Annotated in this window: 44 protein-coding genes, 3 tRNA genes and 1 pseudogene (1 of these 48 running past the window's edge); 22 read left to right on the top strand and 26 right to left on the bottom strand. The window is 64.8% G+C overall.

The features are described 5' to 3' along the window. From ACFVTE_RS17340 to trxA, 3 genes are all read left to right on the top strand, one after another. Nucleotides 1-354: the end of an ABC transporter substrate-binding protein gene (locus tag ACFVTE_RS17340; protein WP_387102455.1), read on the top strand. 1,377 nt of this gene lie to the left of the window's left edge; only the last 354 of its 1,731 coding nucleotides appear in the window; its start codon lies beyond the left edge, outside the window; its stop codon occupies nucleotides 352-354. A gap of 227 nt (nucleotides 355-581) precedes the next feature. After that, complete coding sequence (gene trxB / locus ACFVTE_RS17335) at nucleotides 582-1,538, top strand: thioredoxin-disulfide reductase (protein WP_387102452.1); 957 nt, start codon at nucleotides 582-584, stop codon at nucleotides 1,536-1,538. A 38-nt stretch (nucleotides 1,539-1,576) separates the two neighbouring features. Then, nucleotides 1,577-1,903: a thioredoxin gene (gene trxA / locus ACFVTE_RS17330; protein WP_387102449.1), complete on the top strand. Its 327-nt coding sequence runs from the start codon at nucleotides 1,577-1,579 to the stop codon at nucleotides 1,901-1,903. A gap of 6,275 nt (nucleotides 1,904-8,178) precedes the next feature. Here trxA and ACFVTE_RS17325 read toward each other — a convergent pair. From ACFVTE_RS17325 to rpmH, 8 genes are all read right to left on the bottom strand, one after another. Then, nucleotides 8,179-9,492: a ParB/RepB/Spo0J family partition protein gene (locus tag ACFVTE_RS17325; protein ID WP_387102446.1), complete on the bottom strand. Its 1,314-nt coding sequence runs from the start codon at nucleotides 9,490-9,492 to the stop codon at nucleotides 8,179-8,181. Nucleotides 9,493-9,559: 67 nt separating this feature from the next. Beyond that, nucleotides 9,560-10,612 (bottom strand): ParA family protein, encoded by a 1,053-nt coding sequence (locus ACFVTE_RS17320; RefSeq protein ID WP_387102443.1) that lies wholly within the window; start codon nucleotides 10,610-10,612, stop codon nucleotides 9,560-9,562. Between the two features lie 85 nt (nucleotides 10,613-10,697). Next, nucleotides 10,698-11,348 (bottom strand): 16S rRNA (guanine(527)-N(7))-methyltransferase RsmG, encoded by a 651-nt coding sequence (gene rsmG, locus ACFVTE_RS17315; protein ID WP_387102441.1) that lies wholly within the window; start codon nucleotides 11,346-11,348, stop codon nucleotides 10,698-10,700. A gap of 19 nt (nucleotides 11,349-11,367) precedes the next feature. After that, nucleotides 11,368-11,931, bottom strand: a complete 564-nt coding sequence (locus ACFVTE_RS17310; protein WP_354263033.1) for a R3H domain-containing nucleic acid-binding protein — start codon at nucleotides 11,929-11,931, stop codon at nucleotides 11,368-11,370. Then, on the bottom strand, nucleotides 11,931-12,911 hold the full coding sequence (yidC, locus tag ACFVTE_RS17305) for a membrane protein insertase YidC (protein WP_387102438.1): 981 nt from the start codon (nucleotides 12,909-12,911) through the stop codon (nucleotides 11,931-11,933). The genes ACFVTE_RS17310 and yidC overlap by 1 nt, the downstream gene beginning before the upstream one ends. A gap of 16 nt (nucleotides 12,912-12,927) precedes the next feature. Beyond that, nucleotides 12,928-13,335: a membrane protein insertion efficiency factor YidD gene (gene yidD / locus ACFVTE_RS17300; protein WP_387102436.1), complete on the bottom strand. Its 408-nt coding sequence runs from the start codon at nucleotides 13,333-13,335 to the stop codon at nucleotides 12,928-12,930. After that, nucleotides 13,328-13,753, bottom strand: coding sequence for a ribonuclease P protein component (rnpA, locus tag ACFVTE_RS17295; RefSeq protein ID WP_387102433.1), 426 nt, complete (start codon nucleotides 13,751-13,753; stop codon nucleotides 13,328-13,330). The genes yidD and rnpA overlap by 8 nt, the downstream gene beginning before the upstream one ends. Nucleotides 13,754-13,793: 40 nt before the next feature. Continuing rightward, nucleotides 13,794-13,931, bottom strand: a complete 138-nt coding sequence (gene rpmH / locus ACFVTE_RS17290; RefSeq protein ID WP_003800212.1) for a 50S ribosomal protein L34 — start codon at nucleotides 13,929-13,931, stop codon at nucleotides 13,794-13,796. A gap of 471 nt (nucleotides 13,932-14,402) precedes the next feature. Between rpmH and dnaA the strand changes: the two genes are divergently transcribed. The 12 genes and pseudogenes from dnaA (at nucleotide 14,403) to ACFVTE_RS17230 (ending at nucleotide 27,699) form a co-directional block, all read left to right on the top strand. Then, complete coding sequence (gene dnaA, locus ACFVTE_RS17285) at nucleotides 14,403-15,824, top strand: chromosomal replication initiator protein DnaA (protein ID WP_076799436.1); 1,422 nt, start codon at nucleotides 14,403-14,405, stop codon at nucleotides 15,822-15,824. Nucleotides 15,825-16,361: 537 nt separating this feature from the next. Next, nucleotides 16,362-17,486, top strand: a complete 1,125-nt coding sequence (gene dnaN, locus ACFVTE_RS17280) for a DNA polymerase III subunit beta (RefSeq protein WP_331575237.1) — start codon at nucleotides 16,362-16,364, stop codon at nucleotides 17,484-17,486. 88 nt (nucleotides 17,487-17,574) lie between these two features. Next, a pseudogene (gene gnd, locus ACFVTE_RS17275) lies at nucleotides 17,575-18,486 on the top strand (phosphogluconate dehydrogenase (NAD(+)-dependent, decarboxylating)); the annotation flags it as partial. Beyond that, nucleotides 18,486-19,688 carry a DNA replication/repair protein RecF gene (gene recF / locus ACFVTE_RS17270; protein WP_387102428.1) on the top strand — a complete coding sequence of 401 codons (1,203 nt, stop codon included), beginning with the start codon at nucleotides 18,486-18,488 and terminating at the stop codon, nucleotides 19,686-19,688. The pseudogene gnd and the gene recF, both read left to right, overlap by 1 nt. After that, nucleotides 19,675-20,232 carry a DUF721 domain-containing protein gene (locus ACFVTE_RS17265; protein WP_387102425.1) on the top strand — a complete coding sequence of 186 codons (558 nt, stop codon included), beginning with the start codon at nucleotides 19,675-19,677 and terminating at the stop codon, nucleotides 20,230-20,232. Before recF ends, ACFVTE_RS17265 begins: the two co-directional genes overlap by 14 nt. A 393-nt stretch (nucleotides 20,233-20,625) precedes the next feature. Beyond that, nucleotides 20,626-22,716, top strand: a complete 2,091-nt coding sequence (gene gyrB / locus ACFVTE_RS17260; RefSeq protein WP_387102423.1) for a DNA topoisomerase (ATP-hydrolyzing) subunit B — start codon at nucleotides 20,626-20,628, stop codon at nucleotides 22,714-22,716. A 57-nt stretch (nucleotides 22,717-22,773) separates the two neighbouring features. Then, nucleotides 22,774-25,509 (top strand): DNA gyrase subunit A, encoded by a 2,736-nt coding sequence (gene gyrA, locus ACFVTE_RS17255; protein ID WP_387102420.1) that lies wholly within the window; start codon nucleotides 22,774-22,776, stop codon nucleotides 25,507-25,509. Further along, nucleotides 25,506-26,168, top strand: coding sequence for a DUF3566 domain-containing protein (locus tag ACFVTE_RS17250; protein ID WP_387102418.1), 663 nt, complete (start codon nucleotides 25,506-25,508; stop codon nucleotides 26,166-26,168). Before gyrA ends, ACFVTE_RS17250 begins: the two co-directional genes overlap by 4 nt. A 99-nt stretch (nucleotides 26,169-26,267) precedes the next feature. Then, a tRNA-Ile gene (locus tag ACFVTE_RS17245) sits at nucleotides 26,268-26,341 on the top strand. A gap of 63 nt (nucleotides 26,342-26,404) precedes the next feature. Continuing rightward, complete coding sequence (locus tag ACFVTE_RS17240; RefSeq protein ID WP_387102415.1) at nucleotides 26,405-26,530, top strand: DLW-39 family protein; 126 nt, start codon at nucleotides 26,405-26,407, stop codon at nucleotides 26,528-26,530. Between the two features lie 71 nt (nucleotides 26,531-26,601). Beyond that, nucleotides 26,602-26,677: transfer RNA gene (locus ACFVTE_RS17235), tRNA-Ala, on the top strand. 98 nt (nucleotides 26,678-26,775) lie between these two features. Further along, nucleotides 26,776-27,699 (top strand): DMT family transporter, encoded by a 924-nt coding sequence (locus tag ACFVTE_RS17230; protein ID WP_387102412.1) that lies wholly within the window; start codon nucleotides 26,776-26,778, stop codon nucleotides 27,697-27,699. A 23-nt stretch (nucleotides 27,700-27,722) separates the two neighbouring features. Here the strand turns inward: ACFVTE_RS17230 and ACFVTE_RS17225 are convergent, their stop codons facing one another. After that, a complete protein-coding gene (locus ACFVTE_RS17225) occupies nucleotides 27,723-28,592 on the bottom strand; it encodes a glycosyltransferase (RefSeq protein WP_387102410.1) in 870 nt (289 codons plus the stop codon). Nucleotides 28,593-28,677: 85 nt separating this feature from the next. After that, nucleotides 28,678-29,682: a hypothetical protein gene (locus ACFVTE_RS17220; protein ID WP_387102408.1), complete on the bottom strand. Its 1,005-nt coding sequence runs from the start codon at nucleotides 29,680-29,682 to the stop codon at nucleotides 28,678-28,680. A 155-nt stretch (nucleotides 29,683-29,837) separates the two neighbouring features. Here ACFVTE_RS17220 and ACFVTE_RS17215 point away from each other — a divergent pair, with 155 nt between their 5' ends. The 3 genes from ACFVTE_RS17215 (at nucleotide 29,838) to ACFVTE_RS17205 (ending at nucleotide 32,332) form a co-directional block, all read left to right on the top strand. Further along, nucleotides 29,838-30,383, top strand: a complete 546-nt coding sequence (locus tag ACFVTE_RS17215) for a peptidylprolyl isomerase (protein ID WP_003800238.1) — start codon at nucleotides 29,838-29,840, stop codon at nucleotides 30,381-30,383. A gap of 4 nt (nucleotides 30,384-30,387) precedes the next feature. Beyond that, complete coding sequence (locus tag ACFVTE_RS17210) at nucleotides 30,388-31,269, top strand: rhomboid family intramembrane serine protease (protein ID WP_387102405.1); 882 nt, start codon at nucleotides 30,388-30,390, stop codon at nucleotides 31,267-31,269. Nucleotides 31,270-31,864: 595 nt separating this feature from the next. Beyond that, nucleotides 31,865-32,332 carry a carboxymuconolactone decarboxylase family protein gene (locus ACFVTE_RS17205; protein WP_387102403.1) on the top strand — a complete coding sequence of 156 codons (468 nt, stop codon included), beginning with the start codon at nucleotides 31,865-31,867 and terminating at the stop codon, nucleotides 32,330-32,332. A gap of 196 nt (nucleotides 32,333-32,528) precedes the next feature. Here ACFVTE_RS17205 and ACFVTE_RS17200 read toward each other — a convergent pair whose 3' ends face one another. Both ACFVTE_RS17200 and ACFVTE_RS17195 read right to left on the bottom strand, forming a co-directional pair. Continuing rightward, complete coding sequence (locus tag ACFVTE_RS17200; protein WP_387102401.1) at nucleotides 32,529-33,125, bottom strand: DNA-3-methyladenine glycosylase I; 597 nt, start codon at nucleotides 33,123-33,125, stop codon at nucleotides 32,529-32,531. A 10-nt stretch (nucleotides 33,126-33,135) separates the two neighbouring features. Further along, nucleotides 33,136-33,390 (bottom strand): cell division protein CrgA, encoded by a 255-nt coding sequence (locus ACFVTE_RS17195; RefSeq protein ID WP_387102398.1) that lies wholly within the window; start codon nucleotides 33,388-33,390, stop codon nucleotides 33,136-33,138. A 173-nt stretch (nucleotides 33,391-33,563) separates the two neighbouring features. On the opposite strand from ACFVTE_RS17195, the gene ACFVTE_RS17190 reads away from it, so the two are divergent. Both ACFVTE_RS17190 and ACFVTE_RS17185 read left to right on the top strand, forming a co-directional pair. Further along, nucleotides 33,564-34,364: a class E sortase gene (locus tag ACFVTE_RS17190; RefSeq protein ID WP_387102395.1), complete on the top strand. Its 801-nt coding sequence runs from the start codon at nucleotides 33,564-33,566 to the stop codon at nucleotides 34,362-34,364. Nucleotides 34,365-34,533: 169 nt separating this feature from the next. Then, nucleotides 34,534-35,175, top strand: a complete 642-nt coding sequence (locus ACFVTE_RS17185) for an aminodeoxychorismate/anthranilate synthase component II (RefSeq protein WP_387102393.1) — start codon at nucleotides 34,534-34,536, stop codon at nucleotides 35,173-35,175. Nucleotides 35,176-35,245: 70 nt separating this feature from the next. On the opposite strand, the gene pknB is transcribed toward ACFVTE_RS17185, so the two are convergent. From pknB to ACFVTE_RS17150, 7 genes are read right to left on the bottom strand one after another with little or no spacing between them, the layout of a single operon-like run. Beyond that, complete coding sequence (pknB, locus tag ACFVTE_RS17180; RefSeq protein ID WP_387102391.1) at nucleotides 35,246-37,189, bottom strand: Stk1 family PASTA domain-containing Ser/Thr kinase; 1,944 nt, start codon at nucleotides 37,187-37,189, stop codon at nucleotides 35,246-35,248. 3 nt (nucleotides 37,190-37,192) lie between these two features. After that, entirely contained in the window at nucleotides 37,193-39,040 is a 1,848-nt protein-coding gene (locus tag ACFVTE_RS17175; RefSeq protein ID WP_387102388.1) for a protein kinase, read from the bottom strand. Next, the gene (locus ACFVTE_RS17170; RefSeq protein ID WP_387102385.1) at nucleotides 39,037-40,491 is read right to left on the bottom strand and encodes a peptidoglycan D,D-transpeptidase FtsI family protein; all 1,455 of its coding nucleotides are present in this window, start codon (nucleotides 40,489-40,491) and stop codon (nucleotides 39,037-39,039) included. Before ACFVTE_RS17170 ends, ACFVTE_RS17175 begins: the two co-directional genes overlap by 4 nt. Continuing rightward, on the bottom strand, nucleotides 40,488-41,936 hold the full coding sequence (locus ACFVTE_RS17165; protein ID WP_387102383.1) for an FtsW/RodA/SpoVE family cell cycle protein: 1,449 nt from the start codon (nucleotides 41,934-41,936) through the stop codon (nucleotides 40,488-40,490). The genes ACFVTE_RS17170 and ACFVTE_RS17165 overlap by 4 nt, the downstream gene beginning before the upstream one ends. Continuing rightward, nucleotides 41,933-43,774: a protein phosphatase 2C domain-containing protein gene (locus ACFVTE_RS17160; protein ID WP_387102380.1), complete on the bottom strand. Its 1,842-nt coding sequence runs from the start codon at nucleotides 43,772-43,774 to the stop codon at nucleotides 41,933-41,935. The genes ACFVTE_RS17165 and ACFVTE_RS17160 overlap by 4 nt, the downstream gene beginning before the upstream one ends. A 2-nt stretch (nucleotides 43,775-43,776) precedes the next feature. After that, a complete protein-coding gene (locus ACFVTE_RS17155; protein ID WP_387102377.1) occupies nucleotides 43,777-44,259 on the bottom strand; it encodes an FHA domain-containing protein in 483 nt (160 codons plus the stop codon). Next, nucleotides 44,256-44,996, bottom strand: a complete 741-nt coding sequence (locus tag ACFVTE_RS17150; RefSeq protein ID WP_387102375.1) for an FhaA domain-containing protein — start codon at nucleotides 44,994-44,996, stop codon at nucleotides 44,256-44,258. The genes ACFVTE_RS17155 and ACFVTE_RS17150 overlap by 4 nt, the downstream gene beginning before the upstream one ends. A 390-nt stretch (nucleotides 44,997-45,386) precedes the next feature. Between ACFVTE_RS17150 and ACFVTE_RS17145 the strand changes: the two genes are divergently transcribed. Then, nucleotides 45,387-45,469: transfer RNA gene (locus ACFVTE_RS17145), tRNA-Leu, on the top strand. 107 nt (nucleotides 45,470-45,576) lie between these two features. Here the strand turns inward: ACFVTE_RS17145 and ACFVTE_RS17140 are convergent. From ACFVTE_RS17140 to ACFVTE_RS17125, 4 genes are all read right to left on the bottom strand, one after another. After that, the gene (locus tag ACFVTE_RS17140) at nucleotides 45,577-45,810 is read right to left on the bottom strand and encodes a hypothetical protein (protein ID WP_387102372.1); all 234 of its coding nucleotides are present in this window, start codon (nucleotides 45,808-45,810) and stop codon (nucleotides 45,577-45,579) included. Between the two features lie 387 nt (nucleotides 45,811-46,197). After that, the gene (locus ACFVTE_RS17135) at nucleotides 46,198-47,553 is read right to left on the bottom strand and encodes an MFS transporter (RefSeq protein ID WP_387102371.1); all 1,356 of its coding nucleotides are present in this window, start codon (nucleotides 47,551-47,553) and stop codon (nucleotides 46,198-46,200) included. A gap of 163 nt (nucleotides 47,554-47,716) precedes the next feature. Continuing rightward, nucleotides 47,717-48,409, bottom strand: coding sequence for a FadR/GntR family transcriptional regulator (locus tag ACFVTE_RS17130; protein ID WP_387102369.1), 693 nt, complete (start codon nucleotides 48,407-48,409; stop codon nucleotides 47,717-47,719). Nucleotides 48,410-48,419: 10 nt separating this feature from the next. Continuing rightward, on the bottom strand, nucleotides 48,420-49,547 hold the full coding sequence (locus ACFVTE_RS17125) for a mandelate racemase/muconate lactonizing enzyme family protein (protein WP_387102366.1): 1,128 nt from the start codon (nucleotides 49,545-49,547) through the stop codon (nucleotides 48,420-48,422). Nucleotides 49,548-49,702: 155 nt separating this feature from the next. Between ACFVTE_RS17125 and metH the strand changes: the two genes are divergently transcribed. Next, nucleotides 49,703-53,353, top strand: coding sequence for a methionine synthase (gene metH / locus ACFVTE_RS17120; protein WP_387102365.1), 3,651 nt, complete (start codon nucleotides 49,703-49,705; stop codon nucleotides 53,351-53,353). On the opposite strand, the gene ACFVTE_RS17115 is transcribed toward metH, so the two are convergent. The 3 genes from ACFVTE_RS17115 to ACFVTE_RS17105 form a co-directional block, all read right to left on the bottom strand. Then, the gene (locus ACFVTE_RS17115; protein ID WP_387102363.1) at nucleotides 53,343-56,270 is read right to left on the bottom strand and encodes an ATP-binding cassette domain-containing protein; all 2,928 of its coding nucleotides are present in this window, start codon (nucleotides 56,268-56,270) and stop codon (nucleotides 53,343-53,345) included. The two genes, metH and ACFVTE_RS17115, sit on opposite strands and share 11 nt — an antisense overlap. Next, nucleotides 56,267-56,836, bottom strand: a complete 570-nt coding sequence (locus ACFVTE_RS17110) for a hypothetical protein (RefSeq protein WP_387102360.1) — start codon at nucleotides 56,834-56,836, stop codon at nucleotides 56,267-56,269. Before ACFVTE_RS17110 ends, ACFVTE_RS17115 begins: the two co-directional genes overlap by 4 nt. Nucleotides 56,837-57,031: 195 nt before the next feature. Further along, nucleotides 57,032-57,616, bottom strand: a complete 585-nt coding sequence (locus ACFVTE_RS17105; protein WP_387102357.1) for a hypothetical protein — start codon at nucleotides 57,614-57,616, stop codon at nucleotides 57,032-57,034. Nucleotides 57,617-57,671 lie beyond the last annotated feature (55 nt).

The raw sequence follows: 57,671 nt of genomic DNA, 5'->3' as shown, positions 1-57,671 counted from the left end.
GCCAGCTACTGGTCAGACATGGAGTTTGCCACGGAGGACTGGGGAGGCCTTGCTCCGGAAGGCGTCCCGCTGGTGGTCAAGCTCAAGAGCCCTTCCCAGGTCTCCTCGATCACCCTGAACCAGTTGGGTGCCTCGGGCGGAAGCATCACGGTGTACACCAATGACCGCCCGTCGCTGGACGGTGCAAAGCAGGTGGGAACCAACAGCTTCACCTCGCCGGACCTCACCATGCCGCTGGCCGAACCGGTGACCGCCCAGTACGTGATCATCTCGATCAAGAACCTTCCCAAGCTCGCCGCCCCGAAGACCCGCTTTGGCTACGGCCTGCGGCTCGCGGAGATCAAGGTCCAGTAGGCGCTACTGCCGGTCAGCCGCCACGTACCACACGGGCGTAACCGGCATGCCCTGAGGTTGCCGGAGGCGGTACCCTTGTGGAAAGTCCCGTGGCGGTGTTTCCACGCAGGCACGGGTGTTCTCGCCTGCCTCCAAACACGTTCGGAATATTCCACACTGCCAATCAGTTGTGCCCTGTGGCTGGCCGGAAGGCTGGCGCATCGACAAAGGAAGAGGTTCACCGTTCAGTGAGCACCGCAGAAAACAGCACGTCAGAAGTACGTGATGTCATCATCGTCGGCTCCGGCCCCGCAGGCTACACAGCCGCCGTCTACACGGCCCGCGCCAACCTGAAGCCGCTGCTGCTGGCTGGCTCCGTCACCGCGGGCGGTGAGCTCATGAACACCACCGACGTCGAGAATTACCCGGGCTTCCCCGAGGGCATCATGGGGCCGGACCTCATGGAGAACTTCGAAAAGCAGGCTGCCCGCTTCGGCACCGAGATCCAGTTCGAGGACGTCACCGCCCTGGACCTCGACGGCGACGTCAAGACTGTCACCATCGCAACGGGGGAGACCTTCCGCGCCCGGGCCATCATCCTGTCCACCGGCTCGGCATACCGCGAGCTCGGCCTGGCCAACGAAAAGCGGCTCTCCGGCCACGGTGTCAGCTGGTGCGCAACCTGCGACGGTTTCTTCTTCAAGGACCAGGACATCGCGGTGATCGGTGGCGGCGACTCGGCCATGGAGGAAGCACTCTTCCTCACCAAGTTCGCCAAGTCCGTGACTGTGGTGCACCGCCGCGACACGCTGAAGGCCTCCAAGATCATGGGCGACCGCGCCCAGGCCCACGAGAAGATCAACTTCGTCTGGAACACCGCCGTCGCGGACATCCTCGGTGAAGACAAGGTCACCGGCCTGAAGCTGAAGAACCTGGTCGACGGCACCGAGTCCGAACTTGCCGTGACCGGCGTCTTCGTGGCCATCGGCAATGATCCGCGCACCGAGCTCGTCAAGGACAGCCTCGAGATCACGGACGCCGGCACCATCGCCGTCGAGGGCCGCAGCTCCCGTACCAGCATCAAGGGCGTTTTCGCCGCCGGCGATGTGGTGGACCCGACCTACCGCCAGGCGATCACTGCCTCCGGCTCCGGCTGTGTCGCAGCGATCGACGTCGAGCACTACCTCGCAGACCTTCACGCCTGACCGGCGCGGAAATTCATTCGAAGAGAGAGACAAGGGTTATGAGCAACGCAAAAGATGTAACCGACGCAAGCTTCAGCACTGACGTACTCGCCGCTGACAAGCCGGTAATCGTTGACTTCTGGGCCGAATGGTGCGGTCCGTGCCGGAAGCTGGGTCCCATCCTGGATGAGATCTCCGTGGAGTACGGCGAGAAGGTCAACGTTGTCAAGGTGAATGTCGATGACAACCCGTCTATCGCTGCTGAGTACGGCATTACCTCGATTCCTGCCGTGTACCTGTTCCAGGGCGGCGAAGTGAAGAGCACGGTCATCGGTGCCAAGCCGAAGCAGTTCTTCGAGAAGGAATTCGCCGACGTTTTGTCCTAGCCGCGTCGGGCCTGTGTATTACATACCCGCACGGTAACCTCGACAGGCAGCACCGGCTGCAGGCACGCAAAGGTGGCCATCACTCCGAGGGGAGTGATGGCCACCTTCTTGTTTGCGCCACGTAAGAGCACAGTACATTCGGGTCGAGTCGGGCTCATTCTCGGGGTTCTTCGTCAGCGGCGACTGTCTGACTTCAGAAATAGCCCTGCACAGGTTGTATTCCCCGTGTCTCATCTCCAAGAATCCCTCAGTTGCACTAGAACCGGTGAAAGGCATCGAGTGCTTGAGGCCCAGTTACTCCCGACGCCTATCTCATCCAGGCAGCGTCGAAAGTCATTAGGCACAGCGATGCCCGGATGAGGCATCCAAGCCCTTCGCGCGCACGTCCCAAGTAGGTACATTGTCAGCTGTGGGGCAGAAGATGTTTCACGTGAAACGAGCGCAAGCTGGTAGTTAGGATCGCCACAACTGGCAGGATAATTCTCAACGCCTAATTCCAGCAAATAGGCCCTTCCCGTCCAACGCTTTACCGCCGTCCACGCGTTCGCCCATGCACCGAATCGTCCGCCTCGTAGGCGACAATAGTCGTCGCTAACGTGAGCGTATTGACTGGCAATCGGGGAGTACTGCTGCTCGCCGGTTAACGGCCAGGGCGGCTACGGCCTCCATTCTCTTGGGGGCCTACGAGTTGCTACCGCCGCAGCAGTTCCTTCACACGCGATCCCAACTGGTGGTCGCCAAGGCACACCAGCGGGGACCCCGGCTGAATAGATCGGAATCTCACAGGACTCAGCCGACCACAATGGCAAACTTCTGCCAACCTTCCAATTGGTGGGACCTGGAGCGCCATGCGCAGTCACTCCGCCCTGCCTCGTTCTGCGCGCGGCGCCTACCTCACCAGGTGGGAGCATGTCACCCGCGGACCATGCCCGCGCCGGCTACGCCCGGGGGCGCGTTTCACGTGAAACACCGCGGGTCTTCTTCTGAGAAGATGAAACCCTGCGACACCGGGAGAGTTGCATTCTAAGAGCAGGGCCGCCAGCTGAACCGGCCACCTCTGTAGCCCATACGGAACCACCATCCCAAGAACCCCCTTATGCGTGTTTCATCCATACGAGGGCCTGAGCGCCCCTAAGGAGCTGCAATGAGATCTGAAGGGGGGCTAGTAGGCTGAGCCTTCACATCAACTTATATTGATTGCCTGAATGGCCGGCCGCCACACACGAGCTGCAGAGACTCAAAGCGGAATACGGGGTTGTATGCGGGTCGCTGCAGCATTTGTGCCCCCGGACGTTCGAGGAAAACCAATAGCCCCTGCGAGGCAATTCGCCCCATTTGCGCAGTCCCCATTCGCGGCGCAAAGTCAATGGGCGGCGGCGGCGCTCAATCCGGAATTCAACCCGGCAGGTCCGACCACCAGCAGGCCGGCTGCGCACCTCAGGAACTATATCGTCACCAACATCTTGGTCTAGGAGACCTCACTATTTGGTTTTCGCCAAGTTCCGTCTGCGAAGCGGTTGTAGTGCCGATAGAAGTTGCCGATAGCCGCAGCTGCTTTGTGAGTCGCCACGTGCCATTCGATCATTTGGTGTCCAGCGCGTCGTACCGCTGAACGAGTTGCGTTTACCGGGCAGGGAGCAAGTCCTGCGATGACAGCGTTCGGCGCGCTGTTCAGTTCTTTTGTACCCGACGCCCAAAGGCGACGTCCTTTCGTTTATAGTCGCTGGGCTCCTACAGCCCCGGACCAGCACCCTCCCGTTGGGGACACGGAGTAACCGTTTCACGTGAAACAAACCGCGGTTCGAGAATCCTGTCCTGCACCGAACTGCAACCGTTTCACGCGAAACATGGGCCGACCCAGTCGGGTGCACTGAGGGCGTACTCGGAAGCCGGGCTCACTCCGTCAGTGGAATGTCCTCCCAACGTCCGACGTTTCCTTGCGGACGGGCAAAAGTGACCGTCGCCTGATTAGCAAGCAGGCTCCTCGACCGAAGAGCGACGCAAATGAAGTCGGAACACGTATGGAGCAGCAGCGAGCAGTCAGCGTACCTGTACCGTCCCCAAGGACGCGACCAACTTGGACTGGATCCCGACGTTTCACGTGAAACGGGCCGACGTGCCGCCATTCCACGAGCGGTCGCCGCTGCAGATCGAGGACCATGCACGCAAGGTACCCAGCCGCACCGCCGCCTGTGACACGTGCCGGGGGCGGTGCCCACTGACCGATCGCCCAGGCATTCATCAAAGACCGCCAAAGCACACTGCCTGCCGAGGAGTAAGCGCGACCCACGGCAATTCGCGAAACAGGGGCAGCAGAGCAACAGAGCAACAGCCTAGCGCGCCCCTCACGCCCCACTTGGATGCCCGACCATCCGGGCACTGATCCCGATCCTAGACGGCGCTCTCAGTTGCGCGTCCATTGACAGCCTAAGCGACTACGCGATCGCACACAGACCCACGGTGGCGCATGGACGCTGCGGTGGCTGTACGCGCCCACTTAGACCAGCGAACCTGCTGTCAGGCTATCGGAGCCGTTGGCGCTATCCCTGGCAGCAGTAGCCAGCATGCTCACGGATGGTCTTCAGCTTGTCCGACGCGCCTGGAAGCACGGACGAGTAAGTCCCGGCAATTCTGCACCGAAGAGCAACAACAGCCGGCCACACCCGCTTTGCTGGACTGCACTCATCACCCAGGCAAGCGGCACGGCAAACAAGAAGGTGGTCGGAGGACCTTAGCAACAGCGGGACTGTGGACTGGGTTGTCCGGCCCATCGGCTGCAGTCTGAGGGCCAACACGCGGCCAACCCAGGAGTAGCACGGGTCCGCAGACCAGGCAGGAGCACCCTGTTGTCTGTCAATGTCCAGCCTCAAGCGCGTACCAGGGCTGCACCGATCCCATGGGCATGTGGAACAGCCACACTACGACCAACATCTGACCCGGGCGCGGTAGTTCCTGAAGCTCCGTAACCAGTTCAAGCCATCGTCGGCAGGGACCATCCCATACCCGGCACTGTGTCACTTCAATTTCCTGCAAGGATACGACGATGCGGCCGTCCACTGTCCAATTCAGCGTTCATCCACAAGCGCTCGGCGACGGGTCTAGCGTGTCCAGCGCAGCCTGTGCCGGGCGCAGAGTAGAGCCGGACATTGACTAATTGCGCATCCCGAAGCCGGGCGCTACCTTCCGCAGGGGCACTACAGATTGCAGCTGGGACATGGAGACGTTCCTTGGGGACCTCAAAATGCTGACCGCAGTCGGTCAGACAGACCCGAGAATGACCGGAACGAGGTGAGTTCGCGGCCCGTCATGTGCCGATGTATTGAGTCTCACCATGACATTATTCACAGTCTTATCCACAGTGGAATCCACATGGTTATCCACAGCGCGGCGAGGCCGCCTGTGGATTAGATTGGCCGGTCCGTGAGCAGAATCACACCGCGCGGTCTCCTTGCTGCGTGGACTGCCGAGTTGCGAAGCTGAGCTTCATGTCGCAGCTGCGGTGGCGGCACCGGCAAATCCTGCCGCTGCACAGTAGCTATAACACCCATTCCAATTGATGACTGCCGTTCAGAACGTACTCGCCGCCTCACGCACCCAGGAGCGAGTGTGACGAGGCGCGTTTCACGTGAAACACGGCTGGTGGTCACCGGTCATGCCGAGGCACTCGAAAGACACAAGGTTGGCCCGATCGGGCTCCTGGGGTCCGCGAGCTGTGTCATATCCCCACCTTTACCCACAGGTTTATCCACAGCGTTATCCACTGGGTTATCACCAGCGAAAAAGTGCCACCGGCCAGCTGACGAAGGGTGAATCATGTTGTCGTCGATCGTGCCCATAGGGCCGCGCAAGCGCCGCCAGCGAAGTACCAGACCGGGTGATCCTCAGTTGGCTGCCGGCTAACTGCTTGCAGCAGAATCCCCGTCAAACGGGGGGCGAACCGCAGCGCCGATAGGGAGGTGTGCTCGGCATGCGAGGCAGCATGGCGCACCGGACGGCCCATCGAAGCAGCGGGGTCCGAGGATAGGCTACGGCTACGGCTCCAAGGCATGGTCTGCGACGCCTCAGCATGATCCCGAGGCGTCCCGCCGCGCCTCCGCGAGTTGGCACTTGCGGCCAGGTGACATTACTAGGGCGTGCGGGAGAACGCCATTTCACCGCTGTGCTCCAATGCAGGCGCTGACCAACAATAGCTGTCCAATAGATGTCGGAGCTGGCCGCGCCCTTGGAAAGCCGCTGCGGAAATTCGGTAGACGCCCGGCGGCTCCCGTTCACGTTTCACGTGAAACTGCCGCCGGCCCAGTCACGAGCCGAGTGTGCGCCTAGCGTCTTGGCCTGCCCGGGACTGAGACAAGGCGCCGGATACTGCCGGCCGGCACACATAGCAGCTCACCACACGCAGAGGCCATGCAACGCGGGGGCCACGCACGAGCTCTCACGTTGCGGTTAGTCTGCTGGAGAGAAAGGCAGCGAGGAATACCGTGATGAAGCATGCGGACCGCCGACCCAGGATCCGCCCTCGGGGAACGGTGGTGACGTCATCACATCGCGGCTGCCGCGTGCGGCCCCTAGCAGCACGACCCCGAAACCCTGCCTTAGGGTGAAGAACCAGCGGGTACCCTGGTGCGCTCGTTATCCACCTTCGTGCAGGATCGGGTTATGGGATTCGCGTCTTCTGTCTCGCGCACCGGGGGAGGGCTGACAACTCCGATATTGCTTTCTGTAGCATCTGCGTCCGTGACTTCCCATTCGCAAACTCGAATACCGCACCGCCGCTTGCCTCCCAATGTCGAAGACTCATTGCCTACCTCACCGGCGCAAAGAAATAGGCACCAAGGGAGTCGGCTGTCTGTTACACGGGTTGAGGCAGGACCTTTCTCACGTCGGCGCCTGTTCCACGTGAAACGGGCGCCGGGGAAGTGCAGTAGGAACGGAAGGGGCGACTGTCGGCGAGACGTTTCACGTGAAACGCGCGCACAGCCCCACGCCTACCCCTGCCATCCAACAGAAAGATGCGGAGCTTGCGTGGGTACAGCGACAGAGACACGCTTGCCCACACTGGCGGACATCACAGCCATCCGTGGCTAGAAGACCGAACCTCACCTACTTCAGATCGCCGCTGCGTGGCCGCAGACGCGCTAGTTCGGGACAACCAGGATGGAACGGACCTGAGCACCCGCTCTCAGACGAGACGGGGCAGGTGGGGTTCCCAGGAGAAGTAGGCAGTTTCTCTCATCGCGACACGATAGGCACACGGCCATATAGTGGACGCGAACCGCGACCTGCAGGGGTTCATCGAGCCCCTGTGCGCAGTGAAAGTTCGAAAGAGCAGGAATTGCCAGTACCTTGCGGTGGCTACTCGTTGGAGGTGGGCCGGAGCAACGAAAACAGCGGCTCCAGACGATCAGAAAGCCGGCAGAACGATCTGATTATCGCCGAATGCGGTGACCTGCGGGCCAATGCCCACTGGTTTCACGTGAAACGCGACCCAGGCGATGGAGGGACAGAGGCAAAGAGGCCCAGTACGGGAAGCACGGCGAACACGAGGACAGCATAGGCGCGTCCAAACAATGGAAGCGTCAGTGGCGCCCTCCAAATAATCCAAACATCGAAGCCCTGCGAATCACGCAGATTCGGCCCAGCCCACTTGCCATCCAGCCAGTCGTGCAGTGTGAACCCGTCAAAGATGCTAAGAACCGAGCACTCTGGGCCGGTCTACGAGGCCACCACTGCCCCCGTATTGCCGTCTACCGGGCTAATGCCTTGATGGGAGGGGCAAAATCCCAACGCATCCAGTCCTTGCCCGTGGGTGAGCGTTGCGTACCGAGGCAACTGGGCAAGGCAGAACCTCGGGAGAGACTGCACAGACGGCCCAGGACGCTCTGAACGGCCGTTTAGGATAAATGGCGCTCCAGTACATACCCCGCGCTTTTGGTCGGCAAGCTGTCTGCAGGACGACGCCTGCTCGCTCCCCGCCTTACTTGGTCGCCCTCTGGGCCGGCTGACAATCTAGAACGGCATGACAGCCGCCGTAGCGCGATGCATACGCAGAGCTGCAGCGGGCTGTACTCGCTCTAGGACATCTGATCTATAATCTTTCCGGGCACTGCAACTTGCCCAGGTTCACTCCGCAGGCATCTGCAGCATCCAAATGAAACGTGCCAGCAGCGCTACTTAGCTGAGGAGTCATTGCTACAGCCGCTGATGCCATTCGAAAGGTCTTAGCAAACAGATTAGGGCCCGTTCACCTGAACGGGCCCTAATCCTCGAGTAGTTCCTTAGTTTTCGCTCCCTGGAGCGAGGACGTCCATAATGCGGTTGAGGTCCTCAACACTCGCGAACTCGATACTTACGCGGCCCTTACGCGCCCCGAGCGAGATCTTCACGTTGGTGTCGAGCCTGTCCGACAGCGAGGAGGCCAGGTAATCCAGCCGCTCATGGCGCGCACCGGGGCGGGGAATGTTGTTCTTGGCCGGCGTCGCAGGTTCACGGTGCAGCGTGACCGCTTCCTCGGTGGCGCGGACAGACATGCCCTCGGCCACAATCTTCTGCGCCAGGCGCTCCATGGATGCCGCGTCGGGAAGCGAGAGGAGAGCACGGGCGTGGCCTGCCGAGAGCACATTGGCGGCTACACGACGCTGCACCAGTGGCGGGAGCTTCAACAGCCGCAGGGTGTTGGACACCTGAGGGCGTGAGCGGCCGATGCGGTCAGCCAGCTGCTCGTGCGTTGTACCGAAGTCCTCCAGCAGTTGCTGGTACGCGGCCGCCTCTTCGAGCGGATTGAGCTGGCTGCGGTGCAGGTTCTCCAGAAGAGCGTCGCGGAGTAGGTCGTCATCCGTCGTGTCACGGACAATCGCAGGGATCGTGGAGAGCCCGGCAGCCTGTACTGCACGCCACCGGCGTTCACCCATGACTAGCTCATACGGTTCCCCACCCTTTTCGGTTGAAGTACGAACCACAATTGGCTGGAGGACGCCTATTTCCCGAACCGAGTGAACAAGCTCCGCCATGTCGTCCTCATCGAAGACGGTACGGGGCTGCTTGCGGTTTGGATGGATGTCCGTGACCGGGATTTCGGCAAAACGGACGCCCGGCACCTCAACGAGTTCAACGTCGTTGTCCAGGACAGCGGCGGAGCCAGCCTTTCGCGAGTTGCTGGCAGTCTTCGGTGAACCTACGTCCTGGGACTCGGCATCTGCGGATGCATCCGGGCCAGCAGGTTCGGACTTCGTGGCGGCGTCCGGCGCGCCGGTGGACTTGGCCGCACCCGCACCAGAATTTTTGGCGGCGGTCTTCGCCGTGGACTTGGCAGCCGAGAGCTGCGCCGAATCCGAGGCATCCTTAGCATCTTCTTCGACCGCGGACTCGGCAGGGGCCTCAGCCTTCCGGCCTGACTGGCGTGCCGGCGCGTCGTCGAGGCCAGACATGTCGGTCTCTAGGGCCGGAACGGGTTCAGCCGTCTTCCGCGCCTCCGGGAAGAAGAGATCCACAGGGCGCGACGGAGCTGCTCCGTTACCCGAAGCGCCTGCGGAAGCGGAACTTGGAATGAGTGCGCCAAGACCGCGACCGAGCCCGCGTCGCTTATCGCTCATGGATGATTCCCTCCATCGGAAGAGCCCGGCCATGCCGGGCTCCGGCTGTTGCTGTGTTTGGAAAATTCTAACGCTCAGCGATTTCCGCTGCGGCTTCGAGGTAGGACAACGCGCCGCTGGAGGATGGATCGTAGGTCATGACAGTCTGCTGGTAGCTCGGCGCTTCGGAGATGCGCACGGAGCGAGGGACAACGGCGTCAAGGACCTGGTCCGGGAAGTGCTGCCGGACTTCAGCTGCGACCTGGGCGGCCAGGTTGGTCCGGCCGTCATACATGGTGAGCAGAATCGTGGAAACTTCAAGATCCGCATTCAGGTGCTTCTGGATCATCTCGATGTTCTTCAGCAACTGACTCAGGCCCTCAAGGGCGTAGTACTCGCACTGGATGGGGATGAGGACCTCGCCGGCCGCGCAGAAGGCGTTGACCGTCAGCAGCCCCAGGCTGGGCGGGCAGTCGATGAAGATGTAGTCCAGCCGCTGCTCGCCCTTCTTCTGCCGGGCTTTGGCGTAGACGTCGATGGCACGGCGGAGGCGCTGCTCCCGTGCCACCAGGGAGACAAGTTCGATCTCGGCGCCGGCCAGGTGGATGGTTGCCGGGGCGCAGATGAGGTTGCTGATGTCCGGGCACGGGGCCACGACGTCCTCAAGGGCAACATCGTTGATCAGCACATCGTAGATGCTGTCGACGTCGGCATGGTGCTCGATGCCCAGAGCCGTGGAGGCATTGCCCTGTGGGTCAATGTCGATGACCAGGACGTTCAGGCCGGCGGCAGCCAAGGCGGCAGCGATGTTCACGGTGGTGGTGGTTTTGCCCACTCCACCCTTTTGGTTTGAAACTGTGAAGATCCGCGTCTTCTCCGGCTTCGGCAGGTCACGGCCCAGTAGCCGTTCCCGCCGACGGTTCTCATGCGCGAGCTCCCGCGCGATGGGGCTCGAGTCATCCAGGGTGTCCAGGACGTTGCCGCGGGCTGCGGTTTCACGTGAAACCTTGGCGGCAACGGTGCCTGCAACCGGATTGAATTGATTTGCCGTGGTAGCGACCGGTGATACGCCGAAGGCACGCGCCGACCCCAGGGACACGAACGGGGGAATCCGCTGCGTGGAGGTTTCGCTACTGGTCACTGGGACACACTCACTCTCGTTCGGCTTTCACTGCCGTTCTCTAGCCTAACCGCTACACCCTATGGACCCGCGGCACCGTGCGGGGCTAGGCGCTCTTTTGGGTCTTCTTAACTACGATCCGCACCACCGTGGTGGGTTCCTCGAGCAGGCTTTGTCCTACTGTGACAACAGAGGTCTCCACACCGCCAAGCTTGCGGATGGCCTTCGCTGCCTTCTCAATCTCCTCGGCAGCACTGCGCCCCTTGATGGCCACGACTTCACCCTCGCCACCAAGCAGCGGGATGGTCAAGCCGGCAAGGTTGCTCAGGGCGGACACGGCACGGGCGGTTACAACGTCGGCCCTCACCATTCCCACAGCCAGTTCGGCACGGGTGCGCATGACGGTCACGTTGCTCAATCCGAGATCGTCAACCACTTCCTGCAGCCAGATCACCCGGCGCTCCAGCGGTTCGATGAGGGTCAGTTCCAGGTCCGGACGGGCAATGGCCAGGCAAAGGCCCGGCAGGCCGGCGCCGCTTCCGACGTCGGCCACATGGCTGCCCTGGGGAATCTCACTTTCGATTACCGCGCAGTTCAGGACATGGCGTCCCCAGAGCCTGGGGATTTCCCGCGGTCCGATGAGCCCGCGCTCGGTCCCGGAGGTCGCCAGGTGTTCGACATACCGTTCAGCGAGGCCAAGGCGATCGCCGAAGATCTTCTCCGCCGCCTGGCGCTCGGCTGCAGTCATTTCAACCATCAGTAAGTCAGCCAACGGCTCAGTCGGCGGAAACGACGATGTGCCGGCCCGCACCCTCGCCCTCGGACTCGCTAACGAAGCCAAGATCGGCAACGGCGTCGTGCACGATCTTCCGTTCGTAGGCGCTCATGGGCTCCAGCGCTACGGCCTCACCGGTTTCCTTGACGGACGCGACGGCATCCTCTGCGATCTTCTGCAGGTGGCCCGCGCGTTCCTTGCGGTAGCCGTTGATGTCCAGCACCAGGCGTGAGCGGTTCTCCGTCGCGGAGAGCACAGACAGGCGGGTCAGCTCCTGAAGGGCTTCCAGTACCTCGCCATCGCGGCCCACGAGGCTCTCGAGCCCGGCGGACTCTTCCTCGGTCACGATCGAGATGTAGGTGCGTCCGTTGCGGACCTCAATGTCAATGTCGCCGTCGATGTCGGCAATGTCGAGCAGTTCCTCAAGGTAGTCGGCGGCAACGTCGCCTTCTTCTTCCAGACGGCTTGCCGACGTGCCCTTGCCCGCGTTCACGGTGCCGGCAACGGAGTCTTGGTCTTCGCTGGTTTCAGCGGAAAGTGCGTGTTCAGAGCTCTCAACAGACATTACTTCTTCTTCCTGTTCTTACGTTGTGGCTGAGTGCGCTGCGTTCGGGCCTGCGCAACTGCAGCGGCGGCAGCTGCTTCCGCTTCGACGTCGGCCTTCTTGCCGCCCAGGATGGGAAGGGCCGGAAGGCCCTTGGCGGCACGGCGCTCGGCGAGGGCCTTGGCGGCGGGGGATCCCGGCGTCGGCATACGGCGGATGACAAAGAACTGCTGGCCCATGGTCCACAGGTTGGTGGTGGTCCAGTAGATGAGGACACCGATGGGGAAGTTGATGCCGCCCACACCGAAGACGATGGGCAGGATGTACAGCATCATCTTCTGCTGGCGCATGAACGGGCTGGCCATGGCCTCTTCGGACATGTTCTTGGCCATGATCTGCTTCTGCGTGATGAACTGCGAGGCAGTCATCGCGAGGATCATCACGATGGAGAGGATCCAGACCGCGACCACGTTGCCGCCAGCCGGCGTGCCATGAAGGAGGGTCGCGGAGAGCGGAGCGCCGAAGATGCTGGACTTGTCGAACTGAACCACCTGTTCGTGGCTCATGGCACCGATGCCCTGCCCACTGGTGGCGGCCCCGGTGATGCCGGAGAGCACCTGGAACAGCGCGAAGAAGAACGGCATCTGGATGAGCATGGGGAGGCAGGCAGAGAACGGGTTGGTGCCGTGCTTCTTGTACAGGGCCATCTGTTCCTGCGCCATGGCCTGACGGGAAAGCTGGTCGGTCTTGCCCTTGTACTTGTCCTGCATCTTCTTCAGGTCGGGCTGCAGCAGCTGCATCCCGCGCTGGGCCTTGATCTGCTTGACGAACACGGGGATCAGGGCGGCACGGATCACCAGCACCAGCCCAATGATGGACAGCGTCCAGGTCCAGCCGTTCTCGGCCGGCATGCCGATGAAGCTCAATCCGTCATGGAAGCCGACCATAATGACTGAGACCAGCCATTTGAACGGGGCCATGATTGTTCCAAAGAAGTCCATACGATTTCCCTATTCGTCAGGCCGCAGCGCGGCCTTCTTCATCAGTCTGAGCAGCCAGGTACTTGTCCGGGTTGTTCAGCACAACAATTCTGGGGGTCTGGTTTTCAGGCCATTCCCGGTGGCTGGCGGGGACATGGTCCACGCCGCCGGCGTTCCACGGGTGGCAGCGCGCAAGGCGCCTGGCTGCGAGCCAGCTGCCCTTGACAGCGCCGTGTACGGTGACTGCTTCAAGCGCATAGGCCGAGCAGGAGGGAAAAAAGCGGCAGACCTGGCCGTACAAGGGCGAAACCACCTTGCGGTAGACCAGAAGCAGAAGAATGAGGATGTTGCGGGGCAGGTTCCAGATGAAGCTGCCTGCGGCCGCTGCTGCGGACTTGGCGGAACGCTTGGGAAAACGGACGACGGCGGCAGTCGGGTCAAGCACGCTGTGTCCCTTCCTGTCTTGTTGCGTCCGGTGGCGTTCCAGCTGGCCGTTTTCCGGTCACCGCCGGAAGGCGGCCAGCCAGCCGCCTCATGGTGTTTTCCAGGGCGGCGTTGTAATCCGCCAGGAGTTCATCCCAGCTGGCTGTTGCGGAGGCGGGCAAAGCACGCACCACAATAGCGAATCCGGTGCCGTACTCGCGCAGCGAGACAGCGCCGGCCTCTCTAAGTCTCCTCTTAACGAGGTTCCTGGCAACAGCGTTCCCGACAGCTTTGGAAACGATGAACCCGATGCGGCTGGGTTCGTCGGCTCCGATAGTTGCCGTATATAACACTACGTTCCGGCGTCCATTGCGGACGCCGGAACGTACAGTTGTTGAAAAATCGGTTGAAGTCCTCAGGCGGTTACGGGTGGCAAGCACCGCTAATCTCGCAGAAGGAAGAAGACCGACAAGTCAGTATTTAGGCCGACAGTTCGGTGCGGCCCTTGCCACGGCGGGCGGCCAGGATGGCGCGGCCGGCACGGGTGCGCATACGAAGGCGGAAGCCGTGCTTCTTGGCCCGACGGCGGTTATTCGGCTGAAAAGTCCGCTTGCTCACGTTAGTTACTCCAGTGGATCAAAGGTGCGCCCACCCGATCAGTAAGGGGAAGAACTGGCCGACGCTAAGTTTTGTATGTGTCTGCTTCCCCCGGGTTTTCCCGAACACGCGAAGTGTCCGGAAGTCCAAAATGGGGTCAGAAAGCAGGCACAAAGGACTCCACAACGTTAGGGCAAAACGCCGCCGGGAGTCAAACCAGCAGCCCGTCCGGCGTGTTTCCCCAGCTGTGGCTAACGGGGCATGGAACCTGTGGATGAAGCGGCTCACAACCGCCGGTTTTGAACCACAACGGTGTAATTATCCACAAGGCACTTCCCAGCTATCTTCTAGGCTTTTCATCCCCTAGAGTGTCCCAGTAGCCGATTATCCACGGACTGTGCATAACCCTGTGGATTATGCCGGGCCAGCACCTTGGTTCCGGGCTTGCGGCTGCATGTAATGCAGGCAGCAAGCTTTGAGGAACCAAATTTGATGACAGTAGACGAAGCCAACCACGCCAACACTGTCGGAAGTTCCTGGCGGCGCGTGGTGAATCTTCTCGAACAGGACGACCGCGTCTCGCCCCGGCAACGCGGCTTTGTCATCCTCGCGCAGGCCCAGGGCCTCATCGGTTCCACCCTCCTCGTCGCAGTGCCCAACGAACTGACCCGCGAAGTGCTCCAGACCCAGGTCAAGGACGCACTCGACGACGCGCTCCGCAACGTTTTCTCGGACGACATCCGCTGCGCAATCGACGTCGACACCGATCTGGTGCCCATCCACGAAGAGCCGGAACCCGCCGTCGAGCTTTCCCTCGCAAACGATCCCTCCATCGAGCAGAAGCCGCAGCCCATGCTGCCGAGCACTTCACACGAATTCGGCCGGCTCAATCCGAAGTACGTTTTCGACACTTTCGTGATCGGATCCTCCAACCGGTTTGCCCATGCCGCGGCCGTCGCGGTGGCGGAAGCCCCCGCCAAGGCCTACAACCCGCTGTTCATCTACGGCGACTCGGGTCTGGGCAAGACGCACCTGCTGCACGCCATCGGCCATTACGCCCGTCGCCTCTACAGCGGCATCCGCGTCCGGTACGTCAACTCCGAGGAATTCACCAACGACTTCATCAACTCGATCCGTGACGACGAAGGCGCCAGCTTCAAGACGACGTACCGCAACGTCGACGTCCTGCTGATCGATGACATCCAGTTCCTGGCCGGCAAGGACCGGACGCTGGAGGAGTTCTTCCACACGTTCAACTCGCTGCACAACAACAACAAGCAGGTGGTCATTACCTCGGACCAGCCGCCCAAGCTGCTGGCAGGTTTCGAGGACCGGATGAAATCCCGCTTCGAGTGGGGTCTGCTGACGGACATCCAGCCGCCCGAACTTGAAACCCGCATCGCCATCCTCCGGAAGAAGGCGCTCAGCGAAGGCCTTTCCGCCCCGGACGACGCGCTGGAGTACATCGCTTCGAAGATCGCCAGCAACATCCGCGAGCTCGAAGGCGCACTCATCCGTGTCACGGCATTCGCGAGCCTCAACCGCCAGCCAGTGGACGTGGCCCTCGCGGAGATGGTGCTCAAGGACCTCATCACCGACGACGGCGCCCAGGAAATCACCTCGAGCCAGATCCTGCAGCAGACGGCTGACTACTTCAAGCTCAGCATGGAGGAGCTCTGCAGCAAGTCCCGGACCCGGACCCTGGTGACCGCCCGGCAGATCGCCATGTACCTGTGCCGCGAACTGACCGACATGTCGCTTCCCAAGATCGGCCAGGAGCTCGGCGGCCGCGACCACACCACTGTGATCCACGCCGACCGCAAGATCCGTGAGCTCATGGCCGAGCGCCGTGTGATTTACAACCAGGTTACGGAGCTCACCAACCGGATCAAGCAGCAGCAGCGCGACTCCTGATCCCGGGTTCTTAACCTTATTAACAGGTGCATGTGGATAACCCTGTGGACAGTTAAGGGGACAACCGCGGTTAATGGGCTTAAAACCCTTAAGGCGTCTGTGGATCATCCAAACGGGCCAAGAATCTTGTCCCCATCCACAGCCTGTTTAAAACCTGCCGAACCCACAGTCCATGAACAGGGCTTAACCGCGGATCCGCGCCGGGAAACCGGGTTATCCACAGTTTCCACAGCAGTTATTAACACTACTAATCCCAAAAAATTGAAATCCCTCAAACAACAATCTCGTTCCCGGACCTCCACCACACCGGCCGATGGCCCGGCCACAGACCGCCGGCTGAGCCGGCATCAATGAGCGGGGATGAGGAATGCCTGTAGTTCCGGCTAAGCTGTCTGCAGCGCTCCCATCCCTGGGTCTGTTTGCGGTCGGCCATGCGCGGACCATGCAAGTTCCGGGACTTGGGGGCAACGGTCTTGTGGGCTCCTTGCGAGTTCCCGTTCAGAAAATGGCAGCAGCAATGAAAGGCGGCACCCTTCCGTGAAGTTCAGAGTCGAACGGGACGTCCTGGCAGAAGCCGTCACATGGACAGCCCGGTCGTTGTCTCCGCGGCCGCCCGTACCCGTGCTTTCCGGCCTCCTTCTCAAGGCCGAATCCGGGACCGTCAGCCTGTCCAGCTTCGATTACGAGACCTCCGCACGCCTTGAAATTCCTGCCGACATCAGGGACGAAGGCACCATCCTGGTTTCCGGCCGGCTCCTGGCCGACATCTGCCGCAGCCTGCCTTCGGCGCCGGTGGACATCGAAACCGACGGCAACAAGGTGACACTCACCTGCCGTCGAAGCAGCTTCCATCTCGCGACCATGCCAGAGGCCGAATACCCGCCGCTGCCTGCACTGCCCACCATCACCGGAACTGTTGCCGGCGACGCGTTCGCCCAGGCCGTGTCCCAGGTGATCATCGCCGCCAGCAAGGACGACACCCTTCCAATCCTCACCGGCGTGCGGATGGAGATCGAGGACGACCTCATCACGCTCCTGGCCACGGACCGTTACCGGCTGGCCATGCGGGAAGTTCCCTGGAAGCCCGTCACACCGGGCATCTCCACCAGTGCCCTGGTCAAGGCCAAGACACTCAACGAGGTTGCCAAGACTCTGGGCGGCAGCGGTGACATCAATCTCGCCATCGCCGACGACGACAGCCGGCTCATCGGCTTCGAAAGCGGCGGACGCACCACCACGTCGCTGCTGGTCGACGGCGACTACCCCAAGATCCGCTCGCTGTTCCCGGATTCCACGCCGATTCACGCCACCGTGCAGACCCAGGAGCTGGTTGAGGCCGTCCGCCGTGTCTCGCTCGTGGCGGAACGCAACACTCCGGTCCGGCTCGCGTTCACCCAGGGCCAGCTGCACCTCGACGCCGGCACCGGCGAGGACGCCCAGGCCTCCGAAGAACTCGAGGCACAACTGTCCGGCGATGACATCACCGTCGCGTTCAACCCGCACTACCTGGTTGAAGGCCTCAGCGTGATTGAGACCAAGTTCGTGCGTTTTTCCTTCACCACCGCGCCCAAGCCGGCCATGATCACCGCGCAGAACGACGTCGACGGCGAAGACCAGGACGACTACCGCTACCTCGTGATGCCGGTGCGCCTGCCCAACTAGGCCACATGCCCAACTGGGTAGCAGCTGAGGGGCTTCTGACCCTTCAGAACGCCTTGATCTGCTACCTAGTTGGGTCGCCAGCCCCTAACCATCCGCGCAGAAAAGAGTTCACACGGTGCATATCGGACTGATCGGCCTTGGAAAAATGGGCTTCAACATGCGCGAACGGCTGCGCAAGGGCGGAATCGAAGTCACCGGCTACGACCGCAACCCCGAGGTGACCGATGTCGCCTCCACAGACGAGCTCATCGCCGCAATTCCTGCGCCGCGCCTCATCTGGGTCATGGTGCCGGCCGGTGAAATCACCGACGCCGTCATCACCGAACTCGGCGCGAAGCTGCAGCCCGGCGACATGGTGATCGACGGCGGGAACTCCCGCTTCACCGAAGACCAGAAGCACGGCGCCGCCCTGGCTGAAAAGGGAATCCGCTTCGCTGATTGCGGTGTCTCCGGCGGAGTCTGGGGCCTACAAAACGGCTACGGGCTCATGGCCGGCGGCGACGCCGAGGACATCGAACGCGCCCTTCCGGTCTTTGACGCGCTCCGTCCGGAAGGCGACCGTGCGGACAGCTTCGTCCATGTGGGCGGCGTCGGCGCGGGCCACTACGCCAAGATGGTGCACAACGGCATCGAGTACGGCCTGATGCAGGCCTACGCCGAAGGGTACGAACTCCTCGCCGCGAAGGAAATCGTCACGGACCTGCCCGGCACTTTCCGCGCCTGGCAGAAGGGAACGGTCGTCCGGTCCTGGCTGCTGGACCTCATGGTCAAGGCACTGGACGAGGATCCCGGACTGGCCTCGATCGACGACTACGTCGAAGACTCCGGTGAAGGCCGCTGGACCGTGGAAGAGGCCATCGCCAACGCGGTCCCGGCACCGGCGATTACCGCGGCGCTGTTTGCCCGCTTCGCTTCCCGCGAGGACAATTCGCCGGCCATGAAGATGGTGTCCGCTCTGCGCCACCAGTTCGGCGGACACGCCACCCGGCCAGCCAAGTAGTGTACCTAGAACACCTGTCCCTGACGGATTTCCGCAGCTACGCCCAGGTGGATCTCCGGTTTGATCCGGGCGTCACGGTCCTGGTCGGCTCCAACGGAATCGGCAAGACCAACCTGATGGAGGCCATCGGCTACCTGGCCACGCTCAGTTCCCACCGGGTCAGTGCCGACGGTCCGCTGCTCCGGTTCGGAACCGACCGCGCCCTGATCCGGGCGAAGCTGGTCCGGGGCGAACAGTCCACCATCCTGGAGCTGGAGATCAACGGCGGCCGCGCCAACCGTGGACGCATCAACCGCAGCAACCCCGTCCGTGCGCGCGACCTGCTGGGCATATGCCACACCGTCCTGTTCGCTCCCGAGGACCTGGCGCTCGTGAAGGGCGATCCGTCGAACCGCCGCCGCTTCCTGGACGAGCTTCTGGTGAGCCTCATTCCCCGGCACGCCGCCACCCGCAGCGACTACGACCGGGTGCTCAAACAGCGCAACGCACTGCTGAAGTCGGCACGTGCCGGAAAGTTCACGGCCGGCCACGAAGCCACCCTCGATGTGTGGGACCAGCATATGGCCCGCGCCGGCGCGGAACTGCTGCATGCCAGGCTGGAACTTGTTGAGCGTCTCCGGCCGCACCTCAACAACGCGTACGCCCAGCTCACCGATGGCTCCAAGGCCGCGGATGCGATTTACCGGTCAACGCTGCAGAACATGATGGACGACGACGGGGAGCCGGCCGCCGCTTCGGCGGCACCGTCCGAGCCGGGTAGCCAGACCGAGGATCTTCGTCAGCTGTCCTTGGAAGATCTCGCCGAACGCTACATCCGCGCCTTCGCGGCGTCCCGCCGCAAGGAACTCGAACGGGGCATCTCACTGGTGGGTCCGCACCGCGACGAGCTGGAACTCGTGCTCGGGCAGGCCCCGGCCAAGGGCTACGCCTCGCACGGTGAAACGTGGTCCATGTGCCTGTCCCTCCGCCTGGCGTCCTACTACGTCATGCTCGATGACGCCCGCACCGGAGGTTCGGCGCCGATCCTCATTCTGGACGACGTTTTCGCCGAACTTGATGTCCAGCGGCGGCGTAAACTGGCCGCAATAGTTGCCGGTGCCGAGCAGGTGCTGGTGACCGCCGCCGTGGACGCCGACATTCCGGACGAGCTTGCGGGCCGGCGGGTGAAGATCATCCCGGGAGGAATCGATGAACAGGGATAAGGACGGCGGCCTGCAGCCGGGCCGCGATCCCGATGAAATCGATGCCGCCCAGGCGGCGCTGAACAGGATGCGTGAGGCAGCGGCCGCGCGTGGCGAGGTCCGCCGGAAGGCGCCGCGGGCAGGCGCCAGCCAAAAACCGCGCACCGCAGCCCAGGGTACGCGGGGCTTCAGCCAGTTTCACTCCACCGGCCGCGATCCCCTGGGGCTGGGAAAAGTCGTAGGCCGGCTGGTGGCCGAGCGTGGCTGGACCTCCCCGGTGGCCGTGGGTTCGGTTATGGCCGAGTGGCCGGCGCTGGTGGGACCGGAAATCGCTGCGCACTGCACCCCGGAGAGCTTCACCGACACGACCCTCCATGTCCGGTGCGACTCGACCGCCTGGGCGACGCAGCTCCGGTTGCTCAGCATGAGCCTGCTGGAAAAGTTCCGCACCGAACTCGGCGATGGCGTGGTCACGAGCATCCAGGTGCTGGGCCCGGCGGCACCGAACTGGCGGAAAGGCGGGCGAACCGTCAACGGACGCGGACCCAGGGATACATACGGATAGGGTCGCCAACTGCAGTTCCGATTGCGCCTTCCGAGAGCAAAGCTCAAACGGCGTGCAGGGCGCTCAAACCGCCGTCGGCCGTATAGGAGTCCAAAACGGGGACTGCTGGAGCCTTGCAGGCGGGGCCAATGGCCAGCGAGAGGCATATTGGGCCGCGTCGGCACCCCGCCAATGCGGGGATCGACCACGTTTCACGATAGAATTCCTCTAGATAACTGGGCGCCGGTGAAACGTTGACTGAGTCCGTTTTCCCGCGCTTTTTTCCGTGCGGGAACGGTACCGCACGTCAACCGAGCAGCTGGCGCTGGCAGTGACGTGCCTTTTGGCGGACGCCCTTTCCCGGCGGACGGCTGAGGCCGGCCATCATCGAACATAGAGGAGTCGAAAGCGCCTGTGGCTAACGACAATGCAGATATCGAGGCAGTGGAACCTGTAGCAGAGGATGCCCGGACGTCCGGCACGCCGGCTGAGACTGCCACACCGCGGGAGTACGGCGCCAGCGACATCACCGTTCTTGAGGGCCTCGAGGCCGTACGGAAACGGCCCGGCATGTACATCGGTTCCACCGGTCTGCGCGGCCTGCACCACCTGGTGTACGAAGTCGTGGACAACTCCGTGGATGAGGCCCTTGCAGGATACTGCACGCACATCGAGGTGGTCCTGCAGGCGGACGGCGGCGTGAAGGTGGTCGACGATGGCCGCGGCATCCCCGTTGACATCCACCCCACGGAGGGCAAGCCCACCGTCGAGGTGGTCATGACCATCCTGCACGCCGGTGGCAAATTCGGCGGCGGAGGTTACGCGGTGTCCGGCGGCCTCCATGGTGTGGGCATTTCCGTGGTCAACGCGCTCTCCACCCGGGTGAACACCGAGGTCCGCAGGCAGGGCCACGTCTGGCGCATGTCCTTTGCCGACGGCGGCAAGCCCCAGGGCGCCCTGGTCAAGGGCGAGGAAACCACAGAGACCGGAACCACCCAGACGTTCTACCCGGATCCGAGCATCTTTGAGTCCGTGGAATTCGACTTCGAGACGCTCCGCGCGCGTTTCCAGCAGATGGCCTTCCTCAACAAGGGGCTGAAGATCACCCTGACGGACGAGCGCCAGGCCGCGGCCGGTACGGACGAAGCCGGCGACCTTGACCTGGACGGCGTGCTGACCGAGGGCGAGGTCCTCGCGGAGCACCGTACCGTGGTCTACCAGTACAACGAGGGCCTCCTCGACTACGTCAAGCACCTGAACTCGAGCAAAAAGGTGGACGTTGTCCACGAGGACGTTATCGCCTTCGAGACCGAGGACACGGAGCGGCACATCGCCGTCGAGATGGCGATGCAGTGGACCACGGCTTACTCCGAGAGCGTCCACACCTATGCCAACACCATCAACACCCATGAAGGCGGCACCCACGAAGAGGGTTTCCGGGCCGCAATGACGTCGCTCATCAACCGCTACGCGCGGGACAAGAGCATCATCAAGGAAAAAGAAGAGAACCTCACCGGCGACGACATCCGTGAAGGCCTGACGGCGGTCATCTCGGTGAAGCTGTCCGAGCCCCAATTCGAGGGCCAGACCAAAACCAAACTCGGCAACTCCGAGGTCAAGGGCTTCGTGCAGCGCGTGGTCACCGACCAGCTCGGCGACTGGCTGGAACGCAACCCCGGCCCCGCACGCGACGTGATCCGCAAGGCCATTTCCGCCGCGCAGGCCCGCATGGCTGCGCGCAAGGCCCGCGACAATGCGCGCCGGAAGAGCCCGCTGGAGTCCTTCGGCATGCCGGGCAAGCTCTCCGACTGCTCTTCGAAGGACCCCTCGAAGTGCGAGGTGTACCTGGTAGAGGGTGACTCGGCAGGCGGTTCGGCCAAGCGCGGACGCAACCCAGAAACGCAGGCCATCCTGCCGCTCCGCGGCAAGATCCTGAACGTGGAGCGGGCCCGCCTGGACAAGGCACTGGGCAACAACGAAGTCCAGTCGATGATCACCGCATTCGGCACAGGCATCGGCGAGGACTTCGACCTCAGCAAGCTGCGGTACCACAAGATTGTGCTGATGGCCGATGCCGACGTGGACGGCCAGCACATCACCACGCTGCTGATGACGCTGCTCTTCCGCTACATGCGCCCGCTGATCGAGAACGGCTATGTCTACCTCGCGCAGCCGCCGCTGTACCGGATCAAGTGGTCCAACGCACCGCACGACTACGTCTTCAGCGACCGTGAGCGCGACGCGGTCCTCGTCTCCGGCCAGGCAGCGGGCCGCCGCATTCCGAAGGAAAACGGCATCCAGCGCTACAAGGGTCTGGGCGAGATGGACTACACCGAGCTCTGGGACACCACCATGGACCCCGACCGGCGCACCCTCCTGCAGGTCACCATGGAAGACGCAGCCGCGGCCGACCAGATCTTCGCCGTGCTGATGGGCGAGGACGTCGAATCGCGCCGAAACTTCATCCAGCAGAACGCCAAGGACGTCAGGTTCCTCGATATCTAGCGGTTTCCCCCCTGATATTCCAGAACCGACATATACCTGAAACGGAAAATACAGACTATGAGTGACGAAACACCCGAGGTACCGGCCGAGTCCCCGGACGGCACGGAGCCGGTGCTGGAGGGCGACGTGCTGGTCGACCGCGTGGAGCAGGTGGACCTGCAGACGGAGATGCAGCGCTCCTACCTCGACTACGCGATGGCCGTTATCGTCGGCCGTGCGCTGCCGGATGTGCGTGACGGGCTGAAGCCCGTCCACCGCCGCGTGCTCTACGCGATGTTCGACGGCGGCTACCGTCCGGACCGCGCCTTCAACAAGTGTGCCCGCGTGGTGGGCGAGGTCATGGGCCAGTACCACCCGCACGGTGACACGGCGATCTACGATGCGCTGGTGCGCCTGATCCAGGACTGGACCATGCGTTACCCGCTGGCGCTGGGCCAGGGCAACTTCGGCTCGCCCGGCAACGACGGGGCCGCAGCTCCGCGGTACACGGAAACCAAGATGGCGCCGCTCGCCATGGAGATGGTCCGCGATATCGACGAGGAGACTGTCGATTTCCAGGACAACTACGACGGCAAGAACCAGGAACCCACCATCCTCCCGGCGCGGTTCCCCAACCTGCTGGTCAACGGGTCCTCAGGCATCGCCGTCGGCATGGCCACCAACATCCCGCCGCACAACCTGCGCGAGGTGGCCGACGGCGTTCAGTGGTACCTGGCCAACCCGACCGCCAGCCGCGAGCAGCTCCTCGAGGAACTGCTGAAGCGGATCAAGGGACCGGATTTCCCCACCGGTGCCACCATCCTGGGCCACAAGGGCATCGAGGATGCCTACCGCACCGGCCGCGGCTCGATCACCATGCGCGCCGTGGTCAACGTCGAGGAGCTGCAGGGCCGGACCTGCCTGGTCGTCACCGAGCTGCCCTACCAGGCGAACCCGGACAACCTGGCCATCAAGATCGCTGAACTGGTCAAGGACGGCAAGGTCCAGGGCATCGCCGACCTCCGCGACGAAACCTCCGGCCGCACCGGCCAGCGCCTGGTCATCGTCCTGAAGCGCGACGCCGTCGCGAAGGTGGTGCTGAACAACCTCTACAAGCACACCCAGCTGCAGGAAAACTTCGGCGCGAACATGCTGGCGATCGTGGACGGGGTGCCGCGCACCCTCAGCCTCGATGCCTTCATCCGCCACTGGGTCACCCACCAGCTGGATGTCATCGCCCGGCGCACGCGCTACCGCCTGCGCAAGGCCGAGGAAGAAGCGCACATCCTGCGTGCCCTCCTCAAGGCACTGGACATGCTGGACGAGGTCATCGCGCTGATCCGCGCCTCGAGCACCACCGAGGCCGCACGGGACGGCCTCATGCAGCTGCTGGACATCGACGAGATCCAGGCCCGGGCCATCCTGGACATGCAGCTCCGCCGGCTGGCTGCCCTGGAACGCCAGAAGATCCAGGACCGCCACGCCGAACTCGAAGCGATGATCGCCGAATACAATGCGATCCTCGGCTCGGAGGAACGCCAGCGCACGATCATCAGCGAGGAACTCGCCGAGATCGTGGCCAAGCACGGCGACGACCGCCGCACGCAGATCCTGATGGGCTACGACGGCGACATGTCCATGGAAGACCTCATTCCCGAAGAGGAAGTGGTGGTCACCATCACCCGCGGCGGCTATGTCAAGCGCACGCGGAGCGACAACTACCGGTCGCAGCAGCGCGGCGGCAAGGGCATCAAGGGTGCCCAGTTGCGCGGCGACGACGTGGTGGAGCATTTCTTCGTCACCACCACCCACCACTGGCTGCTCTTCTTCACCAACTTCGGCCGGGTGTACCGTGCCAAGGCCTACGAACTTGCCGAGGGCGGCCGCGACACCAAGGGCCAGCATGTGGCAAACCTGCTGGCCTTCCAGCCGGACGAGCACATCGCCCAGGTGCTGGACCTGAAGGACTACCAGCACGCGCCGTACCTGGTGCTCGCCACCAAGCGCGGCCTGGTCAAGAAGACCCGGCTGGAGGACTACGACACCAACCGGTCCGCGGGCGTCATTGCCATCAACCTCCGGGATGAGGACGAACTGGTCTCCGCGCAGCTGGTTTCCGAAACGAATGACCTCATGCTGGTGTCCCGCAAGGGCCAGTCGATCCGCTTCACGGCAACCGACGACGCGCTCCGCCCCATGGGCCGCGCCACCTCCGGTGTGACAGGCATGAAGTTCCGCGAGGACGACGAACTGCTGGCCATGAACGTCGTGGCCGAGGGATCGTACGTCTTCGTGGTGACTGAAGGCGGCTACGCCAAGCGCACCGCCGTCGAGGAATACCGGCTGCAGGGCCGCGGCGGCCTGGGCATCAAGGTTGCCAAGCTCGCCGAGGAACGCGGCGATCTTGTGGGCGCCCTCGTGGTCCAGGAGGAAGACGAGGTCCTGGTGGTCATGGGCGGCGGCAAGGTGGTCCGTTCATCCGTGGCCGGCGTCCCGGCCAAGGGCCGCGACACGATGGGCGTCATCTTCGCGAAGCCGGACAAGAACGACCGCATCATCGAGGTTGCCCGGAACACAGAACGCGGCCTCGAAGACGAAGTTGAAGCCAGCGCCGAGCGTGAGTCCGAAGCCGACCACACCGATGAACCGAGCGCGTCAGAAATCTTGGCTATCGCCGCTGATGACGTAACGTTGGCTGAAGATGCCGGACCAGACGAGAAATCCGCAGAGGCGGCTTCAGGACTGGCCGATGAAGCAGAAGGAACGTCCGGCGATGCTGAGGCGAACGAAGACAACACCGGAGGTAACGAGTGAGCAATTCCGACTCATTTCCCAAGCCGAGCAGTAATGGTCCCGGCGGGATGCGTCAGCCGGCATCCGCTCCCCGGGTGAATGCCCCGGTGCGCCCCCAGCAGAGCCCGGCCACGCCGTCGGGCGCTCCGGGGCAGCGTCCTGCAGGTGCGGGGCAGCGTCCTGCAGGTGCGGGGCAGGGCCCGGCGCCCGCGGGCCAGCGGCCGGCCGCGCCTGCACAGCGCCCGGCAGCCCCCGGACAGCGGCCCCAGGCCGCCCAGGCTGCGCCCGGGCTGGTCAAGCCGGCTCCGAAGGCCAAGGTGCGCCGCGCCCGGCTCCTGGTCAGCAAGGTTGACCCCTGGTCCGTCCTGAAAATGGCGTTCCTGCTGTCTGTTGCGCTCGGCATCGTCACGGTCGTGGCGGCCATCGTGCTGTGGACCGTACTGGACCTGACCGGCATCTTCGACCAGGTGGACAGCCTGCTGGGAACCCTCGCCGGTTCCGAGGGCGGCGGCTTCGAACTGAAGAAGGTCGCCTCGCTCGGCCAGGTGGCGTCGTTCGCGACCATCATCGCCGTTGTGAATGTGGTGTTGCTCACGGCCCTGTCTATGCTGTCTGCCGTGCTGTACAACATTTCGGCAACCCTCGTTGGCGGCATCGGCGTGACCCTGACAGACGACTGAAAACCCCGTATTTCCGCGGAAAAACCCCGCTGGAATGCCTCGATTTGAGATCGGGCCGGGATGTGCTGTAGAGTCATGTCTCGGCCCGATGAGGCATCGGGGCGTATAGCTCAGGCGGTTAGAGCGCTTCGCTGATAACGAAGAGGTCCCAGGTTCAAGTCCTGGTACGCCCACGGAACCTGCACAGGTTCAAGTAGGGGTTTAGGTCGGATTTTCAGGAATCCAGCCGGAACGGGGTGCATGTGAAGAAGTTGCTGGTTATTGCAGCTGCGGTCGCAGGCGTCCTTTTCTACAGGAAAAAGGTGCAGGAATCCGAAGCCCGGAAAACAGTCTGGAGCGAATCAACCGACAAGGTTGAATAGCCCGGGTACCGGTCCGAAGGCTGGTCAGCCAGCATTCGGAACTAGGGTATGATGGACGGGTTGCTTCTTATGGGGGCATGGCGCAATTGGTAGCGCACCTGCTTTGCAAGCAGGGGGTTCGGGGTTCGAGTCCCCGTGCCTCCACCATAAGAAAGGTCCCGGCCGGAAACGGCCGGGACCTTTTGCGTTGCCAGGCTTCGGCCGGCCCAACCGGCAGGGCACGGCCCGCCCACTACTGTTGAAGCGTGAATCTCTTCATTGCAGCCTTGGGTGTCCTGGGCGTTGCCTCCTCAGGACCGCTCATCGCCGCCACGCTCGGTGCCACCACTGTCACGGCCCTCGCCATCGCCTTCTGGCGCAATGCCATCGCGGCAGCCGTCATGGCCACTCCCACCCTGATCCGGGAGCCGCGCCAGTTCGGCCGCATCGGGCGTTTTGAGTTCCGCTGGTCGCTCGTCGCGGCGGTGGCCCTCGCCCTGCACTTCGCCTGCTTCATCACGTCCCTGCAGCTGACCTCCGTGGCCGCCGCTACGGCCCTCGTCTGCCTGCAGTCCGCCTGGATCGCCATCATTCAGCTCTTCCGCGGCGTGCGCCACCGCTGGCAGGTCCTGGTGGGCCTGGGCATCTCCTTCGGCGGCGTGGTGGCCATCACCGGTTTCGACATGGGCACCTCAGCCGACGCCCTGCTGGGCGATCTCCTGGCCATGGCGGGCGGGCTCCTCGCCGGCATCTACACCCTGGCCGGAGGCCGGGCCCGCCAAAGCATGACCACCGGAACCTACACTGCCCTCTGCTACGGCATGTGCGCTGTCCTGGTGGCCGTACTGGCAATCTTCACCAATCAGCCCCTGACCGGTTTCGACGCCGGCGGCTGGGTGGGGATTCTGGCCATCACCGTGTGCGCCCAGCTCGTTGGACACACAGCGTTCAACCACCTGCTGGCCACCATGAGCCCGCTGCTGGTGTCCATGATCATCCTGCTGGAAATACCCGGCGCCGCGCTCCTGGCTGCCGTGTTCCTGAACGAGACACTCCCACCGGGAACGTACGCCGGGCTGGCGCTCATCCTCGTGGGCCTCGCCGTCGTGGTGGCCGGACAGCGCAACGGCAGGGCCGCGCGGGGCAAGCCGCCCGAGGAGCGCGCGCTGGCCGAGCTGGGGGCTGACTGACGACGGCGGCCCCTTCCGCCGGGCTACTGCCCGCCGCGGCGGACTGGCTGGCTGGTGTTGACGGTGTGGATGGCGCGCAGCAGCTTGGCCGGGAAGTACACCGAGAAGAACACCACCATGGGTGCCTTGAGGGCCATCTTCTTCACGTTGTGGGCTTTGTACGTGCGGTCGAAGCGCGTCACGTAGTACCGGTAGTCGCGGGGTGAGTCCTCAAGCCGGCGGGCCGACATTCCGGAGACCATCTGCGGCCAGTACTGGACCTTGAGGTCGTGTTCCGCGAGATGCAGGGACAGGTCGATGTCCTCGTGCATCTCGTCCTTCTCATCCCGGCAAGTTTCAGCGCGGATGGTTTCCCAGGCGGACCGGCGGAGGGCCATGTTGGAGCCGAACAGAAAGTGGTATTGGTGCTTCGCCAGCTTCAGCATCAGCTGGCGCATCTTGTCATCCGCCTTTAGCCCGAAGCGGCGCATCGGCATGTCGTAATAGACCACGGGCCCGGTGGCGGCGGAGGTGGACAGGTCCGCAAAGGCCTTCTGCACCTGTTCCACCCAGTCAGGTTCAACCACTGAGTCGGCGTCGATCCGGCCCAGGATGTCCCCCGTGGCGTTGTCGAGTCCAAAATTACGGGTAGGGATGAGTCCCTGGGACCTGTCCTGGCTGAGCAGGATGATGGGGCTCTCCGGATACTCCTGCTGCATCTGCGTGACGATCGCCGCCGTGCGGTCTTTGGACATGTTGTCCACCACGATGATTTCGTGCGCAGGAACCGACTGGTACACCGCCGCGATGAGGCACTGCCGGATGACACTTTCCTCGTTGTAGGCCGGTATGACAATCGATACGCGCGGCTCAGTGTCAGTCAAGGCATCCTCTGCGGATCTATCGGGTGACATCACCTCAAACTTAGCACCGCAGAGACAACTGAAGGGGCCCCGCCACAGCGGAACCCCTCCTGTTGCGGCCCTTGAGGGCACTTGGCTAAGCCTTCTTGTCGGCGCCGTTCTCGATGTTGGACGCGATGTTCTTCACCGCGGTCTTTTCATCGGTGGCAACTTCACCGGTGTCAGAATCCGCGTCGTCGGCAACATGCTTTGCCTTGTCAGCGGAGGCGTCGGCGGAAGTCTCGGCTTCGTCCTCGGCCGCCAGTGCGAAGGCAGCGTCCAGCGGTGTTTCAACGGAAGCCGAAGCAGAAGTGCTGGCGGGAGCTGCCGGAACCGGAGCGGGGGTCTCTGCGTCCGAGCCAACACCGGTGGCGGAGGCCGCCGGGGTGGTCGCAGCTGGCGTCGACGGTGCGGGCGTCACGGGTGCGGGAGTCTTCCAGGGGTCCTCGACCGGCTTTGAAGCCTTCCACGCTGCAACGCCGGCGGCGACGGCCGCGGTGATCACACCCAGAATAAGGAGTCCGCGCTTCTTCGGCTTCTGGGGCTCCGCCACCAGCGCCTTGCCCGTCACTGCCCGGCTGGCCTCGTTGGCGGCAGACTTGAGGTGGCCGCCGGCCACGTGGGCCTGTTCCTGGATGGTGTGGATGATGCCGACGTCACCGAGCTTCTGGGCCACGGCGTCAACGCGGGCCGGAGTGCTTTCGAGCGTCCGGTGGACAGCCTCGGACGCTGTACCGATCTGGTCGGAGAGCCGGGGCAGGTACTCGACCACCACGCGGTCACGGGCGTTCGCAATAACGGGCGTGGCCCGGTCCAGCGCATCGTGCAGCCGCGGCGGCGCGCCTTCCACGACGTCGTGGATCTTCGGGGCAAGCTGCGCCAAACCGTCCTGGAGCCGTGGCGTTACCGTGGCGACGCCGTCGGCAAGGTTGTGGGCCGCCACCTTGAGCCCCTCCTGGATCTTGGGGGAAGCGGTGTCAATGCCCTGCTGGAGGCGGGGAACTGCCCAGTCCACCGCTGCTTCCACGCGGTCTTTTGCGTTCTCGACTGCAGAACTGACCGACAACTCCAGTTCGCGGGCAATACGATCCGATTTCTTCACAACTACCTCCCGATTAATGTGACGGTTCTGTTGTTAGCCTACGTGCACGAATAGCCGGGCTGCTATCGTTCCGGCGGATTCGCGGTGGATTTCACCCAGCGCGGAACTGTCTTTTGGGCCCGGTTCGCGTTGACCCGCCGTGAAAGAATGGCCCTATGACTGCCTCAGCAACTGCAAAAGCAACCATCCACACCAGCCTCGGCGACATCGTTGTGAACCTCTTCGGCAACCACGCGCCCAAGACTGTTAAGAACTTCATCGGACTGGCCACCGGCGAACAGGCCTGGACCCATCCGGAGACCGGTGAGGACAAGACCGGAACGCCGCTCTACAACGGCACCATCTTCCACCGCATCATCAAGGACTTCATGATCCAGGCCGGCGACCCGCTGGGCCGCGGCACCGGCGGACCGGGCTACCGCTTCGACGACGAGATCCACCCCGAGCTGAGCTTCAGCGCCCCCTACAAGCTGGCCATGGCCAACGCCGGCATCCAGATGGGCAAGGGAACCAACGGTTCACAGTTCTTCATCACCACCATCCCCACCGACTGGCTGCAGGGCAAGCACAGCATCTTCGGCGAAGTTGCCGACGACGAATCCAAGAAGGTTGTGGACGCCATTGAGGGCGTCCGCACCGGCATGGGCGACCGCCCGGTTGAAGATGTGACCATCAACAGCATCGACATCGAGCAGCTCTAGCCAGATGAGCTACGGAACTCCGGCGGCGGAGCCGTCAGCGCAGGCACCGGTGTGCCCCCGGCACCCGGACCGGCCCTCGTATGTCAGCTGCCAGCGTTGCGGGCGGCCGGCGTGCCCCGAGTGCCAGCGCGCGGCCGCCGTCGGATTCCAGTGCGTTGACTGCGTCAACGAAGCAAAGCGTACGACGCCGACAGCACGGACCGTTTACGGCGGCGCCGTTGCGTCCGGCAAACCCGTGGTGACGTACGCGATCATCGCCTTGTGTGCCCTGCTGTTCGTTCTGCAGTGGGTGCTTCCCGGAAACGCCGTGTACCGGACCCTTGCCTACGCGTCGGTTTATGCGACGCCCGAGTACGGCGTGTTCCAGCCGTGGCGCATGCTCACCTCGGCTTTTCTACATTCCCAAGGCTTCCTGCTCCACATCGTCCTGAACATGTACACGCTGTGGATATTTGGCCAGGCGCTCGAACCACTGCTGGGCCGGATCCGCTTCCTGGCCGTATACCTGCTCTCCGCCATCGGCGGATCGGTGGGATACCTGCTTCTGACACCGATCCTGCCCGAGGGTGGGCCCGTGGGACTCGTTGGCGCCTCCGGTGCGATCTTCGGGCTGTTCGGCGCCATGCTCGTGGTGCAGCGCCACCGGGGCGGTGAGACGAGGCAGCTCTGGGTGCTCATCGCGATCAACGGTGTCATTGGCTTCATGGTGCCGCAGATCGCCTGGCAGGCCCACCTGGGCGGCTTCATCACCGGCGCCCTGTGCGCAGCCGCCATCGCCTACGTCCCCCGCGGCCCGCGGCGCAACATCCTGCAGGCCGGCGGGCTGGCCCTCGTGGTGGCCCTGCTGGCGCTGGCGTCCTGGTACCGGGTGCTCGTGGCGTCCTGACGCTGGGCCACGGCACCCCGCCGGCTCCCAGCCCTCTCCCCCGCAATGCCCTCGCTTTCCGAAGCGGGGGCATTTTTGCGTGCGTGGGCCGGGGGCGAGGTGCCGCGGCGTGGGATCCGCCGTCGCATCCGGACCGCACGGCCCACCGAGTTTTCCACAGCGGTTATCCACACTGTTAATAACTTACACAGCTGTAAGTCACCGGCCGGGCCCCTAGATACCGGGTTGCTCGGCCATTTCGGGGCAATGTGAACGCTTCCGTCCACACCTGTGGATAACTTTGCAGCCTACGCCTGTGGTTAAGTGGACAACTTCACCGGAAGTTCACCCCAGGAGGGTGTTCCGGCCAAAAACAGACATCTGGGCACCCCTTGCGCCCAGTATCGGATGTCCTTTCAACAGGGTTATTCACACTGTTAATAACTCACAGAGGTGTCATTCCACCGATTAAAAGCCCCGCAACGCCTAGTTTCTGCCGATCCCGCCGGCAATCCCCACATGTTTTCCCCAGTTGTGGATAACTTGTGGGTAGTCGCCTGTTGCTAAGTGGATAACCGGCCACGTATCCACACCCTGCCCGTGTAGTCTCTAAACCGTGAGTACCCACAGCCACATCTTCCTCGACAAGCACCACCCCGCCGCCTGGCGGGCCCTGAACGGGCTGGGCCTGAAGGCCAAGGAAGCGATGCTTGAAACCGGCCTGGACGAGAAGCTGATCGAACTGGTCAATGTCCGCATATCGCAGATTAACGGCTGCGCGTACTGCCTCGACATGCACGTCACGGACGCCGTCAAGGGTGGCGAATCCACGCAGCGCCTCGCCGTTCTTCCGGCCTGGCGGGACACCGCCGTGTTCGAGGACCACGAGCGTGCCGCGCTGGCCCTGGCCGAGAGTGTCACGCTTCTCCCGGACGCCCGCACGCGCGATCTTGAGGACGCCTACGCGCGGGAGCACCTCACCGAGGAGCAGTACGCAGCAGTGAGCTGGCTGGCCATCGCGATGAACGCATTCAACCGGGTCTCCATCACCAGCCAGCACCCCGTCAGGCCTGAAAAGGGCTGAGGGCCAGAGTTTTCCACAGTCGTTTCCACAACTGTTAATAACTTCGAAAATGCAAGTTTCGGCCCTCCGGCGGCGCCAGCCGGGGACGTATCGCGGTTGTTCCGGGCCGCAGCCACGGGAGTTTTCAACACTGTGGATATCTTTACCAACACGTGTGGACCGGCCGGTCCCGGGAGAAAAGCGCGCCCGGCAGCGGTCAGGCCCAGACGCCTGAGGTTCCCCGTCTGTGGCTGTCAACAAGGTGCGTGTCCACCATGCCGATGGCCTCCATCAGGGCAAACATGGTGGTGGGCCCCACGAAGGCGAAGCCCTTCTTCCGCAGTGCCTTGGAGAGTGCGATGGACTCAGGGGATGTGGTGGGCACGTCGGCGTAAGTGACGGGGGCAGGGGTGGAGGTCGGCCGGAACTTCCAGACAAAGTCCACAAGGCCGTCCTCGTCCCGCAGCGCGATGGTGGCCCTGGCATTGGTGATCGCGGCACGGATCTTAAGGCGGTTGCGCACGATGCCGGGGTCCTGGAGGAGGCGTTCGACGTCGGCCTCGGTGAAGGCTGCCACGGTTTCGGGGTGGAAGTTGTCGAAGGCCGCGCGGAAGGCGGGGCGCTTGCGCAGGATCGTTGCCCACGACAGGCCCGCCTGGAAAGCTTCGAGGCTGATGCGCTCGTACAGGCCCTGCTCGTCCCGGACGGGCAGGCCCCACTCAGTGTCGTAATACTCGCGCAGAAGGGGATCCGTGGAAGCCCACAACGGACGGGCCAGGCCATCCTCGCCGATGATGATGCCTTCTGCGGTCATGGGTCTTGGCTCAGGAGCGCCAGCGCGTGGTCATCAGGAAGCCGACGATCGCAATGCCAAACCCGGCCAGGATGTTCCAGGACTGCCATGCCTGCACCGGCAGCTGCCCCTCGCTGATGTAAAAGGTAATGATCCAGAGCAGGCCGATGATCATCAGGCCGAACATGACAGGCTTGAACCAGACAGGATTCGGCTTGTAGGCGGCCTGGGCGGAAACGGGCTCGGCCGGGCGGGCAGGCTTCTTACGTGGCTTTGACTCGGGCACATGTCCTCCTTAGCGGCTGAATCAAGAGGACGGACCTCGGCTTGATATCCTGCTGTAAGGGGATAGCCGGCGGTCTGCACACTCTTGGTCAGGTCTGAAGTCTTACTAGCAGCCAATTCTAGCTGTAGTTCAGTCCGCACCGGTGCCCCCGCAACCGCCTTGGAGGAGATCGCGTGGTAGTGCAGGAGAAGGTGACGGCCACCGGCAAGCCGGCGACCGGCGTCGTAATCCTGCGGAAGGCCGTGCAGATCTTCGGCGAGCTGCTCATCACCGCCGGCATAGTGCTGCTCCTGTTTGTCGCGTGGCAGCTGTGGTGGACCAACGTGGAGTCCGATGCCAAGCAAAGTGCCGCCGTCAAGGACTTCGCCCGGGACCTGGGCGGCCCTGTGACGGCCGCGCCCGCGCCGTCCGCGGCGGGCGGCACGCCCACCCCCGGCCCGAAAGACTACGGAGCGCCCGTGGTGGGAGAGCCCCCCGGGCACGGCGGCACCATCGGGATCATGTACATCCCCCGCTTCGGCGAAAACTACACCCGGCCCATCGTCGAAGGCACCAGCGCCGACGTCCTGGACACCCTGGGCCTCGGCCACTACGGAAACACCTCCATGCCCGGCGCGGTGGGTAACTTCGCGGTGGCAGGCCACCGCCAGACGCACGGCGCCGTGCTGGACAATATCCACACGCTGGTTCCCGGGGACAAGATCTATGTCCAGACACGGGACGGCTACTACGTTTACGTCTTCCGCAACAACCGGATCGTTCTGCCGACCGAAGCCGATGTCCTCCTGCCGGTGCCCAACCAGCCAGGGGCGCGCCCCACCGAAAGACTTCTCACCATGACCAGCTGCAATCCCCGCTTCGGCTCCGAGGAACGGATCATCGCGTACTCGGTGCTGGACCACTGGCAGCCGGCCTCGGCCGGGCCGCCCGCCGAGATCGCAGCCCAGGTGGCCCGCGCGAGGGGGGAAGGCTAGGCATGTACGGCTGGATTTTCCGTCATCTCCCAGGCCCGCTCTGGCTCCGCGTCCTCACTTCGCTGGTGCTGGTGGCCGGCGCCCTGGTCCTGATGGTCGAGTTCCTTTTCCCCTGGATGTCCCAGTTCACCCAATTCACCGACTCAACGATTGGTGCGCCGAAAAACCCATGAGCACAGCAAAGATTCTCGTCGTGGACAACTACGACAGCTTCGTCTACACCCTGGTGGGTTACCTCCAGGAGCTGGGCGCCGAGACAACAGTAGTCCGCAACGATGATGTGACCCTCGCCGAAGCAATTGAAATGGCAGAAACGCGCGACGGCGTACTCATCTCGCCCGGCCCGGGCTCGCCGTCTGAAGCGGGCGTCTGCATCGAACTGATCCGGTGGTGCGGCGAGAAGACGAAACCTATGTTCGGCGTGTGCCTGGGGCACCAGGCCCTGGCGGAGGCCTACGGCGGAACGGTGACCCACGCCCCGGAGCTGATGCACGGCAAGACCTCGCTGGTCCAGCACGACGGGGCCAGCGTTTTTGCCGGCCTGCCCTCCCCCGTGACGGCCACGCGCTACCACTCCCTGGCAGCCGTCCGGGACACGATTCCGGAGATCCTGGAGATCACAGCGGAAACCGCCAGCGGCGTCATTATGGGGCTGCAGCACCGCGAGGCACCGCTGTGCGGTGTCCAGTTCCACCCCGAGTCCGTACTGACCGAGGGCGGCTACCAGATGCTGGGCAACTGGCTGGAGTCGCTGGGCATGAAGGGTGCGGCCGAACGTGCGGCCACGCTCAGCCCGCTGATTCAGCACTGATCTAGCCGGGTTCAGCGCTGGCCGGTTCCAGCAGTGGGGCTTCGGCGCTAGCCCTGGGCCGGTGCCGGCCCTACTTGCCCTTGGTGGCGCTCGGCGTCGCCGTCGGCGTCGGGGTGGGTGTGGGCTCCGGAGCCGGGGCCACGGCCACCGTTACGGTGATGGCCTTGCCCTGCTCCACGAGCGAGTTCAGCGGATCGCTCTGGCCTGTCACCTTGCCGGGCTGGACCTGGGAGTTCTCCACCTCGCGGATAACGGCAACCAGACCGAGTTCCTTAAGCGCCGCCTCGGCTTCGGCACGGGTCATGCCGCGAAGTTCCGGCATGGCCACCTTGCCGGTGGACACCAGGATCTCGACGGTGCTCCCCACCGCCACCTGCTGGCCCGGCGCGGGCTTGGTGGTGATCACCAGGCCCGCCGGAACAGTGGCGCTGTTGGTCATGGTGGTGGACGGTGCGCCTACCAGCCCCGCCTGCCGCAGGATGTCGCGGGCTGCCGCCTCCGTCCGTCCCGGTAACGTCTCCGGGATCTTGACGGCACTGGGGCCTGCCGAGATGTTCAGGACCACTTCAGAGTTCGGTTCCAGCGACGATCCCGCCGGCGGCGCGGTGCCGATGGCAGTGCCCTTGGCGATCGAGTCGTGCTGCACCCTCTTGATCTGTGGGCGCAGCTTGGCGTCGTAGAGCGTCTGCAGCGCCTCGGATTCGGAGAGCTTCTCCACCGAGGGAATCGCCACCCGCGCCGGTTCGGCAGGCGGCTGGTTGAGGAAGTTGTAGAACCACAGGCCGCCGCCGGCCAGCACCAGGAGGGTAAAGATCACGAATGTCGTGATCCAGGCCCGACGGCGGGACTTCTGCAGGCCTGACCGCTCCCGTTCGCGGGGCAGCCCGAGCGGCAGCTCGTCGTGCTCGGCCGTCTCGTAAACCGCCGCGGCCTCGGCCGGCAGCACGGATTCGTCATCATCGGCGTCCCGGGAGCGGCGCAGCCGGCCCGTGGGGGCGTCGTCGAGGAAGCTGGCTCCGGTCATGGAGAACGCTTCCGTGGCCGGCGTGCGGTGCGGCTCCGGGATGTCATTGGGGTCGGTCGGCGCCTCGCTGGGCGACAACGCCGGAACGGCGATTCCGTTCTTCGCGGCCCGCAGCGCACGGCGGAAGGCCGCGGCATCCTGGAAGCGGTCAGCACGGTTCTTCTGCAGCGCCTTTTCCAGCACGCTGTCCAGCGCCTCAGAGACGTCCGGATTGAAATTGCTGGGCGGTTCCGGCTTCTCACGGACATGCTGGTATGCCACGGATACGGGGCTTTCACCCACGAACGGCGGGCGGCCGGTCAGCGTTTCGTACAGCAGACAGCCTGCCGAGTACAGATCGCTGCGGGCATCCACGGCCTCGCCGCGGGCCTGCTCCGGCGACAGGTACTGGGCGGTGCCCACCACGGCCTGGGTCTGGGTCATGGTCGCGGAGGAGTCGGCGACCGCGCGGGCAATGCCGAAGTCCATGACCTTGACCATGTCCGAGTTCTCGCAGTACATCACGTTCGCCGGTTTGATGTCCCGGTGCACGATTCCGGCCTTGTGGCTGTATTCCAGCGCGGACAGGACACCCAGTGTGTACTCCACCGCCTGGTCGATGGTGATGTCGCTGGCCCGGATCAGGTCGCGGAGGGTCTTGCCGGCCACGAACTCCATGACGATGTAGGGAACCCGGACCTGGTCGTACCCGTCGCCCGGCACGGTGTGTTCGCCGGTGTCGTAGATGGCCACGATCGAGGGATGGTTGAGGGCTGCGACGGCCTGGGCCTCGCGCTTGAACCTGGCCTGGAACTGGGGGTCTCGGGCCAGGTCGGGGCGGAGCAGCTTGATGGCGACCGTCCGGCCCAGCCGGGTATCCAGGCCACGGTGCACATCGGCCATGCCCCCGCGGCCGATGAGTTCCCCGAGTTCATAGCGTCCGTTCAGGACGCGCTGACTGGTCACCGGGATGTTGTCTTCCCGGTGTGACGGAGTTCGTGGCGTGGTCACGGCTTATCTTCCAGTCGGCGAGCCGCTTGGGGTTGGCGTGGTCGTGGGTGTGGGAATCAGGGCTTGGGCCAGGTGGTACGTGACGACCGACCCGGCGTCGACCTTCTGGCCGCTGTCGGGCTCGGTCCGGACCAGCGTTCCGGGGTCCTGGCCGGGGTCGCCGGGTTCGTCTGCGCCCTTTTGCCAGCGCAGCCCGGCCTTCTCAATGGCTGACTGGACCTCGGTTTCGGTACTTCCCGGGCTGATGTCCGGGACCTTAATCTGTTCCGGGCCCTTGGAATAGGTGACCGTAACGGTGTCACCGGCCTGCAGCGGGCCTGACGGGTTGAGGTCCGTGACCGTCCCCGGGGTGGCAGGGTTGGACACTTCCTTGCCGTCCACCTTGAGGCCCAGCGCGATCAGCTCGGTGCGTACCTCGCTGAACTGCTTGCCGAGGTACGCCTCCGGGATCACGTTGATGGCCTCGGGAGTGGACTGCGTCGGCGTCGGCGTGGGGGTCGGCGTCGGGGTTGCCGAGGTCTGCGTAGGGGTGGGCGTTGCACTCGTACTTATGCTGCGGCTGGGTGTGCTCGACGCGGTGGCGGCCGGGCCCTGGCCCGGGAACAGGAAACCCGCCTGGCTGAGCAGGATACCGGCGACGGCGAACAGCACCAGCAGGATGAGGGCGATGAGGGGCCAGGTCCAAGGGCTGCGCTTCCGCCGCTCGGGCTCATCCTCTGGTTCGTCGTCGTACTGTTCCGGTTCCTGGTCCCAGGTTCGTTCGGCGGCCAGGGCATCGGCACGCGACAGCGTGCTCCCCGCCCGCGTGGGGGCAGCATCCGGGTTGCCGGCTGCCGCAGCCGCCGCCCCGCCGGCGGCAGCACCCGCGGCCGCTGCGCCAAGCACGGGCAGCGCCGAGGTGGCCGTCGTCGAGCTCTTCTCCGAACCGATCACGCCGGTAGGCGCGGTGGCGATATTCACCGGGGCCGTCATGGCGCCCGTGCCGCCTTCGTACAGGAGCATGCCGGGAACGGCCGCGTGGGCTCCGGAGATGTCCCCGTTGCGGATGGCCTCTGCCGCCTCGGCCAGCTTGATGGCGTTTGCCGGACGGTTCTTTGGATCCTTGGCCAGCATGGACATCAGGAGCGCACGGACCGGCTTGGGCAGCGACTCCGGCAGCGGCGGCGGCGCGTCGTTGACCTGCGCCAGCGCGATGGCGATCTGGGATTCGCCGGAGAATGGCCGGTGCCCGGTCAGGCATTCGTAGCCGATCACGCCGAGCGAGTAGATGTCCGAGGCGCCGGTGGCCGTCTGGCCGGTGGCCTGTTCGGGGGCGAGGTACTGGGCGGTGCCCATGACCTGGCCGGTCTGGGTCAGCGGCACCTGGTCTGCCAGGCGCGCGATGCCGAAGTCGGTGACCTTGACCCGCCCGTCAGGGGTGATCAGGAGGTTTCCGGGCTTGACGTCACGATGCACCAGGCCCTGGGCGTGGGCCACGGACAGGGCCCGCGCCGTCTGCGCCATGATGGACAGCGTGCGGTCCGGCGAGAGGACCTGCTCGTGTTCGATGATGCTGCTCAGCGGCTGGCCGGGGACCAGCTCCATCACCAGGTAGGCGGAGCCTTCCTCCTCGCCGTAGTCGAAGACGTTGGCGATGCCCACGTGGTTGAGCAGGGCGGTGTGGCGGGCTTCGGCGCGGAACCGCTGGAGGAAGCCGGGGTCACCCGTGTACTCCTCTTTGAGTACCTTGATGGCCACGATCCGGCCCAGGATCTGGTCCTTGGCCTTCCAGACTTCACCCATGCCGCCGATCGCAATACGCGTGGTCAACTGGAATCTGCCGCCGAGGGTGATTCCCGATGTAGGCCTCACTTATTCAACACCGCCTCAAAAATCTTCTTTGCGTTCGGACTGGTTAGCTGTGCTCCGGTGGTGATGTCCACGCCCTGCATGACCACGGTGACGGACACTTGTGGATCGTTAGCGGGGGCGAACCCGGTAAACCAAGAGTTGTTCAGGCCATTTCCAAGCTCGGCGGTGCCGGTCTTGCCGGCCACCTGGACACCGGGAACGCCGGCACCCGAGGCGATGCCCTCGCTGACCACGCTGGTCATCCATTCGGTGATCTGCCCGGCGATCTCCGGCGTCGTCGAGGTCCGCAAAGCCACCGGCTTCGGTTCGTCAATGACCCTGAGATCCGGGGACCGGACTGCCTTGATGAGGTTCGGTTCCATCTGCACTCCGCTGTTGGCAATGGCAGAGGTCATCAGCGCGATCTGGAGCGGCGTCGCCCGGACGTCGCGCTGGCCGATGGCGGACTGCGCCAGTCCGGCTTCGTCGAGACCCGAGGGGAAAACGCTCTTGGCGTAGTCCAGCTTGAGGTGGTCGCCCAGCCCCTGGCCGAAGCCGAACTTGCTGGCCTGCTGGGCTATCGCGTTTTCGCCGAGGTCGAGGGCAATGCTGGCGAAGGGCGTGTTGCAGGACTGCTGCAGCGCGAACGCGAAGCTGGCCGTGTTCCGGGTGTAGCAGTTGCCGCCGGCGTAGTTGGGCAGCTGGTACTGGATGCCCGGGAAGCTCATCCGCGCCGGGTTGGGCAGCACGCTGTCCGCGTTGTACTTGCCGGAGTTCAGGGCTGCTGCCGTGTCCACCAGCTTGAAAACCGAGCCTGGCGCCAGCAGGGCACCCGTGGGGCCGCTGACCGAGGGGTTCAGGTTGATGCCCGGGACCTTGATGGCCTCGTTGTAGGCAGCCTGTTCCTTGGCGACGTCCTGGGTGGCGATTAGGTTCGGATCGTAGGACGGCTTGCTGACCATGGCCAGGATGTTGCCCGTCTTGGGATCGGTCACCACGATCGAGCCCCGCTGGCCGTCCGGGATGAGGTCGTACGCCAGCTTCTGGATCTTGGGGTCAATAGTAAGCTCGACGGACGCGCCCTTGGGCTGGTTGCCAAGGAAGAGCTGCCCGATCCGGTCGAAGAAGAGCTGGTCTGAGCTTCCGGCAAGCTGGGCATCCATGGCGGCTTCGAGGCCGGTGACCCCGTAGCTCCGGGAGAAGTAGCCGGTCAGCCCGGCGTACAGCTCGGGCTGGTTGTACTTGCGCTGGAACTTGCAGGACTCATTGCCCGGCACGGATTCGGCGATGGCAGAGCCGCCCACGAGGATCGCGCCGCGGTCATTGCAGTAGTTCTGCAGGATGGCCCGCCGGTTCCACGGGTTGGCCTTGAGCTCGTCCGCGCCCACCACCTGGACGTAGCTGATCGCACCGAAAATCAGGGCGAACATGGCGATCGCGGCGATCCATGAATGTCGAATGGCCTGGTTCACAGGTGTTTCACCGCCTCGGTGGGAGCGTCCGGGAGAGTCTGGGTGGCGTTACGGTCCTGCCGGCTTCCTGCGGCGGTCACCGGCTTTTGGGCCTCCGGTGTCCTGCCGGGTTGCATCGGTGAGGTGTCCACCGGGCCGCGGGCCGTGTGTGAGATCATCAGCAGCAGGCCCACGATGATCCAGTTGGCCAGCAGCGAGGAGCCACCCGCGGCCAGAAACGGCGTGGTGAGGCCGGTTAGCGGGATCAGTCGCGTGACGCCGCCGATCACCACGAAGCACTGCAGCGCCACGGCGAAGGACAGGCCGCAGGCGAGCAGCTTGCCGAAGGCGTCGCGGGTGCCGAGGGCCGCGCGGAAACCGCGGGTGAAGAGCAACAGGTACATCATCACGATGGCGAACAGGCCGATCAGGCCCAGTTCCTCACCGAAGGAGGCGATGATCATGTCGCTGTTGGCGAACGGGACCAGGTTGGGCCGGCCCTGTCCCAGGCCGGTGCCCACGAGCCCGCCGCTGGCCATGCCGAACAGGCCTTCCACGATCTGGCCGCTGCCGCCGGGGGAACGCCCGAAGACTTCCTCGGTGAAGGCATTGAGCCAGCTGTCGATGCGGAGGGCTACGTGTGAGAAGACCTTGGACGCCACGAAACCGCCGCCGAGGATCAGGGTCAGGCCGATGACCACCCAGCTGATGCGGCTGGTGGCCACGTAGATCATCACGATGAACAGGCCGAAGAACAGCACGGACGATCCGAGGTCGCGCTGGAAGATCAGCACGCCGATGCTGACCAGCCAGGCGGTGATCATCGGGCCCATGTCCTTGAAGCGCGGGAACTGCATCGGCCCGATCTTGCGGCCGGCCAGCATGATGAGGTCCCGGTTCGAGGAAAGATACCCGGCAAAGAATATGGCGAGGGTGATCTTGGCGACCTCACCGGGCTGGAACGTCATGGGACCGAGGCGGATCCACACCCGGGCGCCCAGGATTTCGCCGGCGGAGATACCGGGAACCAGCGGAAGGATCAGGAGCAGGGCACTGACGGCCAGGGAAATGTACGTGAAGCGGCGCAGCACGCGGTGGTCCTTGAGGAACCAGATCACGGCGATGGCAACGGCCATGGCGATCACTGTCCAGCGCAGCTGATTGTTGCCGGTGTCGTCGCCCGGCGCGTCGAGGCGGTGGATCATCGCGAGGCCAAGGCCGTTGAGGGCCACCACCAGCGGAAGTATTACTGGATCGGCATATTTGGCACGGAGCCGGAGAACCACGTGGAACACGAGGGATGCGGCGGCCAGCAGGCTGGACTGGAACCAGAAGTCGGTGTCCAGTGACGTCTGCTCATCGATGCTGATCAGTGCGTTGGCACCGATGCTGACCGACAGGGCGAGTACGAGCAACAGCAGTTCCACGTTGCGCCGGGGTTTGGGCATGGTGTCGGCGTGGCTCATTGGCCCCCCTCACAGGTTGCGGTTGGGGTGGGTGCGGCCGAGGCTCCGGCTGTTGCCGTCTGCGAGGCCGTCGGCTTGGCGGTTGAGGTCGCGTTCGGTGACGCCGTGGCCGTTGGCTTCGGGGTGGCGGAGGCTTTGGCCGTCGCGGTAGCCGTGGCCTTGCCGGTGGCCGTGGCCTTACCGGTAGCGGTGGCCTTCGGCGTGGCCGAAGGAGTTGCGGTGGGCGACGGAGTCAGGCACTCATCCGACGGCGCTGTGCTTCCCGTGCGCTCGAGGTTCTTGACGATCCGCTGGGCATCGTAGAGATCCCGCGCGGGGACCGTCTGGCGGACCCGCTGCTGCGAGAACTGTGGCAGGGAGTCCATCTTGATGTCCGTGACCGCTTCCAGGGTGGAAAGCTGTATGGGCCCAAGGCGCTGGGATACTCCGTTGAAGATGGCCACCCGCTGATCGAACTCGCCGATGTAGTAGCGCGTCTGGGTCCAGGCGTAACCAAGCCAGAGGCCGACGGCGAGAACCAGGAGCGCGGCGCCGGCGATTCCCAGGGTGAGCCAGCGGCGGGGACGCCTGGCCGGCGCGAATTCGTCGGCCTCCTCGCGGGCCTGGTCCGACTTGTGGGTCAGGACCGTGGCTGCGCGGCGTGCGACGGTGCGGCCGGCGATGGTGGGGATGGAACCGGTTTCGGCAGCAGCGACCGCGGCGCCGACGAGGATGTGCGGCCGGGAGGAAAGCTCCTCGCGCAGCACCTCGGCGGAAAGGTGCTCGCCCAGGTGAGGGTCCGTGCTGGTGGCCGGCTCGTTGGAACTCTTCTCCGCACCCTCCGCGGCGCTACCCTCGGATGCGCTACCCTCGCCTGCGTTGGCGGACGCGGGCACGGCGGGAGCCGGGGTGGCAGGAGGTGCGGAGTCCGGCTTCGCCTCGGCTGGTACGGCACCCGGCGCCGCGGCGGCCTCGGCAGGAGGAGCGGCGGCAGCTACATCGGGGGCCGCAGGCTTTGTCCCGGTGATCGCTTCCGGTTGCCCGGCGTCCGGCACGATGTCGACGGCCGCGGTACTGACGTCGTCGGGCGTTTCCTCCACGATTTCCACCATGACAACGGTGACGTTGTCCGGCGCACCCGCCTCCAGGGTGAGGTCGACGAGCGTCTCGACGCATTCGCGGAGGTCCGGGGTTTCCCGCACGGTGCGTTCCACGACGTGGCCGGCCACGTAGTTGAGCCCGTCGGAGCAGAGCAGCCAGCGCTCTCCGGGCTGCACATCGATCGTGGCGAGATCCAGCTCGGGGCTGGCATCGACGTCACCGAGGACGCGCATCAGGACGTTCTTGTGCGGATGCGTTTCCGCTTCTTCGGGGCGCAGCCGGCCCTCGTCGATGAGGCGCTGGACGAACGTGTGGTCCACGCTGATCTGCTCGAACTCCCCGTCGCGCAGGCGGTAGGCGCGGGAATCGCCGATATGGGCAAAGTGCAGCTTGCCCTCGGCGAGCAGCAGGGCAGTAACGGTGGTGCCCATGCCCGCCAGCTTGGGATTGATGTGGACGAGTTCCGAGAGCAGCGAGTTGGCGGTCTGGATCTCGTCGGCCAGCACGGTGCCGGCATCGTCGTCGTCGTAGTCGTCGGTGTCCAGGTGGATCATGTCCAGGACAGTGGCGGCGGAAGCAACATCGCCGCCGGCGTGGCCGCCCATGCCGTCCGCCACCACGGCCAGGTGCCGGCCCACGTAGGCGGAGTCGTCGTTTTTCGCGCGGATGCGGCCGACGTCAGAGCGCGCCGCATAGCGCAGGATGAGGGGCCGAGGCGAGGCTGGAACCTCGTCTGCGGGCATGTCCGGAGCGGCCATGGCTACGGCCTCAATTCAATGACCGTCTTGCCGATTCTCACGGGTACACCAAGGTCCACGGGCAGGGCCCTGGTGAGCTGCTGGTCGGCCAGATAGGTGCCGTTGGTGGAGCCGAGGTCCTCGATGAACCAGCGGCTTCCCTGGGGAAAGAGCCGGGCGTGCCTGCCGGAGGCGTAGTCATCCTCGAGGACCAGCGTGGCCTCCTGTGCCCGGCCCAGCAGGATGGGGCTGGCCGCCAACGGGACCGTACGGCCCTTGAGCGGGCCTTCGGTGACCAACAACTGGCGGGCCTGCTGCTTGACCGGCGCCGGAGCCGGTTCGGCGAGTTCGGGATTCTTGCGCACCTGCCGTGCTGTGGGGGCCCCGGTGGCGGCCTTGCGGCCGATCATGAGGTCCCGCCGCATGGCGGAGACGATGCTGAAGATGAGGACCCAGAGAAGAAGCAGGAACCCGAAGCGCAGGGCCGTGATGGTCAGTTCGCTCATGGGCGGCCGCCATTGTTGGCGGGCAGGAGGCGGAAGATGATTTTGGTCCGTCCCATCGTGATGGTGGAGCCGTCGGTGAGCTCCATGCTGCCGGCCACTTTATGTCCGTTGACGTAGCTGCCGTTGGTGGAGCCAAGGTCGACGGCGGTGGTGGTTCCGCCGTGGGTCTGGATTTCCAGATGCCGGCGGGAGACTCCGGTGTCGTCCACCAGGATGTCAGCCTCTGATGAACGGCCCAGGACGACTGAGGGCGCATTGAGTGAATACCTCTGGCCGTCAATGTCCAGGACAGGCTGCAGCCGGACCGGCTGGCGGCTTGGCGCTGCCGGGACGTTGGCCCGCGGGGCGTCCGGGGCGGAACCGGAGGACTTCTCGGTCTTTGAGGTGATCTCGAAGTCGCCGGGCCGGTGGGATTCGTCCCGCCTAAACGAGATGCGGACCGGACCCTGGAGGATGTAGCCCTGGCTGCGGACGTGGTTGATGACGACGTCGCAGAGTTCCTCGGCCAGCGGCGTTCCCCATTCCTGGGCGCGCTGGAAATCCTCGTCGCTCAGGAGGACATCGAAAACGTTGGGCACCAAGGTGCGGCCGGCGGCGATGGTGATGGCCTTGTGGTCCACTTCGCGGCGGAGGCGGCTCGCGATTTCCACGGGCTCAACCTGGGCTTTGGAGCCGGTGGAGAAGACGCCGCGGACGGCCTTTTCAATGCCGCGCTCGACCTTGTCCAGCAAACCCATGGTCTTCTCCTTTCCTTGCTGCTGAGGGACAGCACGTCCCGTGGAACTCATTCTGGCAACGCAGTCACAACAAAACACCGTGCCCGCTGAAGCGGGCCCCTATGTAATCGATACTACTTGCCACGTCTGCGAAAGACCTTAATCCACAACGCGCCGGGAACCCGATTCGTTCACGTTTCCCCAGCGAATGTGGGCGCGATCACAGCCGCGGATACCGCCTCGGCCGCGGCGTCGGGGGTCTCCTGGCCCCTGCCCTGCCGGGGATAACCCGGCCGTAAAGTGGCTCCGATGCCCCGATTAGGAATTTGCGGGGAATGTCCGTTATGCTTGATCTCGCTGCTTTTACGAGGTACAAACCGGACTCCGGTTGGGCCGAGTGGAAGAAGTTGCGCGCGAGTGGCGGAACGGCAGACGCGCTGGCTTCAGGTGCCAGTGTCCGAAAGGGCGTGGGGGTTCAAATCCCCCCTCGCGCACGCATCAGGACCCCGGGAAATCGATGATTTCCCGGGGTCCTTTCTTTGTTTCAGCCGGCTAGTTGTTTCAGTCGATGCCCTCTAACCCCGACAGCCCGCTACCCCTGCTAGTTTGCGGCCAGTGCTGCGTTGACCAGCTTGGCGAGTTCCGGCGCCGCACTCGCTGCCACGGTTCCCGCCGCTCCGGTTTTGACGACTGTGGCCGCCAGTGTGCCTTTAACACCCGTCACGGTGAGTACGGGGTCTGCCAGTACCTCGCAGGCCTTCGGCGTGATGACGGCGTTCTTGAGCAGTTCCCGGGCGACGATAAGCCCCTGGTCCACCTGGGCCGCGGGAACCACGGTCAGGGCCCGTCCCTGAGCGTCCTTAAGTCCTGCGACGATCGCCGTGAGGTCCTCGTTGGTGTAGGACTTCGCGGAAGACGTCGGTGCGGCGGACGCGGAGGATGGCTCCGCCGTCGTACTTGTTTCTGGTGAAGCGCCGGAAGGTGCTGCGCCGCTCGAAGCGGACGTGTTGGACGGCTCTGCCGTGCTTGAAGGTGCGGGTCCGCCGCAGCCCGCGAGGAGCTTGAACCGGTGTCATGGCCCGGCCGCGTGCGATTGCTCCGAGCGTACGACGCCTGTCCTTTCAACGCCAGAGCGCCGGCGGCCCAATCACACCGCATGCGGGAAAAACGCCGCGGGGCGGGTGCCGGAATTCCGGCACCCGCCCCGAAGGCTGTGGATGGCCTACTTCGCCGTTGACGGCTCCATCCGGGTGGCGCCTGGCGCCGATGCCTTCCCGGTGACATCGCCGGCCGGTTTCCGCTCCTTGAGGAAGTACACCAGGATGGCTGCCACCGTTGACGCCGCGGCGAGGGCGAACAGGCCGGGCACCACGCTTCCGGTCTGCTCCTTGATGATGCCGAATCCGAAGGGGGCCACGAAGCCGCCGAGGTTGCCCAGCGAGTTGATGACGGCGATGGCGGGGGCGAGGACCAGCGGGTGCAGGGCCGACTGCGGGATGGTCCAGAACAGCGGCGACGCGCTCTTGAAGCCCATTGCTGCGATGGCGAGGAACACCAGGGCAAGGACCGGGGTAGCGACGGCTGCCGCGAGGGTGCCGACGGCGGCCACGAGGAGTGCGGCAACCAGCAGCGGGCGCTTGGACTTTGCCTTGTCCTGCCACCTGGCGGCGAAGTACATGGCGAAGACGGCGCACACCCAGGGGATGGAGGAGAGGAAACCGACGCTCAGGTCCGTGGTGCCCGGGATCTGCTTGACGATGGTGGGCAGCCAGAACGTGTTCGCGTAGATGGAGAGCTGCACCGAGAAGTAGATGCCGCACAACAGGAGGATCTGCGGGTTCAGGAGCATCTTCCAGCGGTTGACCTTGCCGGCGTCGGACTTGGTGTGCTGGGCGTCCTCCTGGTCGATTGTCGCGGTGAGGGCAGACTTCTCGCCGGCTGTGAGCCACTTGGCGTCCTGGATTTTTGCATCAAGGAAGAAGAACACGATGATGCCGACGACGACGGACAGCACGCCTTCGAAGCCGAACAGCCACTGCCAGCCGCGCAGACCCAGGACGTCATGCAGGCTCAGGAGCAGGCCGGCGATGGGGCCGGACAGGGCAGCGGCCACCGAGGACCCGGCGATGAAGACGGCCGTCGCCTTGCCGCGCTGGCCGGCGGGCACCCAGCGGGCGAAGTAGAAGATCACAGCAGGGAAGAAACCGGCTTCCGCCGCACCCAGCAGGAACCGCAGCACGTAGAACATCATCTCGTTCTGGACGAAGGCCATGAGGAAGGACACGATGCCCCAGCTGACCATGATCCGGGTCAGCCAGATCTTGGCACCGTACTTTTCCATCATCACGTTGCTGGGAAGCTCGAAAATGGCGTAGGCGATGAAGAACAGCCCGGCACCGAAGCCGTAGGCCGCGGCACCGATGCCGACGTCAGCCTGAAGATGGTCCTGGGCGTAGCCGATGTTGGACCGGTTCAGCTGGTTGCACACCAGCATGACCAGCATGACGGGCAGCACTCGCCGGAAAAACTTCTTCATGGCCGAAGCCAGATCCGTGACAGCGGTGTCTACAGACTGCATGGGGGAATCCTCTTTGATAGAGCAGCAAGATCACGCTGTGGGGACGACGGGGCAGGCCGTTGTGGTCCTCACCACAGCACCTTTTAACTGTAAGCAGTAGCTTTCATGCCCGTCCAACACACATGTTGCATGGCGTGATACCCATGGGGCACTACTGGCGCCCCTAATCCCGCCCGGCCCGGAGCCTGCGCCGCGAGTTGGCCAGGTGGTTGCGCATCGCCGCGGACGCCGCGGCGCCGTCGCTGTCTGCGATGGCGGCGAAGATGGACCCGTGTTCGTGCACCACTTGTTCGAAGTGGTCCCGCGCGTAATGCTCGACGCCGGTCATCAGCCGGGTGCGCGGCATGGCGATCATGGTCTGGCCGAGGGAGGCGAGGCAGTCCGTATAGAAGGGGTTTCCCGAGGCGGCCGCGACGGCTTTGTGGAATTCGAAGTCCGCCTTCATCGCGTGGGCCGGGTGCTCGACGCTGTCAGTGAAGTCCGCCAGCGCCTGCCGCAGGGCGGTCAGCTGCCGCTCGGTCCGGTTTCCGGCGGCCAGTGCCGCCGCTTCGGTTTCGACGCCGATCCGGAATTCCAGCAGATGGAGCCGGTCTTCGGCGGTGACCACAGCCCTGGGCTGACCCGACGCCGGACCAGCCGTGGGCGGGGTCAGCGCAAAGCTGCCCCGCCCACGTTCGGTTTCCACCAAACCCTCTGCCTGGAGCCGCGTGAGTGCGGACCGGACGACCGTCCGGCTGACGCCGAACTCGCCGATGAGGGTGTTTTCGCTCGGAAGCTTCTCGCCGGGCTGGATAACGCCGTCCACAATGCGGGTGCGAAGGTCGGCGGCGAGGTCCGCGGTGAGGTTCCGGCTCATGGGTTCAAGGTTACGCGCCGAATTCCGCGGTCTCGGTGGTCCACGCGCGGGCCTGGTCGCTGAGGCTGACGCCGAGTCCCGGGCGGTCCGGAACGATCATGCGGCCGTCCTTGGTTTCGAGGCGTTCGTTGAACAGCGGGTCCAGCCAGTCGAAGTGCTCCACCCACGGCTCGCGCGGGTAGGCGGCGGCGAGGTGCAGGTGAATTTCCATCGCGAAGTGCGGGGCCAGGCCCAGGCCGCGTTCGTCTGCGAGGGCGGCGAGGCGGAGGAACTGGGTGATGCCGCCGACGCGCGGGGCGTCGGGCTGGATGATGTCGCAGCCGTTGGCCGCGATGAGGCCCTTGTGCTCGGCCACGGAGGCGAGCATTTCGCCGGTGGCGATGGGGGTGTCCAGGACGTGGGCGAGGTGCGCGTGGCCCTCGAAGTCGTAGGCGTCCAGCGGCTCTTCGATCCAGATCAGGTTGAACTCTTCGAGCTGGCGGCCCATCCGCAGTGCCGTGGCGCGGTCCCACTGCTGGTTGGCGTCAACCATGAGGGGGACGTCCCAGCCGATGTGTTCGCGGATGCCGGCCACCCGGCGCAGGTCCTCCTTGGTGTCCGGGAGGCCCACTTTGATCTTGATGCCGCCGATGCCTTCCTCGACGGACTGCGTGGCGCGGGCCTTCACCTCGTCGAGGGTGGCGTTGAGGAAGCCGCCGGAGGTGTTGTAGGTCTGGACGGAGTCGCGGTAGGAACCCAGGAGCTTGGCCAGGGGCAGGCCGGCGCGCTTGGCCTTGAGGTCGTACAGGGCGATGTCGATTGCGGCGAGGGCCTGGGTGGCGACGCCCGAGCGGCCCACTGACGCGCCGGCCCAGAGCAGCTTGGTGTAGAGCTTGCCGATGTCGTTGGGGTCCTCGCCGATGATGCCTTCGGCGACTTCCTTCGCGTGGGCGTACTGCGCAGGACCGCCGGCCCGCTTGGAGTAGCTGAAGCCGAGGCCGGTGTGGCCCTGTTCCGTGGTGATCTCGGCGAAGAGGAAAACCACCTCGGTCATGGGCTTCTGCCGGCCGGTGAAAACCTTCGCGTCGCTGATCGGGACAGCCAGCGGAAGGCGGGCGGTGGAAAGTTTGACGTGCCGGATGAGATCGACGGTGCTCATTGGGTTCTCCTTGGAAGTAGGGGCAACATCGCCCGTTCAACATAGGATACAAGTTGGCTACTTGTAATACAAGCTGCCGGGAAGCTGCAGCGCGGCGGCCGTAGCACTTTGGAAATACCGCGCACTGTTATTGCCCCCGCCCGTAGTCTGTTTACATGCCTCGTTTTGCGCTTGATATTGACTCCGTCCCACGCCCCGGTCGCTCCCAGTCGCTGCTGGATGCCGTGAACCACCGGGTGGTCATTGCCGACGGGGCCATGGGCACCATGCTGCAGGACCGGGAACTGTCGCTGGAGACTGATTTCCAGGGGTTGGAAGGCTGCAACGAGATCCTCAACGACACGCGTCCGGACGTCATCGCGGACATCCATGACGCGTACTTCGCGGTGGGGATCGATGCGGTCGAAACCAATACCTTCGGCGCGAACTGGTCCAACCTCTCCGACTACGGCATCGACGACCGGATCGAAGAACTCGCCCGGAAGGGTGCGGCGATCGCGCGCGAGCGTGCCGAGGCTGCGGAAGCCGCGGACGGACGGATGCGGTGGGTCCTGGGCTCGATGGGGCCGGGCACCAAGCTCCCCAGCCTGGGGCACACCAGCTACGACTACCTCAAGCGGACGTTCGCGCTCCAGGCCGAAGGCCTCATCGACGGGGGAGCGGATGCCTTCCTCATCGAGACGAGCCAGGACCTCCTGCAGACCAAGGCCGCGGTCAACGGCTGCAAGCAGGCGATCGTGGCGCGCGGCGTCCGTCTCCCGATCTTCGTTGAGGTGACTGTCGAAACCACCGGAACCATGCTGATGGGATCCGAGATCGGAGCGGCGCTCACCGCGCTGGAACCGCTCGGCGTCGATGCCATCGGGCTGAACTGCGCCACCGGGCCGGATGAGATGAGCGAGCACCTGCGCCACCTGTCCAAGCAGTCCTCCGTGGCGATCGCCTGCATGCCCAATGCAGGCCTGCCGGTCCTCACCGCGGACGGCGCACACTATCCGCTGTCGCCTGTCGAACTCGCCACCTCGCACGAGCAGTTCGTGCGCGAGTTCGGCCTGGGCCTGGTGGGCGGATGTTGCGGTACGACGCCGGAACACATGGCCGCCGTCGTCGAGCGCCTTGCGCCTTTTCGCAGCACCGCCGCCGTCACCGGCGGCGGGAGGGGTGCCGACGGCGGCCGCGTTCCCACCGAACGGGAAGCGGGCATCGCTTCCCTGTACCAGCATGTGAATTTCGACCAGGAGTCCTCCTACCTCGCCATCGGTGAGCGCACCAACGCCAACGGTTCGAAGGCCTTCCGCCAGGCGATGCTCGAAGAGCGTTGGGATGATTGCGTCGATATTGCCCGCGAGCAGATCCGCGTCGGCGCGCACCTGCTCGATGTGTGCATTGATTATGTGGGGCGCGACGGCGTGGCCGACATCAAGGAGGTCGTCTCACGTTTCGCGTCCGCATCCACGCTCCCGCTGGTCATCGACTCCACCGAACCGCCCGTGCTGCAGGCCGGGCTCGAACACATCGGCGGCCGCCCGGTAATCAACTCCGTCAACTATGAGGACGGCGACGGCCCGGACAGCCGCTTCGCGCGCATCATGCCGCTCGTGAAGGAACACGGCACCGCCGTGATCGCACTGACCATCGACGAGCACGGCCAGGCACGCACCACCGACGGCAAGGTGGCGATCGCCTCGCGCCTCGTCGACGCCCTGGTGAATGAGTGGGGGATGCGCGTCGAGGACATCATCGTCGACTGCCTCACCTTCCCGATCGCCACCGGCCAGGAAGAGACCCGCCGCGACGGCATCGAAACCATCGAGGCCATCCGCCAGATCACCACAAAATACCCGGGCATCCACACCACGCTCGGCGTCTCGAATGTGTCCTTTGGCCTGAACCCCGCGGCGCGGATCGTCCTGAACTCGGTGTTCCTGCACGAGGCCGTGGAGGCGGGCCTCTCCAGCGGCATCATTGACGCGGCCAAGATCGTGCCGCTCGCTTCACTGCCTGAGGAGCAGCGCAAGGTGGCGCTGGACCTCGTGTGGGACCGCCGCGAATACGACGCCGACGGCAATGTCACGTACGACCCCCTGGCCAGCATGCTGGACATGTTCGCCGGCGTCGATACCGCAGCGCTGCGCGACCAGCGCGCGGCGGAGCTTGCGGCGCTGCCCACCGGCGAACGCCTGCAGCGGCGCATCATCGACGGCGAGGGCAAGGGCCTTGAGCAGGACCTCGACCTTGCGCTCGGTGAGGGCATGACGGCGCTCGGCATCATCAACGACCAGCTGCTCGAGGGCATGAAGGTTGTGGGTGAGCGCTTCGGCGCCGGCGAGATGCAGCTGCCGTTCGTGCTGCAGTCGGCCGAGGTGATGAAGACGGCGGTTGCGCTGCTCGAGCCGCACATGGAGAAGTCGGATTCCTCGGGCAAGGGCACCATGGTGATCGCCACCGTCCGCGGCGACGTGCACGACATCGGCAAGAACCTGGTGGACATCATCCTCACCAACAACGGCTACAAGGTGGTTAACCTCGGCATCAAGCAGCCGATCGCCGACATCATCGCTGCGGCCGAGGAGCACAACGCCGACGTCATCGGCATGTCCGGGCTCCTCGTGAAGTCCACGGTGGTGATGAAGGAGAACCTTGAGGAGCTGCAGGCCCGTGGCCTGGGGAAGAAGTGGCCGGTGATCCTCGGTGGCGCGGCCCTGACCCGCGCTTACGTCGAGCAGGACCTTGCGGGCCAGTTTGACGGTGAGGTCCGGTACGCGAAGGACGCCTTCGAGGGCCTTTCGCTAATGGAGCCGCTGGTACGTGTTGCGCGCGGCGAGGCGCCCGACGCCGTCGGCCTTCCACCGCTGAAGAAGCGGATCCACCGGACGGGTGCGAAGGTCACCTTGACCGAGCCGGAGGCGATGCCCGGGCGTTCCGACGTCGCCTCCGACAACCCCGTGCCTGCGCCGCCCTTCTGGGGTACACGCATCGTCCGCGGTGTCGCCCTCCACGACTTTGCCGCTTTCCTCGATGAGCGCGCCACGTTCATGGGGCAGTGGGGGCTCAAGCCCGGCCGCGGCGAGGACGGCGCCTCCTATGAGGAGCTGGTGGAACGGGAGGGCCGGCCGCGCCTGCGGTACTGGATGGACCGCATCCTCGCCGAGCAAATGCTCGACGCGTCGGTCGCCTACGGCTATTTCCCGGTGGTATCCGAGGGCGAGCAGATAGTGGTGCTGCACCACGGTACGGATCCCGATGGCGTACTCGGGACCGCGGGACTTCTCGCCCCCGACGGCGGCTCAGGCGGTCCGATAGGCACCGAGCGGCTGCGTTTCGACTTCCCCCGCCAGCGCCGCGACCGGCACCTGTGCCTGGCCGACTTTGTGCGCTCGCGTGAATCGGGGCAGGTGGACGTCCTGCCGGTGCAGCTGGTCACCGCCGGCGGGAATGTGGACGAGGTGACCGCGGAGCTGTTCAAGGGCGATCACTACCGTGATTACTACGAGCTCAACGGCCTGGTCATGCAGCTCACCGAGGCGTTTGCCGAGTTCTGGCACGCGCGCATCCGCTCGGAGCTGGGCTTCGCGGCCGAGGAGCCGAAGGACAAGGCCGGCCTGTTCAAGCTCGACTACCGCGGTGCGCGCTTCTCGCTCGGATACCCCGCATGCCCTGACATGGAGGACCGCCGCAAGGTGGTGGAACTGCTGCACCCCGAGCGGATGGGCGTGATCCTGAGCGACGAGCTGATGCTGCACCCCGAACAGTCCACCGACGCGTTCGTGTTCCACCACCCGGAGGCGAAGTACTTCAAGGTGTGAGCCGACCCTGGTCCCCGGCCTGATTGGATTGGGCTGCAGTGGATTGGGCCCGGGCGGATTGCCCGCCCGGGCTTCCGCCGTGGCCTCCGCGCTGGCTTCCGTCCGGGGTGGAGACCGGCTTGACCCGCCGCAGTGCGGCGAGAATGGCCCTCCCCACCACAGCGATGCCGATGATCGTGGTGACGGCCCGCAGGGTGTCCCATCCCGCCGTCGAGGTCAAAAGCGAGTAGAGCAGGAAGCTGCTGAGATTGGTGGCCAGCGGCGCGCCGGGCACGTAGGAGATGCCGGTGCCGGCCCCGACGGCGAAAGGCCAGAACCACAAGTTGGTCAGCAGGCCGAACACGTAGGATGCCACGATGCCGTAGCCGCACAGCATCCAGAGCTCCGCTTTTCCCCGCACTCGTTTGGGGAGCATGCCCGCCCCGGCGCCCACCCACGCGCAGGCGAAGATCTGGAACGGTGACCAGGGGCCGATGCCGCTCCACAAGGCGCTTGAGACGGCGATGGTGGCGGCGCCGAGGAGCATGCCGAAACGCGCACCGAAGGCGCGGCCGGCCAGGATCAGCAGGATAAAGACTGCCTCCACGCCCCCGACGCCGGTGCTGGCCACCCGCACCGCCGAGCCGATGGCGGCCAGGACACCGAGCAATGCCACCGTGTGTGCGGAGCGGACCGAGCCGTCCAGCGACACCACGATGGCGACGACGGCAAGGGGCGCCATGGCCAGCGCCGCGTAGGGGACGGCCGCGGCGGCATCCTCCGGGAGGGCTGCAGCGAGCAAGGGCCAGCAAAATGCACCGAGGGCCAAGAGGTTTGCAGCGGCGAGAACGGTGAGCTCGGCGGCCCGCGGCATCTGGATGCGGCGGGCCTTTCCGGCGTCGGGAAGATCCGTTGGCCGGTCGGTGAACCGTGGTGCTGCGGGGCGTGGAGTTGCGGTGCGCTGCGTTTCGATGAGCTGCGCTGTGACGGCGCCGGGCGGAGCGTCTTCTACAGGAGAAGAGGGGGCGACGCCGTCGCGCATCGGCAGGATCCGGGCGCCGAGGCCGTACGCAAAGTCGAGGTCGTGGGTGGCGATCAGGACCGCTGCGCCAGCGTCCGCTGCGGCCCGCAGCGCCGCCGAGACTGCCGTGCGCGCCGCGGGATCGAGTCCGCGGGTCGGCTCGTCGATCAAGAGTACCTGGGGGTTGTCCGTGGTCTGCAGTGCGATGGCCAGGATCCTGCGTTCACCCGCGGAGAGATCCCGGGGATGCTCGTGTCCAATGGGAATCCGGACGTCTCCCCGCAAACGGGCAAGGCGTGAAGCAGCGTCGCCAGGCACAGGTGGTGCGCCGCTCTTTCGGCGCGCCTGGCGCCGCTCTGCCGCTCGGAGCTCGGCAGCGACGGTATCCCTGGTGAAGAGGTCGTCGGAGGCGTCCGGGACGAGGGCTATGCGGCCGCCGTCGACTGTGTTTTCACCGGGCGTGCCTTCATTGCGCCTGCCTTCACCGAGGGCGAGTGCCACAAGGAGGGACGACTTCCCGGCACCATTCGGCCCCACCAGGGCGACCACTTCGCCGCGGCGCAGGGACAGCGAGGCATCGCGGACGAGCGGCTTGCCGTCGCGGTGCACCGCCAGGTTTGTGGCCGTCAGCACGGGCGCGTGCTGTACCGGCGGGTCCGCCGGCTGTGGCGGCGTTGGGCGGTGGGCGACCGGATGCGAAGGCTCGGGAGCAACACCCGGCACCAGGGCGCCGTCGTCGATGTGCCACCACGAGTCTGCAACGGGTGCCAGCGGCTCCGCCCGGTGCTCCGCCACGATGACGCAGACGCCCGCGTCGCGGGCTAGGGCGTTGAGCACGGCGATGACGCGGCCGCGTGCTGCGGTGTCGAGGTCGGCGAGGGGCTCGTCAACCAGGAGGAGGGCCGGATGCTCAACTATGGCGGCGGCGATGGCTACGAGCGTTGCCTCACCCGCGGAGAGGGTGCTGAGGTTCCGGTCCAGCAGCGCCGACACCCCGACGCGTTCCGCGACCTCCAGCACCCAGGTTTTGGCGGTTGCGGATGCCACGCCGCGCAGCTCAAGTGCGAGGGCAATTTCGTCCAGGACCCGGGTGGTGGCGAACGCGGCGCGGGGATTCTGCAATACGACGCCGACGAGGCGGGCAGTGTCGCGCGGCGGAGCGGTGGCACGGTCCGCTCCTGCGATCCGCAGGATGCCGGATATTTCTCCGCCGTCGACGTGGGAGAGGAGGCCCGCGATGCCCCTCAGGATCGTGGACTTTCCGGAGCCCGTGGGCCCGGTGATGACGGTGATTGATCCGCTCGGCGGCGAAAAATCGGCGACGCGGAGCTGCGTGGCAGCGATCCGGAATTGTGCGTCCCGGATAAGAATCGGTGCCTCGATGCCGCGGGCGGGCTGGTGTGCTGCCCGGCTGCCGAAGCCGCGCAGCTCCAGGGCCGCGGCAACCCGGCTGGCGTGCTCAAGGGTGCGCTCGAGCACGGGAACAAGGGCGCGGGGTCCGAGGCGTTCGCCGCGCAACCGGAATGCCAGGCGCACGGAGTTCACGGCGTCGGAGAGGGCCGGGAGCGCCGCCCAGGCCACCACAAGCATCCGGGCTATGCCCTGCATGGGGCCGCCGCGGGCCAGGTGCACGAAGCCGCGGGCCACGTCCACCCAGGCGTTGAGGATGCCGAAAGCGAGGATCATCCCGGCAATCGGCAGGGCGGACAGGACCGCCTCCCAGAGGCCAGGCGCCGTTACGGGACCGAGGAGGACCACATGGGCGTACGGGGCAGGCAGCGGCACCGGCGGTATGTCGAGCAGAACAGGGCTGCCGGTGCCCGCCCCGTTAAAGAGGATGCGGTAGACGACCCGCGCCGCGATGAAGACGGCGGCGAGAGCCGCCCCTGCGCGTAACGGCGCGGGTCGAAAGGTCACGCCGCGGGTGCGGCCGGTGCGCCGTCGACCGTGTAGAGCAGTTCCAGGCTCTGTCCCGGGCTCACCTTGAGCGTGGCGAGGCCCTCCTGTGCGTAGGCCCACGCACCGGTGGCGGGCTTAACCCAGAGCGACCAGTAGGCGAAGGCGGCGGGCATCTTCTTGCATTCTTCCCGGTACGTGCCGCCCTTGTGGGTGATGTCGAAGTCTGCGGCGGGAACACCGTTCACGCGGCACACCAGTTCCTTGGGGTATTGGTCGGTACCCTCGGTCTTCACCTTGGCCGCCTCGAGCACCTTGGATGCGAGCATCGGCGCGTCCGCAGGCACGCAAACGGACGTGTCAGCGGCAGCCTGCTTTAGTGCGCCCGAATCGACGATGACCTTCACCCCGGCGCAGGGCTCGGCGGCGGCGCTGGATGAAGCCGTTGCGGTTGCCGTTGCGGCGGACGCAGGGGCGGAGGTAGCGGGCTGGGTGGTGGCCGGCGCGGAACACGCGGCGAGAGTAAACAGGAGACCGGCGGCGGCGAGGGAGCTCGCGGCGGCGGTGCGGATCTTAGTCAAAGTCACGAGTCAAGGGTAGGTCGTTGCCGGCCCGGAACCGGATGCCGTCGCGTTGTGTGACGTTGGGTATCCGTTGGCCAACCCGACAGAGGCGTGGCAGGTCAACCTTGCCCCCGAACCTTGGCCCAGGATGACAAGCGGGTGTCACCAGCAGGTTGCTGGTGACACCCGTGGTTCGCCGCCCCCTCACAGCAGTTGTTGTCAGGCTGTGCGGTGTTTTCGCAGGGCCTTCAGTACCGCTGCGACTCCTACGGCTGTCAGTACCCATGGGCCGCCGACGATGATGGGGTCGATCCACTGGTGGTTCACGTCCGCGCGTTTTTGGCCGTAGCGTGAGCGGACGCCGTGGGCGGAGAACTCGCTCTTGAGGCCGGTTTCGGTGACGGGGTTGTCGGGATGAAGGGTGGCGAAGGACTTTAGGTGGTGTTCCCAGGCGTCCACGCGGTCGGCGGCGATGAGCAGCAGCCAGTGCGCGGCCCGGCCCTCGCTGTATTTGTAGGCGTATTTTCGGATGGCACCGGAGGTGCCCTTGGGTGGGGTGGAGGTTCCGAACACGGGCGGCAGCATGGCGTGCTCGACGGATCTCTCGCGGGGCCATTTCTCGGGCTGGCGTTCGGGGAAGTCCCAGTGTGCGCCGGTTTCGATGCCGGGTTGTTCCCGGGGGTAGGAGGGCCGGTCGGCCGGGTCGAGGTCAGCGCCCCAGCCCGGGATCCGTGCGCGCAGGGTCTCTGCGGATTCCTTCAGGGCGGGTTTGCCGGCAACGTAGGGTGTGGCGGTCTCTGTCATGGTGCAGGTCTCCTTTCAGGACTGGCCGGCGACAACGAGGGGCTTGATGATGTTG

Origin of the sequence: Arthrobacter sp. NPDC058097 (assembly GCF_042884885.1) — a bacterium.
In the GTDB taxonomy this organism is placed as follows: Bacteria; Actinomycetota; Actinomycetes; order Actinomycetales; family Micrococcaceae; genus Arthrobacter.
The sequence above is the reverse complement of the archived record's forward strand: the minus strand, read 5'-3'. Positions and strand labels throughout refer to the sequence as shown.

What these genes read in the sequence shown, in the direction of transcription:
- ACFVTE_RS17150 (WP_387102375.1), bottom strand. Translation starts at nt 44,996, where the DNA reads ATGGGTTTGCTGGACAAGGTCGAGCGCGGCATTGAAAAGGCCGTCCGC.
- ACFVTE_RS17225 (WP_387102410.1), bottom strand. Translation starts at nt 28,592, where the DNA reads ATGTCACCCGATAGATCCGCAGAGGATGCCTTGACTGACACTGAGCCG.
- yidC (WP_387102438.1), bottom strand. Translation starts at nt 12,911, where the DNA reads ATGGACTTCTTTGGAACAATCATGGCCCCGTTCAAATGGCTGGTCTCA.
- ACFVTE_RS17165 (WP_387102383.1), bottom strand. Translation starts at nt 41,936, where the DNA reads ATGAGCCACGCCGACACCATGCCCAAACCCCGGCGCAACGTGGAACTG.
- ACFVTE_RS17325 (WP_387102446.1), bottom strand. Translation starts at nt 9,492, where the DNA reads ATGAGCGATAAGCGACGCGGGCTCGGTCGCGGTCTTGGCGCACTCATT.
- ACFVTE_RS17185 (WP_387102393.1), top strand. Translation starts at nt 34,534, where the DNA reads ATGAGCACAGCAAAGATTCTCGTCGTGGACAACTACGACAGCTTCGTC.
- ACFVTE_RS17265 (WP_387102425.1), top strand. Translation starts at nt 19,675, where the DNA reads ATGAACAGGGATAAGGACGGCGGCCTGCAGCCGGGCCGCGATCCCGAT.
- ACFVTE_RS17160 (WP_387102380.1), bottom strand. Translation starts at nt 43,774, where the DNA reads ATGGCCGCTCCGGACATGCCCGCAGACGAGGTTCCAGCCTCGCCTCGG.
- ACFVTE_RS17155 (WP_387102377.1), bottom strand. Translation starts at nt 44,259, where the DNA reads ATGAGCGAACTGACCATCACGGCCCTGCGCTTCGGGTTCCTGCTTCTT.
- gyrA (WP_387102420.1), top strand. Translation starts at nt 22,774, where the DNA reads ATGAGTGACGAAACACCCGAGGTACCGGCCGAGTCCCCGGACGGCACG.
- ACFVTE_RS17210 (WP_387102405.1), top strand. Translation starts at nt 30,388, where the DNA reads ATGAGCTACGGAACTCCGGCGGCGGAGCCGTCAGCGCAGGCACCGGTG.
- ACFVTE_RS17135 (WP_387102371.1), bottom strand. Translation starts at nt 47,553, where the DNA reads ATGCAGTCTGTAGACACCGCTGTCACGGATCTGGCTTCGGCCATGAAG.
- rsmG (WP_387102441.1), bottom strand. Translation starts at nt 11,348, where the DNA reads ATGGTTGAAATGACTGCAGCCGAGCGCCAGGCGGCGGAGAAGATCTTC.
- dnaA (WP_076799436.1), top strand. Translation starts at nt 14,403, where the DNA reads ATGACAGTAGACGAAGCCAACCACGCCAACACTGTCGGAAGTTCCTGG.
- ACFVTE_RS17310 (WP_354263033.1), bottom strand. Translation starts at nt 11,931, where the DNA reads ATGTCTGTTGAGAGCTCTGAACACGCACTTTCCGCTGAAACCAGCGAA.
- ACFVTE_RS17125 (WP_387102366.1), bottom strand. Translation starts at nt 49,547, where the DNA reads ATGAGCACCGTCGATCTCATCCGGCACGTCAAACTTTCCACCGCCCGC.
- ACFVTE_RS17130 (WP_387102369.1), bottom strand. Translation starts at nt 48,409, where the DNA reads ATGAGCCGGAACCTCACCGCGGACCTCGCCGCCGACCTTCGCACCCGC.
- ACFVTE_RS17215 (WP_003800238.1), top strand. Translation starts at nt 29,838, where the DNA reads ATGACTGCCTCAGCAACTGCAAAAGCAACCATCCACACCAGCCTCGGC.
- trxA (WP_387102449.1), top strand. Translation starts at nt 1,577, where the DNA reads ATGAGCAACGCAAAAGATGTAACCGACGCAAGCTTCAGCACTGACGTA.
- metH (WP_387102365.1), top strand. Translation starts at nt 49,703, where the DNA reads ATGCCTCGTTTTGCGCTTGATATTGACTCCGTCCCACGCCCCGGTCGC.
- ACFVTE_RS17200 (WP_387102401.1), bottom strand. Translation starts at nt 33,125, where the DNA reads ATGACCGCAGAAGGCATCATCATCGGCGAGGATGGCCTGGCCCGTCCG.
- ACFVTE_RS17105 (WP_387102357.1), bottom strand. Translation starts at nt 57,616, where the DNA reads ATGACAGAGACCGCCACACCCTACGTTGCCGGCAAACCCGCCCTGAAG.